We start from the raw sequence: 57,507 nt of genomic DNA, 5'->3' as shown, positions 1-57,507 counted from the left end.
TTGCCTGCTATAACGCAGGTGAGTTTTATGCCTTGCACCGTGATAACCCTCAACAGAAAAATGATCGGATCATCTCAACCGTTTTCTATCTACATGAACACTGGCAAGAAGATTGGGGTGGCCAATTACGCTTACAAGACAAAAACGATCAATGGCATATCATCCAGCCGTTGTCGAACCGCCTTGCCATCTTCCAAAGTGACTTAATGCATGAGGTTCTTCTGTCAAAGCAGCAGCGTTTATCCATTACCGCATGGCTCCGTGGCGGAAACTCGATCTGGAATAACTAGGCTCTATTTACTTTCCAGCCTTTAAATTCCTAAAAATAACCTTATATATCACGCATAACTGACGATTTTGGATCAATAATGTCGAATGAAACTCAACAAGTGATTGCTCGAATTGGTGAAACAGACCAACTCTATTTAGACAGCAATACCCCCGAACTTGCTTTAGAACGTGCTGACCTACGTTTGCAATTGGTGGTACTGAGCCATATTCGTCAGGAACAATTGCATTTCTTACAAGAAGCAATCGTACTGCTTGAACAAGCTCGTGTTGAATATGATGAAATGCCATTAAGCTTGTATTTGAATTTGTCTTTATGTTTAGCCAAAGCCTATATGATTTACTTTGAGCTCACTAAAGAGCAGCGTTTTGCTTTAATTACACAGCAAATTCTTAAACCTTTGGCATATACAGAACACTTAGATATTTATTTCTTCTTGGCTTACGCTTCGGCTGCTAAGCAAGAACTAGCATTAACACGACATTGGCTAACGAAATACGTATCTTGCTTGGATCATGATTTAGAGTTATTACAGCTGCACCCTGCTTTTACTCAAGCACGTCAAGAAGACTGGTTTGCAGCCCTTATAAAAAATAAAGCTCACTAAAATGTGAGCTTTATTTTACTGATTCATTATTTTGTGCTGTCGAGATGTAATTGCTGATTAAGCTCATCGATCACAATGGCCCATTCATCATCTTTATCCCAATGACTTTTTAGAAAATCACGCTGTCCTGCACTCCAAAACTCAGCTTCATGTAATTTTTGATCGGCAGGTAACTGGTGGGCTTTGACAAAATTTTCAATTGCAGCATCATCAGCCCCAAGCCCGAGTTGCTCAAATAAAAGTTCCAGTGTCGGTTGCTGTTCAAACATTGTTGTTCTCCAAATCATCTCTCTTATAAAAATAATTTAACAGTAAACACCATTATCATGCAGATGTATGTCTATATTTTCTTGTTGTTTTTTGTTCGTTGTCTCATAAAAAAAGCACTCTCTGGGAGAGTGCTTTCAATTTATCAAAAAGATAAATTATTTTAACATGTCAGCAATCGCTGCACGCTCATCTTCAAGTTCTTGAAGCGTGATGTTCATGCGCTCACGGCTGAATTCATCAATTTCAAGACCTTCAACACGTGTGTATTCGCCATTTTCACAAGTAACTGGCACACCGTACATTACGCCTTCTGGAATACCATAAGAACCGTCAGATGGGATACCCATAGTTACCCATTTGCCGTTTGTACCCAACGCCCAGTCACGCATATGGTCGATTGCAGCATTCGCAGCTGAAGCAGCTGAAGACAAACCACGCGCTTCGATGATCGCAGCACCACGTTTACCAACAGTTGGAAGGAACGTATCTTTGTTCCATTCTGCATCGTTGATTTTGTCTTTTAAGCTTTCGCCATTTGCAGTTGCAAAACGGTAGTCAGCATACATTGTTGGAGAGTGGTTACCCCAAACAGTTAATTTCTCGATATCAGAAACTGCAACACCCGCTTTTTGAGCAATTTGAGTTAACGCACGGTTGTGGTCAAGACGTAACATTGCTGTAAAGTTTTTCGCTGGAAGATCTGGCGCAGATTTCATTGCGATATAGGCATTGGTATTTGCAGGGTTACCTACAACCAATACTTTAACATCACGGCTAGCAACTTCGTTAAGTGCTTGGCCTTGACCAATGAAAATTTCACCGTTGACTTTCAACAAGTCAGCACGTTCCATACCAGGACCACGTGGACGTGAACCTACCAACAATGCATAGTCAGCATCTTTAAATGCAACTTTAGGATCATCAGTCCCGATCATACCTGCCAATAATGGGAAAGCACAGTCGTCAAGTTCCATCATTACGCCTTTAAGCGCTTGTTGAGCTTTCTCAAAAGGAACTTCAAGCAATTGTAAAATTACTGGTTGATCTTTACCGAGCATTTCACCGCTTGCGATACGGAATAATAAGCTATAACCAATTTGACCAGCAGCGCCTGTAACGGCTACACGAACGGGTTGCTTCATGTGATATTCTCCAATGAGATGCGTTTGCACGATTGAACGCTATTATTATTCAATCGAATTATCATAAACGGCAAAGATTGTACTCTAAAGCGAATACAGATGCATGTAAAAGAGAATGAATTTCAACAAAAGTCTAATAGAAAATACAAATCAAACTAGGTAAATCTCTAATAACTTCCTTTAATTGTAAACTCACTTGGGCAGCCCGTCACAATATGGCTTGCACATTGTTTATATTGACCATTTTTCTGATAACAGACGCGAATCTCAGTTAATACCGTATCAAATCTTGATGACTGGCAAGTAAAGCGAATCCCGTTGGGCGGTAAAGATGGATTGAGCTTGGTAAATTGCTGTCTCAAATTTTCTTTTTGAACTTCAATCGTATTTGGACTGGTCAAATCGGCTGGTATTTTCAACCGCTCAGCGAAGTTAATCACCGTTCTAAAATATTGACTGGCATTCATGGGCATACATCCACCGACATCCTGCCACAGTTGCACACGTGCATTTTCATCAGGCATTACCCGCGCAACCACTTTGGCTTGTAATGGTGAGAGTTTGGCAGAGCTTTTGGTTGAACAATCCCGATTTAAAGGCACTTCAGGCAATAAGCTTGCAATGGTCAGTGAATAACCTTCCAAACATTTACGTTGTTTTTGTCGTGATGAATCAAAGGCACACGCTGCTGGTGTCATTTGTACATGCATGACATATCCCGCCACATCTTGATCACTTGCAGCATGTAAGGGTGCAGTAAAAGACAAGACCGAATAACAGATCAACACCTGTAGAGATCTCATCAACTGCCCTTTGAGTAATTGGACGGGTTTCATCAAATGCAAAAACTTCATTGTTTCACTTAAACATCTTGGTGTGTCTTAAGGCCCACTGCGTACAGGAATCGTGCTCATTCGTTTTTCTAACGATTGCGCCCCTTGCCCTAATACCACGCCATAATGCGTGGCATTGGTCATGACATGTTTTACATAGTCACGTGTTTCCAGTAACGGAATGGTTTCAGTGTATTGATCCGCTGCCATGGTCTGAACATCAGGCTGCCAACGGCGTGCACGATTCGGACCAGCGTTATAACCCGCAGTTGCCAATACAGAACTACCGCTCAATTGACTTTGGATCATTGAAAGGTAATAAGTCCCGTAACGAATATTGGTATTCATTTCACTTAATGCCGCGGGGTTATAAGTTTCACCCATTTGTCGTGCAATCAGTTTTGCCGTGTTTGGCATGATCTGCATTAAGCCGCCGGCACCCACATGTGAACGTGCAGAAGTCACAAAACGGCTTTCTTGGCGCATTAAACCATACGCCCAAGCAGGATCAATACCAGCATTGTAACTATGGCTGGTTACATTGCTACGATGCGGTGTCGCATAACGGTAAGTATCATTATGACGAGATGTGGTACGGTCCGCCGCATAAATTGCGCGATCATACCAACCTACATCATGGGCACGTTTTGCTGCTGCGAGAAGCAGACCATCGTCGTGTTGCAAATAGGCTTGGCGAACTGCCCAGTTCCACTCACGATTGGTATAGTTGGCTGGGGCATTGACATCTCTTAATGCAAAAGCACGTCTAAAATGAATATTTTGATTGAGGCGCTGCGTATCTTGGGCACTTGGTTGTTCATTATAAGGTTGATGATTATAGCGTTCGCCTAAACGATCTTTGGCGAGCAGGTTGTGATAGTCATCACCACTTTGTGCAAGCTTGCGATAAATCTGCTGTGCCGCTTGTTTTGACCCGCTATCCGAACGTTGCTCCGATGCACGTGCTAACCAATACTGCCAACGATCTTCCTGCTTTTGGGTCACAGACATCGCATCAATGGCACGAACTAAACTTTCCCAAGCACCAAAACGAATCGCCTGACGGGCATAAATCTCTGCTTCTTCTGGACTCAATGGGTAACCATAGCTTTGGTCAAAAGCATTTAAGACTTCACGATTAAAACCATTCTTCATCACCGTGGTACCACCCACATAACCAATGGTACGGTACAAATATTTCTGTACAGGTTGCGGCGTATCTTGTGCAACTCGCTGGATATTACCCAATGCGTTGGTTAAATCGCTATCTGCAACACGTCCTAATGCAAAGATCAAATAAGCATAATCCGCATCATTTGCTTTTGGCGCACTCCACAAATACCCTAATGGATTGGCTTGAATTTGATTGAACTGCGCTAAAGAAAGGTTCAAACCCATGGTTTGAGCTGTCGCAATTGCGGGTCCAGATTGCCCTGCGCGGAGTTGCCCCCATAATCTTTGCTGGCGATCTTGAGCAGTCATCAGTGGACTAGACAACATCAAACGGCCTAAACCATTACATGATTCAGGCTGAGAATTGGTAGTGAGCCAAATATCTTTATATTCGGCAAAAACCAGACTATCGCCTGTTTTTGCGCGTACCTGTGCCACTGCACAGCTTTCTTCTTGATCTGGATTGGTCACATAACTGAGGACAGGTTTTGCATCGGTGAAGCTACCCAGTTTTACTTTTTCTTCAACAAAATCGGCAGCCAGTTTTTCTGCCATCGCAGATTGAGGATAACGTTGTGCAAAACTAATAATTGAGGATGCTGGTTGAAACCCCAGATTGGTATTCAATTTCCAATACTCAGGATAATAACCCAGTGCATCATTTTGCATTTCAAATTGGTATTGATCGAGCAAAGCCGTATTACTTGCATTGGCAGCGCGCAACGCGTCATTAAATTGTTCATCTAAAGCATAGACAGCGGAACAAGCAATCATGCCGCCCATTGCGATAAAACAACGGAGGCTGTTCTTGTTATTCAATTTATGACTTTCGGTTGTTCTAAAATCACGCTGCTTTTTCATCTTCATCAATATATATGCCCAATTTCGCCCTGCCATTATAGTGTAATAAGTCTAGCCTTCTACTATTGTTGTGTTATGTAAATTACTGATTCATATTCATTAAAATTCACGCAATTTTATTCACAAACTGTCCATTTTTGTCAGTTTTTTATTCTCTGCGTTCAGTCTAAAATACTGCTATAATCCGCCGTTTATTTAAATCCACCTTGTTTAGGAGCCTGCATGACGGTTCAAACATTCATTCCCAGTGCTGTAAAAGCTGCTTCAGAAAACACTGTTACCCAGCCAATGCACACCGCTGATGTTTCAATCAAGAAATTGTTTATTGAAACTCAAGGGTGTCAGATGAATGAGTATGACAGTCATCGTATGGCAGATTTGTTAGGTGATTCACACGGCTATGTGCTCACTGACAATCCGAATGAAGCAGATATCCTGCTCATGAACACCTGTTCAATTCGTGAAAAAGCACAAGAAAAGGTATTTAGTGGTTTAGGCCGCTGGCGCAAGCTTAAAGAAAAAAATCCTGATCTGGTCATTGGTGTAGGTGGTTGTGTCGCTTCTCAGGAAGGTGACAACATCCAAAAACGTGCACCTTATGTCGATATGGTATTTGGTCCGCAAACCTTGCACCGTTTGCCACAAATGTTAGATCAGCATAATGAGCAAGTGGAAAAACCAAAGAAAGAAAAAATCAAATTGGTTGATATTTCTTTCCCAGATATCGAAAAGTTCGACTTTTTGCCAGAACCACGTGTGGAAGGCTTTAAAGCATTTGTTTCAATTATGGAAGGCTGCTCTAAATACTGTTCATTCTGCGTCGTTCCCTATACCCGTGGTGAGGAAGTCTCTCGTCCATTGGATGATGTATTGGCAGAAATTGCTGGCTTGGCTGAAAAAGGCGTGCGTGAAATCAGCTTACTCGGTCAAAACGTGAATGGCTATCGTGGTGAAACCTTCGAAGGTGAGATTTGTACCTTCCCTGAGTTACTCCGTTTAGTCGCAGAAATCCCAGGCATTGGTCGTTTACGTTATACCACCTCTCACCCGCTTGAATTCTCTGAAGATTTAATTCAATGCTACCGTGATTTACCGCAAATGGTTTCGCATTTACATTTACCAGTACAAAGTGGTTCAAACGATGTACTGCAAGCTATGAAACGTAACCACACTATTGATGTGTACATCGATAAAATTGCTAAATTGCGTAAAGTTCGCCCAGATATGCATTTATCCAGTGATTTTATTATTGGTTTCCCTGGTGAAACCGATGCGCATTTTGCTGAAACATTGCAATTCATTAAAGATTTGGATTTCGATCATTCTTATAGTTTTGTTTACTCAAAACGTCCTGGTACGCCTGCTTCTGATTTACCAGATAGCACACCTGAACAAGTGAAAAAGGACCGTTTAGCACAAGTTCAACAGGTGATCAAAAAATCAAGTATTGATAAAACTGATGCAATGCTTGGCAAAATCGAGCGTGTTCTGATTGAAAAAGTATCGGATAAAGATCCAAATGTTTTAATGGGTACAGCTGACAATACACGTTTAGTTACTTTTATTGGTGATGCCACTTGGATTGGGCGTTTCGCAGAGATTGAGATCACTGAAATTAAAACTTTAAATTTAGTTTATGGCGAACTCTTGAATCTTGAACCTGACGTGGCGTAATGTAAGGGGTATTCCTACAAAGCAACAAAAAGGGTTTATCTTGACTGCAGCGATTCGACGTACAGTAACGTTCCCTGAGATTTCAATGGAACGTTTGAAAAGCATGCTCGGTGCGTATAACGGGCATTTAAAACAAATCGAACAACGTTTAGATGTCAAAATTACTCACCGTGGCGATGCCTTTTATCTCGATGGTGATATAGAAGCGGTCGAAAGAGCCGAAGCATTATTGCAACGGCTCTATCAAGAATCAGAAATTTCCTCACAAATCAGTGCCGATGCGATCCATTTGATGATCCAAGGTTCACAGACAGACCGTGAACTGATGGATGATTCAGATCAAGAACATACGGGTTTAGATAATGTTTGGTTGCAGACCCGCAAAGGGCGCATCAACCCACGTGGCGCCAATCAAAAGCGTTATGTACAGCGTATTTTACAAAGCGATATTTCATTCGGTGTTGGTCCAGCAGGTACGGGTAAAACCTATCTTGCTGTTGCGGCAGCGGTAGATATGTTGGAACGTAATGAAATCCAACGGATCTTATTGGTTCGTCCTGCCGTAGAAGCAGGTGAAAAACTCGGTTTCTTACCAGGCGATCTCACTCAAAAGATTGATCCTTATTTACGTCCACTTTACGATGCGTTATATGAAATGCTTGGCTTTGAAAAAGTCGCCAAACTGATCGAACGCCAAGTGATTGAAGTTGCTCCTCTTGCTTATATGCGTGGACGAACACTCAATCATTCCTTTGTAATTTTAGACGAAGCGCAAAACACCACCCCTGAACAGATGAAAATGTTCCTCACTCGTTTAGGTTTTGGTTCGCGTGCCGTGATTACAGGTGACGTCACCCAAGTTGACTTACCTCGCGGACAGCAATCGGGCTTGGCACATGCCTTACGTGTCATTGAAAATGTGCATGAAATTCATATTACCCGCTTCCATTCTCGAGATGTCGTCCGTCATCAATTGGTACAAAAAATTGTAGAAGCTTACGAAGGTTGGGACAGCGAACAGCAACGTTTGTCTGCTGAAGCCCGCGCCGAACGCAAAGCTCGACAAGAAGCACTCGTTGCAGAAAATGATTCTGCCGCGGATGCTCAACACTTTTAGAAAAATCCCCCTCACTCCCCCTACGATGCTTTAGTCACATCGTAGGGGGCGATTTTAAGGATCTATTTTGAAAATCAATTTAAGTCTTCAACAAGACTTTCAAGCTGCTGAACTGCCACTGAAGCGTGGTCAAATTAAAAAACAAATTGAAACTGCACTGCGTCATGTTGGTTTCGATGTCAATTGTGAAATTGGGATTGCCTGTGTTGATCTCGCTGAAAGCCATGAGCTCAATCTGCAATATCGTGAAAAAGACAAACCCACTAATGTGCTGTCCTTCCCAAGTGATATCCCCGAGGAAATGCTCAGCTTACTCGATGCAGAACCTCTCGGTGATTTAGTGATTTGCATTCCTGTCGTATTGCAAGAAGCTGCCGAGCAGCAGAAAACGCCAACTGATCATTTCGTCCATTTACTGGTTCACGGCGTTCTCCATTTGCTTGGCTACGATCATGAAACCAGTGAAGTAGAAGCAGAAGAAATGGAAGCTTTGGAGATTGAGATTCTGAAAAAATTAGGTATCGCCAATCCTTATCAAGCCGATGAGCAGTAAATAATAGGACGCTATGTATATCGTTATTTTTAAGGCCACGATCAAACAACTCGATACGACTTATTCAGAAATGGCACAAATGCTGAGAAATAAAGCATTGGGCACATACAACTGCCTAAAGTTTGAAGCATGTAGTGAAAATGGTTTTGAAATTGCGCTGTCTTACTGGAACAGTCTTGAAGATATTAAACATTGGCAACAAGATGCAGAACATCTAGTTGCCCAGCGTTTAGGTAAAGAAAAATGGTATCAAGATTTTAGCGTCGAAATCTGCAAAGTTGAACGCGCTTATTCGACTCAAAATGCTTGTGAATAACCCAAAACTTATCCACATCTTCAATAAAAAAACGGCTGAATTCAGCCGTTTTTTTATTTATTAAATTTTAGAATTGATAGCGTAAAGCTAAAGTGGCATTCCTTGGAGCTCCCCAAGTCGTTTGGCCATAAGCAGGGAAAATTCCGTAATACTCTTTATCAAATAAATTATTGATATTTAGCTGTGCGGAGAAGTCTTTGGTTAATTGATAGCGAGCCATTAAGTTCACTAGTGCATATGAGCCCTGATCAACCTTTTCAGTCACTTTCAGTGGGTTCACGGCTTTAACATAAGTACTGCTTTGCCAGTTTACACCTCCACCAACTGTGAATGCGCTGAATGTACCTGGTAATTTATAGGTTGTAAAAGTCTGTATCATTTTACGAGGTAGTTCAGAGTTAATGTCATCTCCATTAACATCAGTCGCCTTAAACTGACTATAACCTGCTGTTAACTTCCAGTCTGGTAAAATCTCACCACTCAACTCTAACTCAAATCCTTTACTCTCGGTTCCTTTTGCAGCGCGATAATAAATATCTTTATTCTCATGAACACCAGCCTGTTGCGCTAAATTATCTTGTTCAATTTTAAATAAAGCCAAGGTTCCATTTAAACGCCCATCAAACCAGCCTGATTTCAAACCGATTTCGGTACTGTTACCTTCGATAGGATCAAGAACTTTACCATTAATATCTTGCTCAGCCTGAGGTTGAAAGATACTGGTATAACTTGCATAAGCTGAAATTGCATCGTTAATATCATAAATAACACCCGCATAAGGCGTAAATTCGTTGCCATGTTTAATGTCGTAAGCTGGTGTCCAAAGCCCATTTCCTGTTTTTTGGAAATCTGTTAAACGGCCACCTAAAATCAGCTTTAATGGGTCTAACAGAGTCCAACGTGTTGCAACATAAACCGCATCTTGTTTGGTCTTGCTTTTCTCATAGAAGCTCGCATTCTCCCATTCAGGTGCAGGATATGAACCATTCCAGTTATTAAAATTTATAACGGGCTGTGTTACGTATTTTGCATTTCGACTATCAGAATTAAAGTCCTGTGTAGAATGAACATAACCAAGGGTTAAATCATGCTGTTTACCTAATAAATCAAACTTACCATTCACCTGCAAACTAATATCATCTTGCTTCGTATTGGTAATATAAGAGCCAGTAAATGCCCCCAGACCTAGACCCGTATTTTTATCTGGGCTGCCAGACAAGTACAATAATTTCGAGTCACCATTACGGTCCCCTCGACTATATGACAATTTGGCATTCCAATTTTCATTAAAACGGTGGGTTATATCTGCAAATAGATTGGTGTAATCGCTATCCCACTGTGCCCAATTTGTGCTTGTTGTTTTACTACGATTCCATTTGGCACGACTGCCATCGCTATACCAAACAGGTAAGCCTCCCCACATTGGACTATCGCCTTTATTTTCTTGATAACTCACACCTGCTGACAATATCGTATTCTCAGTCAGATCAGCTTCTCCAGTAAGCAAGGCAGTCAATGCTTGTTTATTGAGTAAATCAATATAACTATCGCCCTTTTCATACTGGGCAACGGCACGACCTCGTACTGAGCCTGATTCGTTTAAACTATTAGAAACATCTCCCACAACACGATAATTGTTCCAGCTACCGCCACTCACCTCTAAATTACCTGTTGGGACTTTGCTGTTCGCTCGCTTACGAATCATATTAATTGCTGCTGAAGGATTCCCTGGCCCTGTCATTAAGCCTGTTGCCCCGCGTACAACTTCGATACGATCAAATAGAACTGCACTTGTTGCCGTTTCACCCGAACTCCAAGGTTGTTCATAGCGCGTTGGAACGCCATCTATTTGATAATTATCAATTTGAAAACCACGTGCATGTAAACTATTACGATTAGTTTCATAACGTTGAGCATTAATCCCTGTTACATTTTCAGCAACATCTACTAGGCTGGTAAGCCCCTGATCTTTCATTCTCTGCTCTGTAACAATAGAAACTGATTGGGGTGTTTCCTTCACAGATAATCCTAATGGCACTGCTGTTGTTGTTTTTTTTACGGTATAAGCTGTTTTCTCTTTGTTTTGATCATCCGCTTTTACTGTAATCGTTGGCAACTTTGCATTTTCATCATTTTCCGCAAACGCGAATGAAGGTAATAGGATCGCAGCCATCGCCAATACAAGCGGGCGCGCTTTAAACACATTTAAAGTTGGATTTTGATGCATGAAATATGTCCTTATAAAAAGGGAACGTATTTGAAAACATGCACCTCATTCCCCCGAAAAATTTTAAAGAAGGATGCATTCATTTCCAAAAGGAGAATTAACCAAAAATACACTGCAAATGATAATCGTTTTTATTATCAATTCAAGTTTAGATCGATAAATTTAGTTATTTGTTTTAATTAAACTTAAAAGAAGACTTACCGTTATTAAAAAATAATCAAATGATTTTTATTAATATTTAATTTTCAGTTTATACATCATTATTTTCTAATAAGAAGTGCAGCTTTGATTAGTGCACTTCAAATTCTGCATCGACTGGATCAAACCGCCATGTACGAATGATACGTAACTCAGAAATATCTTTTTTCATCTTGGCATCAAAAGGGCCAAATGGTGCACCACGGCGCACTGAGGCTTTTGCTGCTTCATCCAAAATTGCATGCCCAGAACTTTCGATGAGACGAATGGCTCGAATTCCACCTTCAGCATTTAAAATCACCATTAAACGGACTTCACCCGCCAAATGCTGTTGTTTGGCTTGATCGGGATAATAACGGTTGCCATATAACTCAACTTTCTGACGGAACTTATCTAAGTAAGTCGCAGATGCATCTTGTTTGGCCTGAATTCCATCAATGGTTTTAATCCGCTGCTTACGGCTAAAATTTTGTTGGCGTTGTAAATATTGCGCTTCCAAACTTGCCACCATCGCTGCTTTGGCTTGGAATTGGCTCTGTAAGTCATCTAAAGTCTTTTTACGTTCGCTTTGTTCAGCCTGTTTCTGCCAGCTCAAAACCGTCATTAATACTTTTTCTTCGAATTTTAATTCACGTTTTTGCTGAACTTTTTCCAGACTTTCTAACTCTTTTTCACCAGTGGTTGCATCCGCCTGCATTGGCGAAGGCATATCACTCGACATGCGATGTGCTTCACGGAAATCTCCAGAACCCTTTTGATCTGCTTGTGCCAAAAAATCAGCATCCTTAACGGAGTCTTGGCTTGGACGAACCGTTATCGCAATTTCTTTGGTTGACGTGTCAGAAGGTGATGGCATCGTAAAGTGAATCGCCAACACCGCGCCATGCAGAAGCATCGCCAAAGCCACTGCCCCAACAAAAATTGGATCTTGCCACCAATAAGGAGACAGTTCAGAACGAAAATTTATTTTATTCCACATGGTATTTAAGCGACAAAAAATGTCCCATCCCCAACGGTATAACCGTATAAAAACCAAACCAATATTCAAAATTTTACAAAAATGTGATCCACTTATAGTTACAGTGTTTCCATACCATCATTTTATGAAAATGTAGCAATTAATTTTGCTACACTGCAAGTCAGAAATTTATTTTTATTTTTTTAGTTAATACAAAGATCGTGGCATTGCATGACCCATCAATTCACTTTCTGGAACAACTTTTATGCAAACGCTAATTTCGTCCGTTGTTAAACGTCTACGTAAAGTTTACCAAAAAGCCGAAGAATTCATCGAAGAAGAAAGAGAGTTTTCGCTTTCACAAGTTTTTGTGAATGCCACCATGGAACGTTACGTCACAGAAAATGTCGAGATTATGCAAGACCTGCATGCCGATCTGTATGATGGTTGGTTACGGTTATATACGACCTTAGATGTGAAAGGTTTGCATACCACCTTATCTGTCGATTTAAAGCTGATTCAAATGGAAATGAATCAAGACGTACAACTGATGGTATTCGAGCAAATCAGCAACACCCAAGTGATTGAAGCCAAATTTAAAAACATCTTTCAGAAATGGGGCTTTTATGTCGCGATCTGGTATTACCAAAAATTTCGTGAAGAAGATCCGCTGGGTAAGATCTTAGAACACTTTGAAGTAGTCAAAGTCAAAGATGATTTACTTTATCTTGATCTCAATCGTTGGTTAGGTAACAAACCAAGTATTATTGAGACCCTGAGTAAAGTGCATGTCAACCGTGCCCGTGTCCGCCCTGCTGAACTGATTGTCTGGGGCAATGTCAATCTGGCTGCGATTCTATATCCATCGAATGATGATGACCTGGATGAAGATGATTTAGATGACACAGAAGTCACGCCAATTCAGCAAAAAGACAAAAAATAGCAACCTGCAGTTTATGTAGTATTTAACTCCATGCTACATAAACTGAAATATACACCCTCATGATTTATACGAAAATTAACAAGTGCTTAGTAAAAAACCTGATCTTTTCTTCATAATCTACAGGCATAATATCCTACAAATCGTAATGATAAACGAATGATTGATTCAACCTAATCATTCAAAGGATAAAGTGTTATGACAAAGAAATTATTGAAAGTCCTTGGTATTACTTCAGCTGCCATTTTCAGTGCAAGTATCTCTAGTCACGCCTTAGCCATGGCGCCATTCCAAGCCAGCTATCAATTCAGCTACAACAATAAAAACTTAGGTTCTGCCACACGTACCCTTTCTCAACAAGGTAACAATTGGACTTATCAATTCAGTGCTAAGGCTGGCGGTATTGCATCAGCTTCAGAAACCAGTCAATTTAGTTTTGCTGATAACAAAATTACATCGCAAAAGTTTAGTCGTAGCAGCAAGGTTTTAATTCACAACAATACAATGAATATCAGCTTCAATCCAAATAGCAAAGTTGTGAATACCAAGAAAGATGACACTGCTCGCTCATTTGCATGGCAGGCAGGCGCTTTGGATGAACTCAACGCTGAATTGCAAATCCGTGAAGATTTAAAAAACAATTCGTTGAAAACCAAATATCTGATTGCAGATGCGAAAGCATTGGACGAGCGCCGTTTTGTCAAACAAGGTAACGAAAGTATCAAAACCCCTTATGGCACATTCAATACCATTAAAGTGGTAATGCAGCACGATAAACCTGAGCGTAATACCGTGTTTTGGTTAGCACCTAAATTGGATTATCTCCCTGTAAAAATGGCGCATAATGACGGAAAATCATCATATGGCCTGTTATTAACGGGTTATTCAGGTAAAACAAACTAAGCATCTGGTCAATTTTGGCTTGCATTTTTTTAGATGCTTTTTAAAATATGCCTTTGCTTGAATAAGCATCCGTTTAGAGGATTCTCCCGTGTACGCTTTAGAACAGAAAATCTTAAATGAAGGTATCGTTCTATCTGATCAGGTTTTGAAAGTTGATGCTTTCTTAAACCACCAAATCGATCCGGTGTTAATGCAACTGATTGGTAAAGAGTTTGCCGCTCGTTTTAAAGATGCAGGTATTACTAAAATTATTACCATTGAGGCTTCAGGTATTGCACCTGCAATCATGGCAGGTTTAGAACTTGGTGTTCCTGTTATTTTTGCGCGTAAATATCAGTCATTAACATTAAAAGACGACCTTTACCGTTCTAAAGTGTTCTCGTTCACCAAACAAACTGAAAGCACCATTGCGATTTCCAACAAGCACATCAGTTCAAGCGACAAAGCGCTTGTCATTGATGACTTCTTGGCAAATGGTCAAGCGGCACTCGGTCTCATCGACTTGATTCACCAAGCCAAAGCTGAGGTGGTGGGTGTTGGTATTGTGATTGAAAAATCATTCCAACCAGGTCGTGATGTGTTGCTTGAAAAAGGCTATCGCGTTGAATCGCTGGCACGTGTTAAATCTTTAGAAGATGGTAAAGTTACTTTTATCACTGAATAAGATTCAAGACCCAGAAAAAAGCGGATGAATGTTCATCCGCTTTTTTTATTTAGCAACAATCCCAGTTATATAGCACTTTGGAAAAGTCTCGTTTCTTTAAGTCCTCTGGGTGAATAAAAAAATTACCCACGCCTGAATCGCCCCACATAATATCGTTCTCGGCATCATCGGTATCAAGCTGAAAAAGCAGCACATAATCTTGAACTTTTTCATTATATTGACGTGGATCAGTTTGGGTAAAATAAGGATAACCGCCTAAACGATGTCCACTTGCGGAAGCCAATTCATCATAAGGCTCGATAAAATCATCTTCGAAATCCCCACCTTCAAATTGATCTTCAAAATCATACAATTCATCGACGCCTAAAATCTTTGGTGCAAAGGCAAAATCACTGAGGCTAATTGGCTGAGAAGTAAGGCTAAATTCAATCGAATATTGTCCCGTAAATGGCAAATAATCATCTTCACTCAGCTGAACTTCAGAGAAGTCCTGTTTTAATTGTGAAGCATCTTCAATAATCTGCTCGAAGTACAACACTTTAAATCCAGATTGCTGTTGTTGGTCATCGAAATTCATGCCATACAAATCATCAGCCGCGATATAGAACTGCAAAATGCCCTTGTCTGGAAAATGAGGCAGATTTGGAGTTTCAGCACAATTAAACTGTGCCAACAAAGCCAATGGATTACCTTCTGAGTCGACAGGATACGTGACATCTAGCGGTAAATAAGGTTGCCCTCCAATCTTACTTTGCCATAAAGTTAGTGTGTCATCAGACTTAAGCTGTAGAGCTACACTCGGCAAAATTGTTGCTGAGATTTTTTCTAGGTATGGATGTAAAGTGTTCGGTAAATTTTCAGGTTGAAGATCCATTATGCTGATTGTCTCTGTTGTTATTTATAGAACTTAATATAAAACAAGCAGCTAAATTAAAATAGAGAACAAAGTCTATACTACGACAATTAATGACGCTCAATTGACCCATTATTTATCACCTAAATTCTGATAAGATGAGCCCGATAAAATTTGCGATTAGGAATCACGATGCGCACTTACTTAGACCTTTTACAACATATCCTCGACAATGGCGGCGACAAAGGCGACCGTACTGGCACAGGTACACGTTCAGTATTTGGTCATCAAATGCGCTTTGATCTTTCCAAAGGCTTTCCGATGTTAACCACCAAGAAAGTCCATTTTCGCTCTATTGCCATTGAATTACTTTGGTTCCTCAAAGGCGATACCAATGTTCAATATCTCAAAGATAACAAAGTTTCAATTTGGGATGAATGGGCAACAGCGGAACAAACTGCACGCTTCGGTCGTCCTGAAAGTGAACTTGGTCCTGTTTATGGTCACCAATGGCGTAACTTTGGTGCGACTCAAAACGAAGATGGCAGCTATCAGCAAGATGGCTTTGACCAGATCAAATGGTTAATCAATGAAATTAAAACCAATCCAAATTCACGCCGTTTGATTGTTTCAGGCTGGAACCCGAATGAAGCGGGTAAAGTCGCATTACCGCCTTGCCATACCTTGTTCCAATTCTTTGTTCAAGACAACAAACTGTCATGCCAACTGTATCAGCGTAGTGCCGATGTGTTTTTAGGTGTGCCATTTAATATTGCCAGTTATGCCCTACTGACCCATATGATTGCGCAGGTTTGTGGTTTAGGTGTAGGTGATTTTGTCTGGACAGGTGGCGATACTCACTTATATGCCAATCACTTTGAACAGGCGCAGTTACAGCTGACTCGTGAGCCGCTACCGTTGTGTCAATTAAAACTAAATCCTGAGATCACCGATATTTTCGACTTCAAATTTGAAGATATTGAAATTGTCGGATATGAATCGCACCCAGCAATTAAAGCACCCGTCGCAGTTTAAGTAGAGTAGAGAGCATATAAAATGGCATGGCAAGGCACTGAAGTTGTCCACGTAGTTGCAATGGATAAAAATCACTGTATCGGTAAGGGCAATGCTTTGCCTTGGCATATCTCTGCTGACCTGAAACACTTTAAAGCCATCACCCAAGGCGGCGTGGTGATTATGGGGCGTAAAACCCTTGAATCTATGGGACGTACCCTACCCAATCGTGTCAATTGGGTGATTACGCGTGATCCTGAATGGCAGTTTGAAGGCGTTAAAGTCGCACACAGTATCGAAGATGCGCTCAACGGCGCACTTACAGATGTACAACACGCTGAAAAAGCATCCTTATTTATTATTGGTGGTGGAGAGATTTTTACCCAAACGCTCGCGATTGCTGATCGTTTAGAGTTAACTCATGTTGACCTAGATGTCCAAGGTGATGCGCATTATCCAAGAATCTCTGAAGACTTCCGTAAAGTAGATTCAGAACAACATACTGATGAGAAATCAGGTATTACTTTTGAGTTTGCGACTTATCAAAAATAAAAATGGATTGCATTTGCCATGCAGAATATTGGATCACGTGAGTTTTTCATCGCTTTAGGCATTGGGCTTTTACATAGTCTGTTTACCTTATGCGTGATCCTTTCAAGCGTTTGGCTCTGTCTCGCATTATGGATTCAGCAGCCTTTAGGTCCATTTTTCAGCCGCATCGCCATCATTCTTTGGAGCTTGTTTGCGCTTAGTCTGATTGGTGTCTATGTCAGTGGCCATCTTTTTAGCCGTCGTACTGATATCATTATTTATTGTTTGGCATTTGCCTGTTCAATGATCTGGTATTTTTCATTAGATGCAAGACAGGACCGTGACTGGAACCCAGAAGTCGCTGAACAGCTCCATTATGAAAAACAAGGCGACATGGTGCAGTTGCATAATGTACGCAACTTTGATTGGCATGCAGATGGAAGCTATGACATTCGCTGGGAGGACCGCAGTATTGATCTGAATAAAATTACGGGCATCAATGTCATCACCTCCTACTGGATGGGACCACAGATTGCACATACGTTGGTGAGTTTCGATTTTTCCGACCAGAAGCCTTTGGTGTTCTCCATTGAAATTCGCAAAGAAAAAGGTGAAGATTTTTCCGCAATTGGTGGCTTTTTTCGTAAATATGAACTGAGCCTCGTGGCTTCAGATGAAAAAGATCTGATTTATACGCGTAGCAATGTTCGTCACGAACAAGTCTATATCTTCCCGATCAGAATGCCTGCACCTGAACGTAAAGCCCTCTTTATTGAATATCTGCACAAAGCAGATGAACTCCGTGCAGAAGCCAAATGGTACAACACGCTGACCAGTAACTGCACCACGCTAGTATTTGATATGGTACAAGCGATTAATCCACAACGCTTGCCCAAGGATTATCGATTGCTAGCTTCTGGCTATTTGCCGAATTATCTCTATGACTTGAAAGCACTCAACCAGAGCTACAGCATGAAAGAATGGTATCGCTTGGCGCATATCAATCCACGTGCAGAGCAATATGGACAACAAGCCAATCAAAGCAGTGAATACTTTTCACAGATCATTCGCTCAGGCCTACCCAAAACTGAGTGATTTTTCCACTAATTTCATTAAAAACATCTGAACATTTACAAAAGGATACCGAATATCCCGTTCAGCTCCACGTTGTTTTATTTTAATTCCATCTATAGAAACACAATGATTCGGATTTAAAATCTTATGTTAAAGCCTTTTTTAACGTCTTGTACTTTGGCAATTGCCGTAGCAATGACAGGTTGTGCGACCACAGAATCTCTGCAAACCTCACCGAATGCATCTCAGAAAGAAAGCATCGGTCTGTATAACCGCAACTGGATCGCTACACAAATCAATGGTGTAGAGATTAAAAGCAATGATCTTTCTGGCAAACGTCCAGCCATTCAATTCGATGCAAAAGGCAAACGTTTCTTTGGTGCAGATGGTTGTAACCAGATTCAAGGCAGCTTTGAAAGCCAAGGTTCTATTCTTCGTTTAGGTCCAGTTGCGTCAACCAAGATGGCATGTATTGGTCAAGACAATAGTGCGCTTTCTCGCCAATATGCCAATGCTTTAGCGAGTACCACTACTTATGAACTCAAAGGCCATGAATTGAAGTTCTTGGATGCATCTGGTCAAGTTTTAGTAAGTTTTGTAACGGTGATTCAACCGCTTCCATAATTCTTTATCGTTAAAAAGTAAAAGCTCGTTTCGAACACGGGCTTTTACTTTTTCAATACTTCGTTTACTTTAGTAGCATTCTTAAAATTAAAAATTGGGGAGTCTCATGCAACAAGCACTCGTTGGTGGTGGATGTTTTTGGTGTGTAGAAGCAGTATTTCTACAGCTTAAAGGTGTAGAAAAAGTCGTCAGTGGCTATGCTGGCGGGATTAGCCAAAACCCGACCTATGAGCAAGTCTGCCAAGGTACAACGCAGCACGCAGAAGTGATTTTGATTGATTTTGATGAACAGCAAATCACCTACTCACAACTACTGAATGTGTTTTTTACGACGCATGACCCAACCACGCTAAACCGCCAAGGTAATGATATTGGCACGCAATACCGCTCTGTTATTTATTACTTTAATGAAGAGCAAAAGCAGCAAGCAGAACAGATTATTCATGATCTGGAAGATGAAGGTCTGAATATTGTGACTGAGCTTAGCCCAGAATCAACCTTCTACCCAGCGGAGGAATATCACCAAAACTTCTTTGCACGCAATCCATCACAAGGTTACTGCAACTTCAGCATTCCGCCCAAGCTTTCTAAACTACGCGCTAAATATCTCGATCTACTCAAAACTGAATAGGCATAAAAAAAGCAACTCTAAGAGTTGCTTTTTTCTTGGTATCACGTTGTTTTAGTTTTCACTGACAAACGCAATATCACTTAAACCTGCTTCGCTGGCACGAGACATCACTTGTGCAACCGTATCGTATTTTGATTCTTTGTCCGCACGTAACTGTACAGTCGGTTTGGTTGCAGCCTGACCCGCTTCTTGGAAACGCTTCTCTAGCTCTTCTAAGCTAATAATCTGCGCATCCCAAGCTACTTCACCTTTATCATTAATACTAATAGTGATCGCTTTTGGTGGTGGATCTACAATTTCAGCAGTGGTTTTTGGTAAACTTAATGGAATTGATGGGTTAGCAACCGTTGCTGTGACTAAAAAGATAATCATCAATACCAACATAATGTCGATCAGAGGAATGAGGTTCATCTCATTCATGCCACTGTCGTGGTCTTCACCCAATTGAAAGCCCATTTTAAGCTTGACCTCCAACTAAACTTTGTTGAGTCGCTTTAGTTTCTGTCTTTGCTACACTGTCTTGCTGCAACATGGTATCGATTAACAAGCTATGCGCTTGGTCTTGTAAATCATGTGCCAAGCCACGATTGAAACGTACACAGATGTTATACGCCATCACCGCAGGAATCGCGACTGCCAGACCAAGACCTGTCATGATCAATGCCTCACCCACTGGGGTAGCGACTTGAGCTAAACCAGCTTGACCACTTTTACCGACTGCCACAAGCGCGTGGAAAATCCCCCATACTGTACCGAATAAACCCACAAACGGTGCAAGTGAAGCAATTGTCCCAAGAACTGAAACACCTTTTTCAGCTTGAGATTTCTCAGCAGAGATTTGGCGAAGCAATGCTTGCTCAGCGACCGCTTTACGTTGTTCAAACGATAAAGGCTGTAACTTTGATTTAAGGGTAGCCAATGCTTGAACAAGTTGAGTATAAGCTTGTTGTTTTAATTGGCGTGTTCCTAATAGGCGCAGAATGAAAATAGTCCACGTCGCAATCGACATTGCTAAAAGGATGAAATACAGTGTTTTACTTACTGCATCTGCATGTTGCCAATAAACTGAAAAGTTCATATACGAACTCCTGATTTAATCTGTCGCAAGGACTCAAATTTATTAAGGACTAAGATCAAACGGCTGCTCTGCTCGAATCGGGTAAGCAACACCATTTTCCATATACGGTTTAAATTTCGCACTTCTTACAGCACGTAAAACTTTTTCATCGAGATTCGGTATACCACTACTACGTGTAACACGTGCATTGGTAATTCTACCCTTCTCATCAGCTTCAATCAGTACCATCACTGAGCGTGTTTGGTTATCTAAATCTTTTGCTGTAACAGATAATTTCGGTGAACGACTCCATTGAACCCCTGAACCGCCAATCGATACACGTTTTGGTGATGGATCAGCAGCAGGTTGAGGTTTCGCGACTTCCTGAACAGGTTGTGGTTTTTCAACCACTTTTTCAGTTACAGTGGTCACGACTTTGGTCTCAACCTTCGGTTCAATTTTTTGTTCGGTTTTTTGAAGAACAGGTTTTGGCGCCTCTTTTACCTGTTGAACCTTTTCAATCTTTTTCGGTGGAGGTAAAGGTTTTTCAACGACTTTAACTTCCTTCACTTCTTTTTTAGGTTCAGGTTTCGGCTGTTCTTTTGGTTTAGGCGGTTCTGGTTTAGGTGGTTCCTTAATTTTAACGAACTTCACCTTAAGCGGTTCTTTTTCGATTGGTCTTAACTCAATCGTTTTCATGTGGCTAACCGCCCACAAAACTCCTACATGTCCAATCACAACGGCAGCTAATGCAGTGATGATTTTCTTTTTCATCGGGTGTGGCGTATTGAATGTGGCAGGAGATTGACTCATAAGAATCTAAGTACCAATATAGATGGTCAAACCTTTAAAAAAACGATTTCACTCATCGGATAGAACAATTAAAGTGCCGTAATAATAAATGAGAAGTGTTTTCATTTGCAACTGTTTTTTTATTGTATATTCGCTAACCATTGAAAAATAGACATAAAAAAACATGCCTTTCGGCATGTTCTCTTTACATACTGAAACAATACGATGATTTAGAACACCACTGTTTTGTTTCCATCAACAATAATACGGTCTTCTAAATGCCATTTCACAGCACGTGCCAATACATTACGTTCAACGTCTTCGCCTAACTCGCGTAACTGCTCTACATTGTAATCATGGCTAACACGTTCGACATCTTGTTCAATAATTGGACCTTGGTCCAAATCAGCAGTCACATAGTGTGCTGTTGCACCAATCAGCTTCACCCCTTTCTCATAGGCTTGCTTATATGGATTCGCACCCACGAAAGCTGGTAGGAAAGAGTGGTGAATGTTGATGATCTTCATTTCCCACTTGGCAACAAAGTCTTCACTCAGAATCTGCATATAACGCGCCAAGATCAACAGATCATTGCCTTGCATCATTTCATCAATTTGAGCATAAGCTTCAACTTTATTGTCTTTATTGACCGGCACAACATGGAATGGAATACCGAAATTTTCAACCGATTCACGTAAATCTGGATGGTTTGAAATGACCTGAGTAATTTCACATGGCAATGAACCACGTGCATGACGCCATAACAATTCCAATAAAGCATGGTCTACTTTAGAAACTAAAATACCGACCTTTTTCAACTCGCCAACAAAAGTAAGCTTCCATTGCATCTCATAACGTTCTGCAACATTGGCAGCAAAGGTTTGCATCAACGCTTCTTTACGAGATTGCAAATGATCAATCTCAAATTCAACACGCATGAAATAACGCCCGCCTGAAGCTTCTGTTGCGTACTGATCAAGTGCGGTAATGTTTGCTCCCTGATGATACAAAAAGCTCGATACGGCTTGCACGATCCCCGGCTTGTCTTCACAAGTAATCAGTAATCGCGCTGTGTGGGCTGTAGTCGTGTTCATTTGGTTAATATCACTTATTCGAATCAAATTAAAATCAAGCCGAGCATTCTAACCCTTTTTTGCTATTGACTAAATAGCTGCTGACGATCTATTCGTCATCATTTTTAAGATTAGACAAACTCGCGAACAAGTCCGATGGCCCAAGTGATTTAAGTAACTGCTCATAGGTTTGGCGACTTTCACCCATTAAATACGGGCCTTCTAAGAACACCATTTGTCGCAATGCTTGCCAAACCCACTTTTCTTCCAGACGATTGTTATCGCTGATATGGCCTGACATGTATAAGAAGTTGGTCCAGTTAGTCAGCACAATCCACAAGTTGATAATCAAGGCTTCAATTTCTGAATCAGTCATTTTCATCAGGCCTGCATCCACGAAGGCACGATAAATTTTTTGCCCCTGTTGCATCACCTGTCCAGCAAAACGCGGATAGATTTTTCTGAAGTCTTCATTATTTTCGACCAGATGATAGACATCACGATGAATAAAGCGATAGGCCCACAACTGATTGCTGAGTACTTGGAAATAACTAATTTTATCATTGGCATTCAATGGGCGATCCGTTGGTAATGCCAGCATTTCCAAGGTTTCTGCCTGATATTGCTGTGCCAGTTCTTTGATAATTTCCTGCTTGTTACGGAAATGATAATACAAGTTGCCTGGGCTAATCCCGAGTTCAGCCGCGATGTGGTTGGTTGTGACCGAACGCTCTCCACGCTCATTAAACAACTGCAAACTGATTTGCAGAATTCGATCTTTTGTTTTATTCGGTTTAGCGTGCGACATTGATTTTAACCATCTATAACATAATCAATAGGTTATAAAACAAACCTATAAAGCGACTTGACACTTTAGAGTATTTACTCTAAAAATTAAAAAATAATAAGCTTTCTTTTGGTCCACTCCTATGAACAGTCAAACAAAAACAACCGCTATGACACCTCATGTTGATGTGAAACGGCTACATGATTTGCTTGAGCAGCAAAAAGCAGCTTACCAACGCCATCCTGTGCCAAGCGCCAAAGAACGTATTGAACGCTTAGCTCGACTTAAAAATATCTTGATAAAGTATCAAGATCAATTTGCTAACGCAATTAGTCAAGATTATGGCAACCGCGCCATTATGGAAACCAAAATTGGCGAAGTTCTGACTTGTCTAGAACATATCAAATACTACAGCAAAAACTTAACTGAATGGATGAAACCATCTAAACGCCATATCAGCATGTTACACCAACCAGCAAAAGGCTGGGTAGAATATCAACCACTGGGTGTAATCGGAGTGATTGCGCCATGGAACTACCCTTTATTACTTTCAGTCGGCCCATTAATCTGTGCATTGGCTGCGGGTAACCATACCATGATCAAAATTTCGAGCGCCTCTTCAAATTTTGGTTATGTGCTTGAAAATGCGCTTTCAGAAGCATTTCCACAAGAGTTGGTTGCTGTCGTGAATGGTGGTGGTGTTATTTCAGATGCATTCAGTCACCTCGCGTTTGATAAGATGATTTTCACAGGCTCAACCTCTGTCGGTAAAACTGTCATGGCGGCGGCGGCAGAAAATCTTGTTCCAGTGATTTTAGAGCTCGGCGGAAAATCACCTGCCTTGGTCCATTCAGCGATGAATATTCGTGATGTCGCACAACGTATTGCCGTTGGTAAGCTATGGAATGCGGGTCAAACCTGTGTTGCCCCAGACTATATGTTCTTGCCTAAAGGTAAAACAGCTGAGTTCACCAAACACTACAACGACTTTGTGAACACCATGTATCCAAGCTTGCGTGACAATAAAGACTACACCTCAATTGTGAATGATAAACAATACAACCGCCTGCAAGGTTATTTGGAAGATGCCCGTGATCAAGGTGCCAATATTGTTGAACTCAATGCCAAGAATGAGTCTTTAACTGAAGTTCGTAAAATTGCGCCGACCTTATTAACTGGCGTGACCACTGAAATGGAAATTATGAAGAATGAGATCTTTGGTCCAATTCTGCCTATTTTAGAATACGACCATATCGACGATGCACTTCAGTTCATTAATAGTCGCCCACGTCCATTGGCTTTCTATTACTTCGATATCGATACTGCACGTGCTGATTATGTGGCTGGACGTACCCATTCAGGGCATTTTGGTATCAACCAAGTACTTACCCATGTGGCACAGGATGATCTGCCATTTGGTGGCATTGGTGCATCAGGTATGGGCAAATATCATGGTAAAGAAGGTTTCTTTAGCTTCTCACATGAACGTTCAATGATGTCAAATCCTGTGAGCCCTAAACTTTACAGTTTGAAATTCATCTTGCCGCCTTATAATAAAGCAACACATAAGCTGCTTTTAAAAACACTATTTCGCTAGAAAGGGGCTGTTGACATATCAACACACCCTCACTTGGTTAAGGCATGAGCTATCACACTAGATCATGTCTTGTTTTTACCAAATTCGCTTGTCTTTTAATCGTATTTTTGGTATAAAACGCCCCTTGAATGATTTCATCCGTTTACTTGAATGGCTAGTTGCACGAAACGGTGCTGTATAAACTAGCAATGGAGTTCACCATGTCTAAGGTTTGCCAAGTTACCGGCAAGCGTCCAATCGTTGGTAACAACGTATCGCACGCAAACAACAAAACCAAACGCCGGTTCGAGCCGAACCTGCACCACCACCGTTTTTGGTTAGAAAGCGAAAAGCGTTTTGTACGTCTTCGTCTAACCACTAAAGGTATGCGTATTATTGATAAATTGGGTATTGAGAAAGTTGTTGCTGATCTCCGTGCTCAAGGTCAAAAGATTTAAGGAGTCTGAACAATGCGTGATAAGATTCGCCTAGTTTCTACAGCTGGTACAGGTTATTTCTATACCACTACTAAGAACAAACGTACTATGCCGGAAAAAATGGAAATCAAAAAATTTGATCCAAAAATCCGTCAACACGTAATCTTCAAAGAAGCTAAAATTAAATAATTTTAGCTCTTAAAAAAAAACGACTTCATTTGAGGTCGTTTTTTTTGCCTAGAAAATGTATGTTGATTAGATAAAATGCATAAGCGACTTACATGATTTTTTTTGATAATTAAAAAAATTGTCATCAACAAATTCGATTTTACTTGTTACAATTTATTCGCTGTTTTCTTGGCATGTTTTATGCTCAGTTATTTCTACCTTAACCGCAACGATTAAGGAGTTTCGATGCCACATGATGTTGATTTAATTATATTACTTGCTGTTGGTTTTGGTATGGCCCTTATTTTTGGCTATATCGCAGCACGTCTACGCCTCCCTCCTTTAATTGGTTATTTAGTTGCAGGCATCATTATTAGTCCAAATACGCCAGGTGTGGTCGGTGATATACAACTTGCCAATCAGTTGGCCGAACTTGGGGTCATGTTTTTAATGTTCGGTGTAGGGATGCACTTCTCCCTCAAGGATTTACTACAAGTCCGCCGTATTGCCTTACCAGGTGCAATTTTGCAGATTGCCGTTGCAACCTTACTCGGTATTGCTGTTTCCATGTTCTGGGGCTGGAGCTTTGGTTCAGCACTGATCTTTGGTTTAAGCTTATCCTGTGCCAGTACAGTTGTGTTACTCAAGGCTTTGGGAGATCGCGGCTTACTGGACTCTGTGAATGGAAAAATTGCCGTTGGCTGGCTCTTGGTTGAAGATCTGGTGATGGTGTTAGCCTTGGTACTTTTACCTGCAACAGCGGTATTACTCGGCGGGAAAGCACTACCTGGGACAGATACATCGCAAAGCATCTGGATCACCATCGGCATTACCCTACTTAAAGTCACAGGCTTTATTGCATTCATGCTGATTATTGGTAAACGTCTTGTACCAATGATTATGCAATTTGTGGCACGTCTAGGTTCCCGTGAACTGTTTACGCTCACCGTCGTGGCTGCTGCAGTTTCAATTGCCTACGGTTCTTATGCGGTCTTTGGTGTTTCGATGGCACTTGGCGCATTCTTTGCGGGAATGGTGGTTAAAGAGTCTGACTTTAGTCACCGTGCTGAAGAAGAGACCCTGCCCTTACGTGAAATCTTCTCGATTCTATTCTTCGTTTCGGTCGGTATGCTGTTCGACCCAAGCATCTTGGTTGAAGCACCATTAAAGATTTTAGCGGTTGTTGCCATTATCATGGTGGGTAAGACCTTAGCAGCGATGGCTTTGGTGTTATTCTTCCGCTATCCAATTAATACCGCTCTAACGGTAGGTGCAAGCTTGGCGCAAATTGGTGAGTTCTCCTTTATCTTGGCGACACTGGGTTTATCCCTCGGTTTACTCACACCTGATGCACAAAACCTGATTCTTGCAGGGGCATTATTCTCGATTACCCTAAATTCATTTGTGTTCTCTGCAATCGAGCCTGTGCAACGCTGGATTCGTGAGCGCTCGCATTTGGCACGTATGTTAGAACGTAGTGGTGACCCACTGGCCATGTTGCCAGATGAGGTAGATCAAGCTTATCTACGCGATCAGGTGGTGATTATCGGCTATGGTGGCGTTGGACGTCGCATTAGCGAAAATCTGATGCAACAAAATATCAAAGTCGTGATTGCAGAAGAAAATCGTGAAATTGTTGAAAAACTACGTGCTCAAGGCATTGCTGCTGTCAGTGGTGAAGCAACCGAACCCAATGTATTAATCCAAGCGCATATTCAACATGCCCGCCTGTTGGTCATTTCACCGATGGATATTCTAGATATTCATCGTATTGTGGATATTTCCAAACAGCTCAACCCTGAAATTCAGGTCCTTATTTGTGCGGAAAGCAAAGAGGAAGCGGTGATTATCCGTGAGGAAAATATCGGTGAAGTGTTCTATGCCAAAGAAGAGATGGCAAAAAATATGAGCCATCATATTCTTAGTCAAATCGAACTGGCGCATCAGTCCGAAGCTCACTAAATATTTCCAGAATAAAAAAAGCGTACTTAAAGTACGCTTTTTTTATTCTTTGAGATTAGCTCAAGTGTTGAGGTTGCTCATCAACTACTTCTGCTTGCCACTCATTCATCTGCTTCTCTAACAAACCAAACAAAGCGGCTTGAATCATATGTTGTGCGACAGTTGCTGTTTGATCGCCAAGGATGGCTTTGACCTCGTCACTAAACTGTATCTTAACTAAAGGCTCATTTTCAGAACCCGCATTGCGCAAAGCAAGCTCACCACCTTCGAGTTGAACCAACTCAAGAACTGCTTCCTGATTACCAAATAATTCTTTTAACTGTTGCATTGACATAAATTTTCTCCATGATTCAACATGGTGGCAAAGTATTTTGCGCTCACGTCTTATTTATATAAGTGCTGTTGGCATAGATTTCAAGTCGACTTAAACATTCGACTTAGAACTCCACCATTTCATTACGGAAACCATCAATTAAATGACTCAATTCACGGTGCCATTCACGTAAAATTTTGGCATCAGGTAACCAAGCCTGTGGGCTTTGTGTGACTTTAATAATGAGATTTGAAGAGGTCTCGTTTTCAGGTTCAGGTGCCGTTGGCTCAGGTGCATATTGGCACATACGGTAAGCACGCTTCAACTCTGCCACAAAACCATCTTTTGCGAGCTGTTGTAACACCAAAATTTCTGGAGAAACCTGCCCTTTATCTGCCATCTGCTCCTCAATCGATTTAAAGGTCGGCTGTAAGTCATTTAAACGGTAGTAACGTACCAGCTCTTGCAAGAATGCTAAAAGCGCCCCATGCAGATGAAACACTGCCCCTTCACGATATGCTTGTGCTTGCTGAATATGTTCGGTTTGCTCAGCTTGTTGACATGCAAGTCGGGCAAAATACAGTTTCTGATTGGTACGATCTGCATGATAACGAGCAACACGGGACATAATATTTTCCTTAAAGATCCTTTCTATTGGATAGCTTAAGATTAAATGCTTTAATGATAAAATCAATATCTTTTGAGCCTGCTCATGCGTCATATTCAACAAGCCATACTGAGCTTAATATGCTGTATGGTCATCTCAACCGCTTATAGCTGTGAGCCAGCAGGTTTAGACTGGGAAAAACTCTATTCAGATTACGACTCTAATCGCGATCAAATGATCGATCAAAATGAATGGAAAAAACTGATCCTTTTACAAGGTCAACCCGTTTCCTGGCAGAAACAGATTCTTGCTATCGATTCTAAAAAAATAAAAATCTTTAAAGCCTTAGATCTCAATCGCAATGGTCTAATTGATCAACAAGAGATCATCAATATTTACCAATACTTTTCCAATCCCTGTCAGGGTTGGGGTTCAACCTGGGGCAAATAAGCCGAAGACGAATTACCCAATATCCAGCTCAAGCAGATAGAGTTTTCGCTTGGCCATAACTTGAATCGGTGGATCAATCGGTCGGATATTCCGAATAACCCAAGCCAAATACCCTTCAGTCCAATCCGTCGCACAAGCAGCATCAACTTCATCAGATTGCCACGGATGCACTGATTCAATATCTACAAGTGCAACTGCAAAACCAGTTTCTTCATCACCATCTTTCAAAAGAAAATTTTGATTCTCTACAATCATCAAATCTTTCAGTGGCAACATTTCAGGTTGCCATGAGCGAACTTCAAGTGTTTTAATTTTCTTGGCTATTCGCTCAGCATTTGGCTCAACCATTGATAAAGCAGTATATTGCTTTAACATCAATAATTAAGCTTTGTCATCCGCAGCTTTGACACGAATGCCTTGGCTTTTTACTTTCAAGGTGTTTAAACCTTTAATTGCTTTAATCGCTTCACGAGGGTTTGGCATTTCAACAAAACCGAAACCTTTCGATTTACCTGTTCCTTCATCTTTGACCACGACACAAGACTCAACTTTTCCATATGCTTTGAATAAGTCGAGAATTTCCGCATCAGTCACATTACGGTCTAAATTACGAACTAAAATTTTCATGCTAAAACCTAAAAGATGATTCATCTGTTTAATCAATGAATCAAAAGAAATTGAATCTGCCTAGTTTAATCGAAATCAATCCCAAAACCTAAATTGATTGCAGCAGCGCGAGAACGATTACTTTGACCATAGGCACGTGGAATATCTCGATGAATCTGAATATCGACTAAATGTTGAGGTAAATCATTGAGGAAGTAGCTTTCTATTTTTCTCCCCAACTCATCATATTGATCTTGTGACCATAAATTTAAATTCTGTTTGGTCAAAATCAATTCATCCTCTGCACGTGTTAAGGCCACATACAGTACGCGACGCTCTTCTTCGACGTCATCAAAATCACCTTGTGCCCGTGCATGAGGATATTGATTCGGTGAAACATGCGGGACATAACAGACTTTTTGTTCAGTACCCTTCGCTGAATGGATGGTAATCAGCGTCACTAAGTCTTGATCTGGGGTTTTATCAATTTCTGAAACAGAAATTGGATCAAGTACATATTCCTCTAAGAACTCACCAAGAGCGCTATGTTTACGTGCCAATTGCTTGACCAAGTCAAAGTCTTTGACACGGCGCGACCAATCTTTGGTTTTATAATTATTTTCTAGCTGTTCATTCAATGCATCCATTGCCAGACCGATGCAGGCTTCGACATGTTGCTGTAACACATCCAGCTGCATCAAAATTAAAATCGCTTGTTGTGGTACTTTGCCGTGTCGTTCCAGACGTTGGCAACGCGCTTCGATATCAGGAAGCTGTATTAACTCCTGTGCCAACTTGCTGGCACCGACATCACCGACCCCATCCCAAAGCGTCAGGAAGCGCATCCACGCTAAATCATCCTGAGGGTTAACACTCACCCGCAGTAAGCTCAATACATCTTTAACATGCGCAGATTCAAGCAGTTTTACCCCACCAATAAAGCGATAAGGAATATTCGCAGCAATCAATGCACCTTCCAGATAACGTCCACTAAAACCAGAACGCAGTAGCACCATGTGCTCTGCCCAAGCAGCACCTTGCATATGACGACGATTCAAATCTTGGATAATCCAATTGGCTTCTTCAAACTCATTGCTCAAGATATACAGTTGTGGCTTTAAACCTTTACCGCGATAAGCCTGTAAATGCTTGTCATATTCAATTTGGCTCTGCTCCAGCAACCAATTGGATAAATCTAAAATGCCTTGAGTCGAACGATAATTCATTTCCAAAGTCAGTACTTCGGCATCAGGCACTCGTTCTTTAAAATGATGAATATTTTCAAAATCTGCGCCTCGAAAGCCATAAATTGACTGCGCATCATCTCCGACACAAAACAATTTGACCTTGCCCACCAGCGGCTGTAACAAAGCCCATTGCAGTGGATTGGTATCCTGCATTTCATCAACCAATAAGGCAGAGCAAAAACCAGTGACCCACTTCACCAACTCAGGTGAACTTTGTAAATGCACCGCGACAATCGCCAGAATATCGTCATAATCCAAGAAATTACGTTCTTGCTTGCGCTGCTCATAGGCTTTCATCAATTCAGCAATTTGAGCTTTATACTCGACCGCTTGAGGTAATTGCTCAACTAAGGCATCCGACAGTTTGGTTTTGGTATTACGGGCATAAGAATAGAGATCGCACAATTCGGCCGCTTTCGGCAACACATTACCCTTGTCTTTACCGCGTAACAGACGGAACATCAGCAATTGATCATCTCGATCAATAATACTGAACTGGCTCAGACCAAACGCACGTGGATTACGGCGTAGTAGATACATACAAAACGTATGGAACGTCGATGCGCGTAAGCCTTTGGCCTGCACGCCCATATGCTGTTCTACACGCGTCACGATTTCGCTTGCTGCACGACGGGTAAAGGTCAGAATCTGGATCTGTTGTGCTGGCAAACCTTGATCAATTAAATACGCTGCTCTCGCCACAATCGTCTTGGTTTTACCACAACCCGCTCCTGCCAAAACCAAACAATTTTGTGCCACTGTTGTGGCTGCCTGTCTTTGTTGCGGATTCAGTTCATCAATTAGCTTGGCAAGCGTCATAGAATTGGTCAATTAGAAATGAAGCGCTATTTTAACAGACTAAAGCAGTCGAGATGTTTTCTGCTACAAAAACAAAAAGAGCATGTATGACACATGCTCTTACTTCTAGTTTGGTTACTTAAACTGTGGTTGAACTATGCGGCAACTGCTTAATTGCACCCGCAAAAGTCAGGTAATTAATCCCTTGGAACAGAATATCAATCGCCAGGAACATTCCCAACACCCAGAACGGTGAATCAGGCGATGAGAGAATCAGAATCCCTGTTAATAAGGTCAATATACCCGAAAACAGTACCCAACCCCAGCCTGAAATTGGTCGTAAAATAAAGGCATTTACACTACGAATAATCCCCGCAATAATGAGGGCAACAGCCAAGAAACTGGTGAGCACCACTGCGGTAATCACCGGTGTGGTAAAGGCAAAATAACCCGCCGCCAAATACAGCACACCAAACAAGGCCCACAACCAACGCGTGCCCCCTTTAAACACCATAAATGCTGCAACAAAATGCAAAATACCACCCAACATCATCAACACACCAAACAACAAGACGGCAGACAATGTCGCAAATGGTAAAGCTGCTAAAAGAACTAGGCCAAAAATAACCAATAACACACCCAATAACAGATACCATTTACGATCAGCGTGTAGCTGATTGCGAATCAGATCGTTACCCACTGTTTTCATCATTATTTACTCTTTTATCATCAATGTTATATCTCCATTCTGAGCGAATTTTCCGCTCAGTTCTGTATAAGGCATGTTGATAATTAATGATGTAATGTCAGGAAAACTCGTGTTTTATTTAAGCATTCTCTCGTTAGGCCACGATTCTATTCATCAAAGTCCGTCTCTGGATAAGTCTGGACTTATCCACAATTTATTTTATCCAGCCAATTTCTTGGGCGGTCAGTACACTCAATACTGTCTGTTCTAAATTATTTGGCATTTTACTTTTGTGTTCTGAGAGTGCAATACGCCCACCCATAATTTCAGCCTCTGTTTGAGGAAATACAGGTTGTTTATCTGCTTGTGCATAACCAATAGGGAAAATAGGCTCGCCATTGCTTAAATTATATTTATCTGTCGCGCCAAAACCATGCAGTAACTCATGCACCAGTACCACATTGTTTTGTTGTGCTTGTTTTACTGAGGCAAATAAATTGACCGAACCAATTCGCCCACGCTCCAATGCTGTAGAGTGCTTCAACTCACGTGTCTGTGTTGGATCATAGAAATTCAAATATAAGGTTAGGCTCGGTGACCCATCGACCGATTGGTGCTGTTTCCATGCATAAAAGCGAAACTTTAGGCTCCACAGAATATTATTCAGAATACTTGGCTGTTCAGACATCTTCGGTGGTGTTTGCTTTAATTCACGTCCGATTTGAATCACAAAGTAGCTGCTTTTCCCTCGATATTGCTGACTGTTTTTTTCCAGATATTGCTTCACCTCAGCAAAATCATCTTGCTGTAATTGTTGAATATACTGCTGCGTTGTGGCTAAGCCATCCGCGTTAATCGGATGAAGTAAGATAGTTATTGGCTGATTCCAATCCTGATTTTGATCACGATAAGCATTGATCGCAACAATCAACAACACTAGCAATAAGCATGCAACTCGGATATTTTTCCACATGAATTCCCCCCCGATTAGAAATTATTTTTTTCTTGTTATTTGTTCCATAAAAAATGCCAGCAATTGCCAGCATTTTTTACACATCAATATTTAAGCTTCAACCCATTTCCCATTTTGGAAAACCAGACTCCACTTGGTTTGCTTGCCTTCTGCCGTCTCAGAGCCCACATATTGCGACTGATTCTTACGGCTAAATTTCACCACTGTTGGATTACCTTCAGGATCTACATCTGGCGCTTCGAGCAAGAACTGATATTTCGGATCAAGTTGATCTGCAACACTTCGTAGCTCAGCCACTTTCGGTGCACGCGTTTCACGAATTTTCGGGAATTTACTTGCCGCCAAGAACAGGCCAGCCGCACCATCACGTAGCACAAAGAAATCATCATGTTTGGCTGAACGTAAATGTTCCATTTTGATTGGATCAACACGCGGTGGTGCAGGTTGACCGCTCTTTAACACTTTACGGGTATTGTCACAGCTTGAGCAGGCAAAATATGGACCAAAACGACCCGTTTTCAACTGCATTTCACCATCACATTTATCACATGGAATGGTTGGACCATCATAGCCCTTAATCTTAAACTCGCCTTCTTCCAGTTCGTAGCCATCACAATCTGGGTTGTTACCGCAAACATGTAGTTTACGGCCACCGTCCACCACATAGCTGTCCATTGCAGTACCACATTTAGGACAACGATGTTTAGACATCAAATCTGCTGTTTCAGCACCATCATCATCTGACAATGCAGCCAAAGACTCGACAGGCGTTAGATTTAATGTGCCCTTACAACGTTCTTTTGGCGGTAAATTATAGCCTGAGCAGCCTAAGAATACCCCTGTTGTTCCAGTACGCACTTGCATTGGACGCGAACATTCAGGACAAGGTACATCAGCAACTTCAACTGGCTGATTACGGCGCATACCGCTTTCACCCTGAGCATTGGTCAAACGTTTCTTGAAATCACCATAGAAGGTATCCAATAACTCTTTCCAATTACGCTCACCCGTTGCAACACGGTCTAACTGACCTTCTAAATCAGCGGTAAAGGCATAATTCATCAGGTTATTAAAACTTTCATCCAAACGGTCTGTAACGATCTCACCCATCTTCTCAGCAAAGAGACGACGGTTTTCGAGCTTCACATAACCACGTTCCTGAATAGTGGAAATAATTGCAGCATATGTCGATGGACGACCAATGCCTTTTTTCTCTAATTCTTTCACCAAAGAGGCTTCGGTAAAACGTGCAGGTGGCTTGGTAAAGTGCTGGCTCGGATCAAGTTTTTCCAACTTAAGCACTTCGCCTACTTTTACCGCTGGCAGTAAAATATCATCATCCGATTTATTGGCACCGCGAACGCGAGTAAAACCATCAAATACCAGAGTACGGCCTTTCGCCTTTAACTCAACATTTGAGGCTTCAACCGTTAAGGTCGAAGACAAGTATTCTGCTGGTGTCATTTGACAGGCAACAAATTGACGCCAAATCAAATCATATAAACGTTGCGCATCACGCTCTACGCCAGCAAGCTTATCGCCTGTCAATCCGACTTCAGATGGACGAATCGCTTCATGCGCTTCTTGTGCACCCGCTTTATTGCCATAGCGATTTGGCTTGGCAGGGACATATTTTTCACCAAAATTTTGTTGGATATGGTTACGGACCATATTCACTGCGTCATCACTCAAAAAGGTTGAGTCAGTACGCATATAGGTAATAAAACCACCTTCATACAAACGCTGCGCCAGCATCATGGTTTTCTTTACAGAGAAGCCCAAACGTGTACTCGCTGCTTGCTGTAAAGTTGAAGTGATATACGGGGCACTCGGATTGACTTTGGTTGGTTTATCTTCGCGTAATGCCACTTTGTATTCAGCATCTTTTAACACGCTGAGTAAGGCATCAGTTTCGGCCTTATTTTTAAGCTTGAGTGTTTTACCTGCTTGCTTAACCGCTTCTAAGCGAATGTCATCTTTCTTTGACGTGGTATCTGCAAAAACTTGCCAGTATTCTTCTGGAATAAATGCACGGATTTCACGTTCACGTTCAACCACCAGTTTCACAGCAACGGACTGCACGCGACCTGCCGATAAACCACGGGCAATTTTTTCCCACAGCAGTGGTGACACCATAAAGCCCACGACACGGTCGAGGAAACGACGTGCCTGTTGAGCATTGACACGGTTTAAATCAAGTCGTGTTGGCTGTTTAAACGCTTCTTGAATGGCATTTTTGGTAATCTCGTTAAAGACCACACGATGGTAACGGCTATCATCGCCCCCAATCACTTCTCTCAAATGCCAAGCAATCGCTTCCCCTTCTCTATCCAAGTCCGTTGCGAGATAGATTGCATCGGCATCTTTGGCGAGTTTTTTCAGTTCGGCAACTACATTTTCTTTGCCTGGCAGCACTTCATAGTGCGCAATCCAATCATGCTCTGGGTCGACACCCATACGGTTAATCAGGGCAGATTGAGCTTTTTCAGTTTTCTGCTGTTCAGTCAATTTGGCGCGCGTTGCAGGCTTCTTTTCCGCAGACTTTGCACCACCTCCCGTCGGTAAATCACGCACATGACCCACCGATGACTTCACCACATACTGTGAACCCAAATATTTATTAATTGTTTTCGCTTTTGCAGGCGACTCCACAATCACTAAGGCACGTTTCTTTGCAGCAGATGCGGAAGCTGCTGTGCTTTCTGAAGCAGAGCGTGGAGTATTCGCCATAATAAATCGTTTTTCCTATGATCAATCAGAGAGTTAGCGCTGTGCTAAATCATGTAAATAAGCTTTTATCTGTTCAAGCTGTGTGGCTCTTAGGTCAGTTTCTTCATCCCAATACAGTCCGACACAGTTTGCCTGCATATCAATAGCATAAACTCCTTTTAATGCAATGGTTAAATCATTAAATTTCTGATCACCTTGCACCACCTGAAGTTTGCCATCGACCACACGCGCACGCATTAACGCCAAACGGGCATCTGGAATAAGTACACTATAATAAGCCACCATACTGGCACGTTTTTCCGAGGCCATTGGGATCTTTGTCCATTCTGGCGCAACGATTAAACGAGGATGCAATCCCATTTTACGTGCTTGGTCACGCATCATACCCAATGCTTTTTCACGCGGGCTGACACGTAAGCCAAAAATCGAGCCAAGTACAAACAGTACAATCGCGACCGTGATCCAAATTCCAATATTACTCATAAAGTAGCCCAAAACTTTCTTTTATTAGCGTTACATAAGTTGAATCCAAAAGGCAAGTTACAACGTAAAAATAATCTTGGATTCAACTGTGGCCTTTGAAGCATCCCTTTGCAGACCGCTCAAAGCCTAACAATACACAATGCATTTAACACTCTTACTTTATTCAAAAAGCGTTAATTTTCCGAATTGATCAAGATGTGCATCGCCCCAATTCTTTAATGCAACAATAATCTGCTCCAGACTACGGCCTAAATCAGTTAAACAATATTCAACTTTTGGAGGAACCTGAGGATAGACCTCTCGATGCAACAGACCATCTTGTTCTAATTCACGCAGCTGATTGGTCAGCATTCTCTGGGTAATACTCGGTACACGCTTGCGAATTTCGTTAAATCTCAAGGTGCCCTCATTAAATAAATGCCAGAGAATGACACACTTCCATTTACCATCAATCAAACTGATGGCTGCTTCCACGGAACAACCTGGGGAACAATCAAAACTCGAATGTCGCATTTTTGCCATTTTACAGTATCCTTTTTGACACTATGAGCGTTATTTGTCTGTAGTCACCAAAATTAAGCTTAAGTTATGCTGAGATTCCAATCAAGTGGAAGCATAACGATGAAAGCTGTGGCATATCAAAAGGCAGGTGCAATTACATTGGACGATGCACTTATCGACATTGAACTCGACTCACCTGTTGCACATGGACATGATTTACTCGTTCGTGTGCAAGCAATTTCCGTCAATCCAGTCGATACCAAAATCCGAAACAATAAAAGTGCGGAAGACCATCAATGGAAAGTTCTGGGCTGGGATGCGGTAGGTATTGTTGAGGCGACTGGCGAACACGTCACTCAATTCAAAATTGGTGATCAAGTCTGGTATGCCGGTGCACTCAACCGAGCAGGCAGTAACAGTGAACTACAATTGGTTGACGAGCGCATTGTTGGACATACACCCCAATCACTGGATGCAAGCGAAGCAGCAGCACTACCTTTGACCGCAATTACCGCATGGGAAATGCTGTTTGATCGATTACAAGTTCCTCAAACTGCCGCTGAAAACACGTCGATCCTCGTCATTGGTGGTGCAGGTGGCGTTGGTTCAATTACCATTCAATTGCTGAAACAATTAACCAATCTGACCATCATCAGTACCGCATCTCGGCCAGAGACGTCTGAGTGGGTAAAACAATTGGGCGCTGATTATGTATTGGACCACAGCCAAGCTTTAGCCCCACAAATTCAGCAGCTCGGCTTAAACGCGCCTTTATATGTATTTTCAACCACGCAAACAGATCAGCATCTCGCTGATATTGCAGAACTGATCGCAGCGCAAGGACATTTCGGTTTAATTGATGATCCTGAGCAACTCAACATTCAGCCCTTTAAATCAAAGTCTGTTTCGGTTCATTGGGAGTTTATGTTCACGCGTTCTATGTACCAGACCGAAGATATGATCAAACAGAGCCAACTGTTGAATCAAGTTGCAGGTTTAGTTGATGCAGGAAAAATAAAAACCACTGTGAGTCAGGTTCTATCACCAATCAATGCCGAAAACCTGAAACGTGCACATCAACAAATCGAAAGTGGAACAACCAAAGGGAAAATTGTGCTGCGTGGTTTTTAAACGCGATTATTCAAGCTAAATCTTACAGCAATGCAACTCCGCATTGCTGTATACATTATTAATAATGAGGGGGTTTATCATTCACAGGGTCAAAAGCGGCAATTCCTTCCGATAAATCTGAAGATTCAACGCGACGATATAAAAATTGCATTTGTTTTTTTAAATCAGCAATTTCCTGTGTTTGAATTGCGAGCTGTTGATTCAATTGTTCAACTAAATCATCTAAAAATGCAATTCGGACTTGCAAATCTTCAATGGGTGCGGAGAATGACGCGTGATTATCAAAATTTTGTGGTTTAGTCATTTCAGACCTCATCTGAACTTTTAGGAAACATTATGGCCTATATTACTTTAAGGGATGTCCATCTCGCATTTGGCGGACCTGCCCTACTCGACGGCGCGAACTTCAGCCTAGAACGTGGCGAACGAGTCTGTTTAATTGGTCGTAATGGCGAAGGTAAGTCTACTTTATTAAAACTGATTGAGGGAAGCCTGTTACCCGATAACGGTGAAGTTTCAATTCAAAATGGTTTAACTGTTTCAATGTTAGCCCAAGACGTCCCAATGGACTCAGGCAAAGTCGCCGACATCGTAGCCGATGGTGCAGGCGAAGCAGCCATTGTGCTCAAAGAATATCATGAAGCAAGCGATGCCTGCGTTTTGGGTGATATGGATGCCTGTGATCGCATGGGGATGTTGCAACATAAACTCGATCAACTCGATGGATGGGCATTAGAAAATAAGGTCAACTCGATTCTGAGCAAAATGGGACTTGATCCCGATGCTGATTTAGCCGATTTATCAGGGGGGCGTAAACGTCGCGTATTGTTGGCGCGCGCCTTACTGACTCAACCAGATGTACTCTTACTCGACGAACCAACTAACCATTTGGACGTCGAAAGTATCGAATGGTTAGAAAAGTTTTTAATGGATCAAAATAATCTAACCCTGTTGTTTATTTCGCATGACCGTTCATTTGTCGACAGCATTGCCACCCGTATTGTTGAGCTTGATCGCGGTGTTTTGCGTAGCTACGAGGGGAACTACTCTCGTTATCTCGATCTCAAAGCCCAGCAAATGGAAGCAGAAGAAAAACAAAATGCTTTATTTGATAAAAAGTTGGCTGAAGAAGAGGCTTGGATTCGTCAAGGCATTAAAGCACGTCGTACCCGTAATGAAGGTCGTGTCCGTGCGTTGAAAGACTTACGTGAACAATCTAAAGCACGTCGCTCACAACAAGGCAAGGTCAGCATGGCAACGCAAGAAGCCAATCGCTCTGGTAAATTGGTATTTGAGATTGAACATCTGAGTGTCAGCTATGGTGCGCAGCCACTGATTAACGATTTCTCGGCTATCGTCCTCCGCGGTGATCGTATTGGTTTGGTGGGTGACAATGGTGTCGGTAAAACCACATTGATCAAAGCCATTTTAGGTGAAATCGAGCACGGCGGTTTGGTAAAAACAGGAACACAACTCGAAGTTGCCTATTTTGACCAGTTGCGTAATGCCTTAGACCTTGAAAAAACCGTCATGGCCAACGTGTCTGAAGGTTCTGATTTTGTTGATGTGAATGGTAACCGTCGTCATATTTATAGCTATTTACAGGACTTTTTATTCTCACCAGAACGTGCACGCACACCTGTTAAAGCACTTTCAGGCGGCGAAAGAAACCGTATCTTATTGGCAAAACTATTGCTCAAACCTTCGAATTTAATCGTTATGGATGAGCCAACCAATGACTTGGACATGGTGACACTTGAGCTACTTGAGGAAATGCTGTCTGACTATAAAGGCACTTTACTATTGATCTCACATGACCGTGCTTTTATGGACAATGTCGTGACCTCGACATGGGTATTTGATGGTAAAGGTAACATTGATGAATACATCGGTGGCTATCAAGACTATTTGGAACAACGCCCAGATCAGAAAGTGGTGGATCAAAAAAGCGATGTGAAAAAGGCCCAAGCCAAAGCAGAAGCCGCAGCAGCACCTAAAAAAGTAAAACTCAGTTATAAAGATCAACGTGAGCTTGAACAACTGCCTGCTGAGATTGAAAAACTGGAAACCGAGCAAACAGAATTATCCGCTAAATTGGCAGATGGTTCATGGTTTGTCAGTGATGCCAATGCAGCAACTGCAGCGAGTCAACGTCTGGCGGAAATTGAAGAAGTATTGCTTGAAAAATTGGAGCGCTGGGACATTTTAGAAAATATGTCTAAAGGCAATTAAATCGATGAAGCATTTACTCTTTCGAGGGTAAATGCTTCACTGCATCCCATTGAATTTACACTAAATCAAAATTTTGTTTCAAAGATTGATAAATATTAAAATTTTCATCATCAAAACAAACAAAAACAACCTCTTGTACAAACATTCCCGTTCTGAGTTGTTCAGCAGTGGTTTTTAACGCGATCTGTGCAGCAAGCTGTTTAGGAAAGCGATAAATCCCAGTTGAAATATTTGGAAATGCAAGGCTTTGTAATTTCAACTCTTCTGCTAATTTAAAACTATTCCGATAGGCATTTTCTAATAATAAAGCTTCATCGTGCTGTCCATCGACCCAAGTGGGCCCAACGGTATGAATGACATATTTCGCAGGCAGATTTCCTGCGCTGGTCACGACCGCTTCGCCAACTGCACAACCACCCTGCTTAGCACGGATTTTTTGACAATCTGCCAAAATCGCTGCGCCACCACGACGATGAATCGCGCCATCCACACCTCCACCGCCTAACAGTGAAGTATTGGCTGCATTCACAATTGCATCTACCGTTATTTGAGTAATATCCCCTTTGATGATATTTATAGTTTTCACCGTGACCTCCTGATCGTAATAATTTTCTTTCGACAAAAGCATGTGCTTGATCTTACAGCCAATCCTCAACAGCTAAATCATCGTAGAAGGGTTGCATCACTCAAAGCCAAACGAGCTTTTATCATCCCGTTGCAGAATAAAAAAATAAGGCTGGGATTGTTGTTTTAGATCCATCCATCCCAATACGGTATTTTCATCTATCTTTCGAAAAACATCATGAATGGGCTTTTCATCATAAATCATCGTCGCCGATATTTTCCCTCTAAACTCAGTCATTCTTAAGCGAGCTTTACTGTCTTTGGTCTTTAAGAGTTTCAAACCACTGGCCAGATACTTACTATTCTTTTTCAAAAGGTTAAAATCAAGATTTAAAGGCAGCCATTTGGGATCAAGGAAAAATAACGCTGTTTTCTTAGCGTTGAGTAAAACCAGTGGATATACCGTTTCCTGATCAACAAACAGCTTCCCATACCAGTTAGCTTGTTCCAATAAACCATTCATCGGATGACCTGTTACCACCTCAAATCCTTTCCAGCGACCATACATAAAGGGACAGTCGACCCCATCTAATTGATCATAAAAGTCGATTATTTCCTGAACATCGACGTTCTTTCCTTCTGATATTTCCTGAATATTCATCATCCTTTACCTTTTTTGTTTTATTGGTCCTCAACCCAATCTCGATTGAGTCAGGTGTGACCTACATTGTATTACAGCTGAGGTAGAAGCAAAAATTTCTCATTCAATTTCCGTTGAGTAACAGCCGGACAAAAGCTTGTTCGCATATTCTCAGGCTCACTTCATGTTACAATGCTCTGAAATTCAACGTTATTCATTCTACTAAGTTTATGAGTCAAAAACCGTCTTATACACCTGGCGAATTTCAATGGGAATTTCTATTACCCAAATATTGGAAAATTTGGATCGCCATTTTTTTTCTTATGTTATTGGCCATTCTCCCATGGGCAATTCAGTGGCGCTTAGCACATGGTTTAGCTGCTTTATGTTGGCGCTTGCTTCAATCACGCCGTAAAACCACACTTCGAAATTTAGAGCTATGCTTTCCAGAATGGTCTCCTACTGAAGTTGAAGTTCAAGCAAAACAAGTGTTTGTGGACATGATGCTTGGGATGTTTGAAACACTGAATGCTTGGTATTGTCCAAAATGGTTTAAAGACCGTCATAGTATTGAAGGTTTAGAACACATTATTGATGCAAAAGCACAAGGCAAAGGCGTGTTATTGCTTGGAACACACAGTACCTTACTGGATGCAGGCGGTTATATTTGTTCGCAATATTTCGAACCCGATGTGGTGTACCGCCCACAGAACAATCCGATGCTGGATATGCTGATTTATCGTTGCCGTGCCACCATTTATAAACACCAGATTGATCATGATGATATGCGCGGATTGATTCGCCGACTCAAAGATGGCAGTGCGATTTGGTATAGTCCAGATCAAGATTTTGGATTAAAACAAGGGGTTATGGCCCCATTCTTTGGTGTTCCTGCTGCAACTGTCACTGCACATCGCCGTTTATTAAAAATTTCGAAAGCGGTTGCGATTCCCTTATATTTCTACCGATATGGCGATGTCCGTAATCCACGATATAAAGTGCTGATTGAACCCATTGTCGAAAACATGCCAAGTGAAGATGAAGTCGATGATGCTGTTCGCGTGAATAAAATTATCGAGGCTCAACTTCGTATTGCCCCAACCCAATGGATGTGGTTCCATCGTCGCTTTAAAAACAGAGCTGAAGGTTACGATAAAATCTATTAATACAAAAAAGAGCCACTGCATAACTAAATGAGGTGGCTCTTTTCTAAAACAATAACAACAATTTAATTCGGGAATATAACTCCAGTACTTAAATCAAAATAAGTTGGCGTGTTGCTATACACTGAACCGAGTTTGACATTAATGAACCAACCTAAATTCCCCTGATCTTGTAAGCGATTTTGGATTTCACTCGGAAGATCAAGTTTATAAATCGCATCTTCTTTAAATACTTTAGATTCAATATTGGCAGTACTAGCACTATCGCGCTCAAATAAATAGCCGCGTTTATTAAAGAAAGCGATAGCATTGTCTTTATCAATTAAATGATAACCTTCAGCTGCTTGCTGTTTCAGTAGCAGATCCAGCTTGGTTGGATTGTCATCATAGAATCCAGCTGGCGTGGTTGGCATTTCAAAGTAGCGATACGAATAAGTTCCATTGTGGGTACTACTGTTTACACAAGTTGGTACATAGAAAGTTCCGTTGGTTGTGCCATTATTGGTAAAGGTACTACCTGCAAAAATCAGCTTACAGCCTTGACCACCCAACTCGTTAAATGTTGCCAAAATACTATCACGGGTTGTATTGCTCAAGAAACGATTATCATAACTATAAGTTGCTGTTTTTTTGTTATTTTTTACAAATAGATATTTATAATTATTGCTCGGTGACTCACCCAATGATGACTTATAAGCCAAACCTGATTCACCTTGTTTTTTGATCTCAGCCAACCAGAACAAATAAACATTGGCGACCACATTAGTTTTTACATCGACAATCTTATAGCTATAAGTATCAGTTGAAGCGTTATTTTTAACGTATAAATTTTTAGGTTCAGGAAAATCACTATTTGGCTTCGCGACATCAACAGAATTGCTTGCTAAAGCATAGCCTTGACCTCCTTGTTCATTGGCTTGTGTAAGGAAGTTATCAAAGGAAGTTTGATTGTCTAACAGGCGATAACTTGCCGTTGCCTTCTTCGCTGTTGGTTTCAATAAGCTATAGCCTTCGACATTAGTACGGGTATAGCACGTCACTGTTTTTGACGGATCAACTGCGTCCATATAGGTTTGAATATCTTTTACACTTGCCTTTTCGTTCACTGCGCACATGCCATCACCCTTAAAGCCATACGCTGAGGCAAAGCCATTAGGTCGATGTCGATCACTATATTTCACCCGGTTGACGGTGGTTGTACCACTGGTCTCTGTAGCCGAAATTTCACTAATAAGCGCATCATCAGAAGCAACATCATAGGTTTTAATCACGGCTCCCGTACAATCCTCTTTTTCGAATTGACGAGTTTCAGTGGTAAAACGAACACTCGTATCTGACGTCTTATGCACTGTTAAATTTGAACGGCGTCCTTCAAAGCAAAAGCCGCCTAACCATGAACCCACAAAACGATCAGCCACGACTGGGGTCGGTGTAGGCGTCGGCGTAGGAGTTGGAGTCGGTGTTGGTGTGGGTGTTGGTGTGGGTGTTGGAGTCGGTGTTGGGGTTGGGGTTGGGGTCGGTGTTGAATCCGAATCGTTATCAGATCCACAGCCCACCAAGATTGCGCAAGTCACGCTCAGTGCTAATTGTGTCCATATTTTTTTCATTGCATCACCCTCTGTGTGATTTTTTCACATATTTGTGTATGTGAAAATTTAACACTTTTCTGCTTGAGTGCAAATATGTTTATGCGTAAATTAATAACGAAAGGTCAAAATCATTTTTATTGATGGTTCAAATCTATGGATATGCAAGAGAATTTAGCTAGACAGTTCAGTGTCTTACCGCAGGAATGGCAACTATGGTTAGAAGAAAACCTAGAGCGAGGCTGTGCTCCAATCGACTTGGCTAATATTCTATTGCGTGAAGGATTGATTGATCTCAATAAAGATTTTTCTACTCAAATACAAATCGATGAGCAGCACTATCGTGATCTCGAACACAGTGCAACAGAAAAACTAGCTCAGTTCAGCAGCGCTTTGAATCTCCAACAAAAAAAATGGTTAGCACAGGTAGTTTTAGATGGATCTGATAAAGCTTATATTTATCAATCTTTGCAGCAACAGGGCTTGAGCGAAATTGAGATTGCTGTTGAATTTGTACAGTTAAAACAACATCCTTATTTTCAAATCGCTCAAGAACAGCATTTTTTAGTCAAAAAACGTAATTGGTTGCTGAATACATTGGATCGCTTTGCTCGTTTAAATTCTGAATATCAACACATCAGTCGCATTGAAAAACCCACTTTTGCCGATTTTATTCAGCATTATTACAGTCGAAATTTACCTGTGATTTTGACCAATGCGGTCCAACATTGGCCAGCTCTGCAAAAATGGTCACCCCAATATTTCAAGCAAACCGTAGGTACTCAAGAGATTGAAGTGCAATTCAATCGTGAGCAAGATCCCTTATTTGAACGCAACTCGACTCAACATAAAACTCAAATGCGGATGAGTGATTTCGTCGATTTAATTGAACAAACTCAACATTCCAATAATTTTTATATGACAGCAAATAATGCCAAAGCCAGTCAGTCCAGTTTGGCCGCATTATTTCAGGATATTGACCACTTTCATGGTTATACCGACCATAGGCAGGTTTATGACCGTAGTTTTATTTGGTTCGGGCCTAAAGGCGCATTTACCCCATTGCACCATGATCTGACCAATAACGTTCTAGTACAAATTTATGGTCGGAAAAAAGTAACACTGATTCCTGCGCTACAAACCCCGCATCTCTATAATGATGTTGCAGTATTTAGTAAAATCGCGGATCCCCACCACCCCAATGTGCTCGAATCATTTCCCGACTTCGCTCAAAGCAGTAAACTTGAATGCATTCTCAATGAGGGTGAAGCTTTATTTATTCCTCTCGGCTGGTGGCATTGTGTTGAGAGTTTAGATATTTCCATGAGTGTCTCTTTCACTCATTTTAATATCGACAATAGCGGGGCAGAATCATTTCCCTCTCCAACTTATGCTTAAAGTAATTTATATCGAAATCCATGGTTAAGGTGATTGAATGGTAAAACCAACAGAACGAGTCACGATAAGCAACGATCAATCTGGGCTTAATCTACAAGGCGTGATTCCACAAGATGCGGAAACGACATTGGAAAGTATCTTTCCAATGATGCAGCATATTGCACGTTGGCTGATTCATTCTGGTGTGGGCTATACTGATTTTGTGGCTGCCTTAAAGCCAATTTTTTATGCGCAGGCACTCGCAGAATTAGATCGAATTCAACAAAACAAAACCGATTCGGCCGTCAGCTTATTGTCAGGTCTACATCGCAAAGATGTCAGTGCTTTTAGACAGCAAACCCATCAGAATGAAACCGAAACACCCAATTTTGCCATTAGCGTGCCTGCACGTGTTATTGCGCGTTGGATTGCGCTTGATCTGCCTCATCAAATCCCTATTTCTGGTGAGGAAAATAGCTTTGAGGCGTTGGTTAGGCATATTTCGACCGAGAAACATCCACGTTCAATCTTATTTGAATTACAACGTTTAGGGGTCGTTGAACAAACTGGGCAGAATGTCATTCTGCAACAAAATAGCTTTACCCCAAATAATCAAATGCAAGAAAGTAAAACCCTGTTTTCAGCCAATCTGAGTGATCATTTGGCCGCAGGAATTGATAACTTTATTAGTGAAAAGCCCTTTACGCATCTCGAACAAGCCGTACATGCGGAGAAATTAACCGCCCAATCGGTTGAAGCACTTCGACAGTTAAGTCTTGAACTTTGGCAAAACATGGCAAAACAACTTTTAAATGCCGCGATCCAGCATTGTGAACAAGACCAAGAAAAAGATGATGCAAATTATCAATTTCGATTTGGCGTTTACCAATACGATAGTCAGATAAAACTACAAGTGCCTTATATTTTTAAGGATAAATAAAAATGAGAAGCTTATTGCTCCCTACTATTTGTTTAATTTCCTCAATTGGATTAACTGCTTGCGGAGAAAATTTTTCTGTTGCCAATGTCAGCCTTGGTGGAAGTGGATCTGGTACCCAGAAGCCACTTCCTGGCGGTGGAGGCAATGGTGGAATCTCAAATCCATCTACGGGTGATAAAGATGAAGCCTATGAATATGTAGTGACTGTGCCTCAAGAAACTCAACATACGTGTCTAGGAATCCAACGTAACATGCGTTTTATTGATGGTGAAACTAAACAAGCTTTACCAATTGGTCGCATTCAACGGCTTAACCTATCCCCTCTGCAAATCGAAATTAAGAACACCACACCAAACTATGTGTATCAGCTAATCCCTCTTTGTCGTCCAATTGAATTTCAGGTTGGTGATATGACAATGTTTCAAGGTGAGTCATTAAGATGTGGTATAGATCAAGATGAACTACAAGTTCTGCGTCCATACGAAACGCGCACTTATGAACTTGATCTCACTTTTGCAGAAACCGAACTTCCATTCATTGTGAATTACAATGCATTTTACCAAACTGAATTACCAAAGGCTGATACAGCTTGGGAAAAATGTGATGCAGCCAAAATGATCGTCCCTGTTCATAAGCGTCGTGTTCCAAAAGTAATTGGAACAGAAGAGCCAACTGAAACTATTCCTGAAATACCTGTTACTGAGCATCCAGAAATACCAATCGGTGAAAAGCCAGTCTAAGGGATATAAAAATTAAAACCCGAGTTCTGCATCCTGCAAAACTCGGGCAAATGAGGTTGTGCTTTCACATATTTTTTATTATCTTGCGTCCATCGCATGCATCATATCCATGATGACTTTTCCATCTCAGCGTTGCTATCCGTAATCGGAATTCCATTCCTGCTTCCCTGTGCTGATGTATTTAGAATAAACCTTTTGCAGATGTTGCACTATGCGTTACAGACTTAAATCCATGTACGAAATAACGTACATTAATTAGCGAAACTTTAAAATCCCCCTCACCAGCCCGATCAGATTTGATTAACTTTGCATCTGCTGCTTATGCGGTTGCGCTAAAGGATCGACCACTTTTTTCTCTTCTTTTTCAGCCTTTTCTATCCCCTCTTGGATCGCGTCTTGAGCATCCTGCTCATCCTCAGCCGTCTGTTCCAGCGATTGTTGCTGCTGTTCAAACACTCGCCCTGTTTGCAATACTACATAAACAGGAAAATGATCTGAACCGATATGAGATAAGCGTTTCATTTCGACTAAACCAAAATCGGTACTATGAAAAATATGATCGAGTGACCATCTTAATAAAGGATAATCCGCATGGAAGGTATTCATAAAATAGCGTCCTACTCGAGGGTCAAGTAAGCCACTAATCCGCTGAAATAAACGTGTTGTTCTCGACCAAGCCACATCATTCAAATCGCCCATGACAATGCAGCTCTGATCTAAATCTTTAATTTGATCCCCCACAATTAATAATTCTGCATCTCTTAATGTGGAATCTTTCGCCTCGGTTGGGCTTGGTGGTTTGGGGTGCAAACAATACAACTGAACCTGTACACCCGACTCCAAAGTCAAGCACGTATGAATAGAGGGAATTTCATCACTTAAGATGAATTTAACCTCAGTATTGTTTAAAGGTAAACGGCTATACAGATGCATCCCATATAGATTTTCTAAAGGAACAGGCACGCGAAATGGATAATCCTGCTCAATCTGACTTAGTGCTTGCTGCCAAGCTGTATTGGATTCAAGCGTGAGTACAAGATCAGGTTTTAAGGTATTGATATGCTCGATTAACAGATGATATTTATGATTTGGTGTCAGTACATTGGCGACCAATAAGGAAATTTGTTGCTCAGGATTGGCTTGTTCCTTTTTCACTTTCTGGACCTGTTTTCGCCACAACGGGGTATAAGGCAAAACCATTTTTAATTGATAGGCAACTGCAGCCACTAATCCTAGAAAAAGTAACTCTGTACTTAGAGTCCAGTCAGATAGGCCAAACAACATCGCAAGAAGTGTAATGATACCCAGTGCTAAAATCTGTAATCTAGGAAAATCAGCACCCCGAATCCACCATTCATCTCTGGGAATCAAAGACCAAAATGAAAGCCATATCACCAATGCTGCGCAAATCTGAATCCATATCATGTTCATTTTTCTCTTAGACGTAGCATAGATTTACAATAAAGTTGCCGCTTTATCAATTTTCTATCTAATATAAACAAGTTATTCCACTCAATAAACGCACTGTTTTATTTCGGTAAAGCTTGCAGTTGTGGGCACTTTTGATACACTCAAACCCCTTTAAAATTTTTTACATACCGAGGCACAATGACATGAAAGTAGGTCTGGTCGGTTGGCGTGGGATGGTTGGTTCTGTCCTCATGCAACGTATGGTTGAAGAGAATGATTTTGCTCATATCGAGCCATTCTATTTCTCTACCAGTAATGCAGGTGGTGAAGCACCTTCATTTGGTGGTAAGACTGCCCCAGCACTTATGGATGCAACGGACATTAACAGTCTGAAGCAAATGGATGTCATTTTAACCTGTCAAGGTGGTGATTATACCTCTGAAGTTTTCCCAAAACTCAAAGCTGAAGGCTGGGATGGCTACTGGATTGATGCAGCATCGACTCTGCGTATGGCTGATGATGCGATTATCGTTCTTGATCCAGTCAACTTAAATGTGATCAAAGATGGTTTAGTCAACGGCACTAAAACCTTTGTTGGCGGTAACTGCACCGTTTCATTGATGTTGATGGGCTTGGGTTCACTGTTCCAAAATAATTTGGTGGAATGGGCGACGTCTATGACCTATCAGGCAGCGTCTGGTGCAGGTGCACAGAACATGCGTGAACTGATTACTGGCATGGGCTATTTGTATAACAATACCAAGACTTTATTGGATGATCCTAAATCTGCAATTCTTGATATTGACCGTCAAATTGCAGACTTGCAACGTGGTGAAGGTTTCCCGAAAGCAAACTTTGGCGTGCCATTGGCTGGTTCATTGATCCCATATATCGATAAACAGCTCGAAAGTGGTCAATCAAAAGAAGAATGGAAAGGTCAAGTTGAAACCAACAAGATCTTGGGTAACCAACAAATCGTTCCGATTGATGGTCACTGTGTTCGTATTGGTGCAATGCGCTGCCATTCTCAAGCAATCACATTGAAATTGAAAAAAGATGTGCCACTTGATGAAATCGAAGACATGATTCGTAACTCTAGCCAATGGGCAAAAGTGGTTCCAAATACCCGTGAAGCATCTATGACTGATCTTACACCTGTTGCTGTGACTGGCACATTAACAGTACCAGTTGGCCGTTTACGTAAGCTCAATATGGGTAAAGAATACCTCGGTGCATTCACTGTTGGTGATCAACTACTTTGGGGTGCTGCTGAGCCATTACGTCGTATGCTTCGTATCTTGGTTGAATATAAGAACGCTTAAGCAAAAATTCCTAAAAATCAAAAGCCGATCACATTTGATCGGCTTTTTTATTGCGATGAAAGATGATTAATTTACAATTCATTTACATCACGGTAATGTATACTTTTTCCTGACATAACATCACTTTTTCATGGATCGAGATGACTGTTTATAACAAATTAAAAATTGCCATTTTAGCCATATTTTCTTCGCAACATCTTTATGCGATTACACTTGATCCAGTACAAATCCAATCTGCGCCTGGTGAATTACTCTATGCAGAAATGAGTTTCCACCAAGCAGATGCCAACTCGAAATTAGATGTGAGTTTGGCGTCACCTGAAGATCTATTGATGATTGGCGCTGCGCATCAGCCACCCTCAAGCCTTAATTTTTTTACGCGTCGTAATAATCAAGGTGAAGGGGTGATTGTGATCACTTCATCACGTCCAATGACCGATGCTGAACTGAATATTATTTTAAAAATTCAGGAGGGCGGCGCATCTCATTTAAAGCATATTCGTCAACCAATGCGTCAGATCGCAAAAATACCTTCAGTTAAAAATGCAAATGAAAAATCACTGACCCCCAAGTTTATTGTCAGTGAAAAAGACATCGCCTTGAACTTACCAGAAAGTACACGTTTCAATGTTGCAAACGCCACACCGCAGCCACAGGGCTTAAAACAGGAAAAACTCCTCAACGCACCGTTTGCCCTACCACCTGTATTAGAAACATCAAAACCAACGGTCACAGCATCTGTAAATGCCAGTGCTATTTCGATTGCTCCACCTGCTAAAGTCGCAACAACAGCAGCTTCAACAGTCGCATCGCAGCAACCAACCACGCCTGTTGCAGAGCAAGCCAAACCTCAGCCAACAACAGTGGCACTTAAACAAGAAACAGCTCAAGCAACTTTACCGCCAACAACCAAGAATAATGAATCACTTGAAACTAAATTAAAGACTGCGGATCTAAAATCAGCCACAGAAAAAGAGCAAAATAAAACCCAAAATCAGGTGAAAGAAAGTGCCCAATCTACCAAGAAAAAAGCACCGACAAACCCAACATCAGCTCCAAATGATGAAAAGAACCAACAACATGTAGTTCAACGTAATGAGTCGTTATGGAGTATCGCACAACGTATTGCAGGGCAAACACACCAGCCTGTCTCTAAAGTCATGACGCAAATCAAAACACAAAATGAGCATGCTTTCATTGGGGGCAATGCCAACCGACTTAGACAAGGCTCTCATTTAAACTTTAATCTGGCTGCAACATCAACACAGCAGAATAAAAATACCAATCAAATGGCAGCGCAGGCACAAGGTCCTGCAGTAGGAAAAGCCAAATATCGTTTACAACAAGCTGAAATGTCTTTGGTCGCAGAAAGTAATCAAGATTCCAGTACTGGAAGTGCCAAAAAAGACACATTACAGCAAAAAACCAGTGCCGATTTATCATTAAAAGTTATGACAGCACGAGAAAAAACCGTTACATTACAAAGAAACGTAACACAGTTAGAATTGGCAGTACGTCAGAAGGAACAACGTATTCAGCTGCTAAATGCTCGGCTTGCCGAACTCCAAGATCAGCTGAAAGCGCAACAGGACACTAAAAAGCCAACACGCTAAGTTACGAGAATATTCTCATAAATTTACATAAAAGCGGCTCTATCTTTAAGGGGTATAGATCATGTCAACTATAATCATTGTACTGCTCGTCATTGTACTGATTGTAGCTATCGTTTTAAAAAAACGTGAAAGCAATCAAGCCAATACTGTACCTAAAAAAGGTGCAAGCAAAACGACAAAAAAAGCAGCGACAAGATCGGCTTCTCGTACCACGCTGGTCCGCGAAGAACAAGAATATGCCCCACCAACGACAACTGCTATATCTGAAAGTTTACGTCAAAAGCTTGAGCAACAAATCCAAAGTGGTAATTTCCAATCCGCTGAAGCTCAAATCAATCAAGCTTTAAAGCAAGATAACTCTCAACATGAGCTTTATCTCTTTTTACTTGATCTTCATTTGAAGCAAAAAGATGATTTAGCTATTGATCAATTGATCAAGCATATTCATGCCTTAAAACTTGAAGATATTGCACAAGCAGCCGAAGCAAAACGTCGGGAATACGAACAGAATAAACAACCTGATTCAATTGAATTTAATTCAGCGGCTCATAGTTTTCATCCAACTCACACTGAGACTGAATCGCATACGCAAAACAGCGCTGCAGATTTCGATGCTTTAGTTCAAACGCCGACAGCACAGTCTTTTGATGACTTACAGTCAGAATATGTTGCCCCTGCCGAAGATGCAAAGCCTGTTGAACCTGTGCCTGAAGTTCAACCTTTGGACTTCGATTTTTCTTTTCAGCAAAAAGAAGCTGTTGAACCAGTACCGGCTCCAGTTGAAGCACCTGAAAGTAAGCAACAGCAGCCACTTGAGTTTTCTTTTAATTTAGAGCCAAATACTGCCGCTCCAGTTGAAGAAAGCAAAACTGAAGAAGCGACACCTGAACTCGACTTTAATTTTTCAAATTTAAGCGTCGACTCAAATCAAACAAAATCACCAGAGCCTATTGCAGAAACGGCACCCAGCTTAGATTTCAATTTTGAACCGACACCAGCGAAAACAGAACAACAACCTTCACTTGAGACCCCAGCATTTTCATTTGAAGTTGCAGAACCTGCTGCGGTAGCTGAACCAAAAATTGAGGTTGCTGCCCCTGCTGCACCTACACCTCATGTTGCAATTAATGATCCTTTAGCACAATCATTTCCCGACCTTCAACAACTTGATGAAGCACAGCTCAATTTAGAGCTTGCTGAGCAGTATATTGAACTGGGTGCTTATGATTCTGCCCGTGAATTGTTAAAAAACAACCAGTCGTTTAATGCAGAGCAGCAACAACGCTCAGAAAATTTACTGAATAAAATAGCTTCCTGAATTTGATCAGTCTAATATAAGCAGTCTCTCAGACTGCTTTTTTTATGATGAAAACAATCGCTTTAATTTATATGGGTGGGACGTTTGGTTGTATTGGTGAACCGCTGATGCCAATGCCTGAGCAGCAATTTTTACCTTTATTAAGCAAGGTCATTCCACCGCATTTACAAGTTGAATGTTTCGCCGCTCCAAGCATTAAAGATAGCAGTGCCTGCACAGCAACCGACTGGCTTGCACTGGTACAACAGATTCAACAATTACAACTGGATGGTTTTCAGCATTTTGTCATTATTCATGGTACAGACACGCTCAGTTATGCTGCTGCAACACTGGCACGTTTCTTAGGACATTCCTGTCATGCCATTATTACAGGCAGCCAATACCCTTTACTCAATATTGAAGGTAACGATACCCGCGAGTTTACTGATGCCATGGGCAACCTGTATTTAGCCCTCGAAAACGTCTTAACCTTAGCCAGTGGTGTCTATCTTGCCTTTCATCAGCAAGTCTTTCATGCTCAAACTACTCTAAAAGCGCATACCACAGAACTAGATGCCTTTGTCGGTATCAAGGCTGAGCAAAACTGTCCAACAACTGCTGACTATTTTGTGGTTCAAAATGAACATCTTGAACGGGCAGCGCAACTCAGCATACTGAATCTGATGCTGCAACCCATCGCCAAAGAGCAACTGGTTTTACAATTAAAAAATAGCTTAAACTCGCCTCCTGACTTTTTAGTTCTGCAAGGATTCGGAACGGGTAATATTGCGGTAAATGATGAAGTGATTGAACTATTTGATCGTTTATATCAGCAACAATGTCTGCCAATTATTAGCACGCAAGTGACTTTTGGTCAGCTCGATCAACGTTATGCCATCAGCTCTTGGATTCAATCTGCTAAGGTTTTGGTCAATGATTGCCATAGCCATGCCGATTTATATGCAAAAGCCCTGCAAATGTATTTAAAATACCCGACCCACGAACAATGGTTCGAACATTGGCATCAACACTAATTTTGAGGTTAGAACATGCAGCGTTATGCAATTGGTATTGAATTTTGCGGTACTCAATACCGTGGTTGGCAAACCCAACAGGCTGGCGTTATCACTGTTCAGGAAACCATCGAAAAAGTGCTCAGTACCATTGCCAATGAACCTATCATGTTGCATGGTGCAGGCCGTACCGATGCAGGTGTGCATGCAACCAATATGGTGGCACATTTCGACACCGAAGCAATCCGTCCTGAACTTGGCTGGATCCGCGGTGCCAATAGCCAACTTCCCAAAGATATTTCCATCCAGTGGATTAAATGCATGGATGAAAATTTCCATGCGCGCTTTAAAGCTGTGGCACGACGTTATCGCTATGTGGTGTATAACGCCCCTACTCGCCCCGCTTTATTGCACAAGCAAGTCACGCATCTCTACCAAACGCTTGATGTCGCCAAAATGATTGCCTCAGCGAGCAAATTTGAGGGTACACATAATTTTGAAACCTTCCGTGCTGCGGCTTGCCAATCCAATCAACCGGTTCGTCATGTGAAGCATTGCCGCTTATTTGAGCATGGTCGCTATCTAGTTTTAGATATTCAAGCCGATGGTTTCTTGCACCATATGGTCCGTAATATCATGGGATGCCTACTTGAGATTGGGCAAGGTCTTTACGAGATTGATCATATTGATACCATGTTTGCCGCAGAAGATCGTACCGCCGCAGGTATTACCGCACCACCAGATGGCTTATATTTTATTCAATCTTATTATCCTGATGAATTTGACTTGCCACAGCTGCCTTTAGGCCCGCATTGGTTAAATTTGCCCGAATAAACAAAAGCCTTATCAAGTTGATAAGGCTTTTAAATTTATGCAGCGCTTAACGTTGTTTTCGCTTACGGTATTCGACTGGCGTTTCATTGGTCCAGCGCTTAAAGGCACGATAAAAAGTACTTGGCTCAGAAAAACCTGTTAAATACACAATACGCTCTACACTTTCATTGGTATTCGCCAAGAGTTTTTTTGCCAAACGGCAGCGATAGTCAGAAAGAATTTGCTGAAAACTGGTATTGGCTTCGCTCAACTGCGTTCTTAAGCGACGAGGCGTGATATTTAACTGGGCAGCAACCGTTTCCAAGGTTGTTTCACCACTCTCTAGCGTTGAACCAATCGCACGGCGTACTTCACCGACTAAATCATAGCGTGCCAACTCTTGTAATTTTTCAATCGCAAGTTGTTCATGTAATTGAAGCAACTCAGGTTCAGCTTGCCATAATGGATAATCCAAAACAGCAACATCGAAATAAAGCCGTGTCGCTTTTTGCCCTAAACTTACAGGGCAACCATACACTCTAAAATATTCATCGTCAGCAGCACCCTCACTGAAATTAAAATCAATGTAAATCGGCTGGAATTGACCTTCAGTAATAAACTTAAAGAAACGTAAAATGCCTGACATGGCACATTCAGAAAAATGGCGGTTGACTAAATTATCTGACCAAAATTGTTCAGCATTGGTCAGATAGCAGCGGCCATCTTCAACAACCAGCTTGGCATCAAATGCATCACTGATCAAACGCTGGTAAGCCAACGCCCGTTTCAAACCTTCGCCAAAGGTTTCACTACTGATAAATAAGTGTTCAATGACTTGGCCACGATACAGGGGGAGATACTCGCCTAAATGCAGTCCAATGTCTGGATCGTGACTGACTTCCTGTGCAGCAATCCAAAATGCATTTTGCGCACTTAATGGCGTTCTCGCATTGGTATCTATTTGATTTAATGCCACGCCGGCCTTTGTTAAAATCTCTTCAGTCGGTAATCCGGCTTTACGAATTGCCTGATAACCAAAGCGCAATACAACTGATGCATCTGTTAGCTGACCCACGCCGTGCCCTTCCCTGTAGATACGTTATTATGACAATGAACAACAATTTTAGATTAACGTTGATTGACCAAACTGACAACAATATTCTGCTTATTTTGTTAAAAAAAATCACGAATTGTCCGACAGTTCCTTTCGGTTAATATCTGACAGCCTCTCGCAGACTTGATCTTGTAAATTTTAAATAAATTGACTATAATTTGCGCCTTCCCAATTTGATCTCAGGTAGGCTATGGCCAATAAAGAGGAACTCATTGAGTTCGAAGGCGTTGTCACCGAAACGCTTCCTAATACGATGTTCCGTGTACGTTTAGAAAACGGTCACGAAGTTATTGCTCACATTTCTGGTAAAATGCGTAAACACTATATCCGTATTTTGACAGGTGACAGTGTAAAAGTTGAAATGACACCTTATGATTTAACTAAGGGTCGTATCACTTATCGTGCGCGCTAACTCAGATTAGTGAATGCAAAAAAGCCACATCATGTGGCTTTTTTTATATCATTGACTAGAGTTTATTCACTCAAACGCGTGGTTTTACAGCCCACTGTCTGACATTCGCGTATACGTTCTTGCAGCCAGTTATTACGGTCTTGCGTAGTCGTTAATCGACACTGCACATTCACAGAGCTTTGCACGTCGTCCGTACATTCTGCATCACGGTGGCGAATCCAAGCCAGTTGTGATTTCTTCAAAATTTTTTGTTGTGTTTCATTCAATTGTTTTCTTAATTGCTGATAGTTTTTATTTAAATCGGCATCAGCACTGGCATAAATTTTATTGGTACAGTAGATATCATCATAAGTATTGCGAGCGTTATCGCAATTATCTGCATAGCTCAATGTCGCCATCGCGCCACAGATCAGGCTCAATATTATTCTGCGCATGAAATTTCCAAATCGCTTAATTATCATCACTATCTAAACATATTTTGCTGAACTTGAACATTGTCCTAAAGTAGACAAGTTTGTACATTTTTGTCTTTATCTTTTATTATTAGACTATATTTATGGACGATAAATTAAGGAAAATAAGATGATAAATTATAAAATATGTCTGGTTGCATCCGTTTTAGCATTACAAGGATGTGCAACGTCTGGATGGCAATCGGTGCGACTACAAGACTATTTACAACCTTATATTGGTCAATCAGCCGATCAGATTCAGCAAAATCTTAACTTGCGAACTTTAGGCTTCCAGACGCTAAAACAACCCCAAAGAAGCAATCAAAATTTAGTTTTTACCGTACTTCGCCCAATCAATATTCCAGTTCCAATCGCACAGTCTTATGGCGATGCAAGTTCACCCATGAGTGGCTCTGTACGTTTAGGCTCTGTCTCGACCAGCCAACAATCCTATGATGTGAACTTCTATTGCCATATTATTTTTGAACTTGATCAACAACAAATTGCGCGCTCAATTCGCTATGAAGGCAAAGCTTGCTAATTCTCCAATAAAAAATGCAGCCAATGCTGCGTTTTTTATTGATTTAAATACTTAGCTCAGTGCTGCAACAACAGCCTCACCCATCGCATCTGTACCTACCTTACTCATGCCTTCAGACATGATATCCGCTGTACGTAGACCTTGATCCAAGACCTGACCGACTGCATCTTCAATCGCTTTTGCAGCAGCCTCTTCACGGAAGGTATAACGCAACATCATCGCGACAGAAAGTACCGTCGCCAATGGATTGGCAATGTTCTGTCCTGCGATATCAGGTGCAGAGCCATGACATGGTTCATACATCCCTTTGCCATTTTCGTCTAAAGAAGCCGAAGGCAACATGCCAATTGAACCCGTCAACATGGCTGCTTCATCAGATAATATGTCGCCAAACAAATTGCCTGTAACAATCACGTCAAATTGCTTTGGAGCACGAACCAATTGCAT

Annotated in this window: 62 protein-coding genes (2 of these 62 only partly in view); 32 read left to right on the top strand and 30 right to left on the bottom strand. The window is 41.4% G+C overall.

The features are described 5' to 3' along the window. Both MMO42_RS11970 and MMO42_RS11965 read left to right on the top strand, forming a co-directional pair. Positions 1-290 carry the 3' end of a 2OG-Fe(II) oxygenase gene (locus tag MMO42_RS11970; protein WP_241320676.1) on the top strand. The gene continues 328 nt to the left of window position 1, outside the view, so the window shows 290 of its 618 coding nt (coding positions 329-618); the start codon falls outside the window, past its left edge; its stop codon occupies positions 288-290. A 78-nt stretch (positions 291-368) separates the two neighbouring features. Further along, positions 369-896: a hypothetical protein gene (locus tag MMO42_RS11965; protein WP_241320675.1), complete on the top strand. Its 528-nt coding sequence runs from the start codon at positions 369-371 to the stop codon at positions 894-896. A gap of 26 nt (positions 897-922) precedes the next feature. On the opposite strand, the gene MMO42_RS11960 is transcribed toward MMO42_RS11965, so the two are convergent. The 4 genes from MMO42_RS11960 to MMO42_RS11945 all read right to left on the bottom strand — a co-directional run bounded on the left by MMO42_RS11960 (position 923) and on the right by MMO42_RS11945 (position 5,097). Further along, the gene (locus tag MMO42_RS11960) at positions 923-1,165 is read right to left on the bottom strand and encodes a DUF2789 family protein (RefSeq protein ID WP_241320674.1); all 243 of its coding nucleotides are present in this window, start codon (positions 1,163-1,165) and stop codon (positions 923-925) included. A 156-nt stretch (positions 1,166-1,321) separates the two neighbouring features. After that, positions 1,322-2,308, bottom strand: coding sequence for a malate dehydrogenase (locus tag MMO42_RS11955; protein ID WP_004668635.1), 987 nt, complete (start codon positions 2,306-2,308; stop codon positions 1,322-1,324). Positions 2,309-2,475: 167 nt separating this feature from the next. Then, a complete protein-coding gene (locus tag MMO42_RS11950) occupies positions 2,476-3,144 on the bottom strand; it encodes a ribonuclease I (RefSeq protein ID WP_241320687.1) in 669 nt (222 codons plus the stop codon). Positions 3,145-3,189: 45 nt separating this feature from the next. Next, positions 3,190-5,097, bottom strand: coding sequence for a lytic transglycosylase domain-containing protein (locus tag MMO42_RS11945; RefSeq protein ID WP_241320686.1), 1,908 nt, complete (start codon positions 5,095-5,097; stop codon positions 3,190-3,192). A 300-nt stretch (positions 5,098-5,397) separates the two neighbouring features. Between MMO42_RS11945 and miaB the strand changes: the two genes are divergently transcribed. The 4 genes from miaB (at position 5,398) to MMO42_RS11925 (ending at position 8,835) form a co-directional block, all read left to right on the top strand. Then, on the top strand, positions 5,398-6,849 hold the full coding sequence (gene miaB, locus MMO42_RS11940) for a tRNA (N6-isopentenyl adenosine(37)-C2)-methylthiotransferase MiaB (RefSeq protein WP_241320673.1): 1,452 nt from the start codon (positions 5,398-5,400) through the stop codon (positions 6,847-6,849). A gap of 40 nt (positions 6,850-6,889) precedes the next feature. After that, positions 6,890-7,966, top strand: coding sequence for a PhoH family protein (locus MMO42_RS11935; protein ID WP_032857438.1), 1,077 nt, complete (start codon positions 6,890-6,892; stop codon positions 7,964-7,966). A 67-nt stretch (positions 7,967-8,033) separates the two neighbouring features. After that, positions 8,034-8,519: an rRNA maturation RNase YbeY gene (ybeY, locus tag MMO42_RS11930; RefSeq protein WP_241320672.1), complete on the top strand. Its 486-nt coding sequence runs from the start codon at positions 8,034-8,036 to the stop codon at positions 8,517-8,519. A 13-nt stretch (positions 8,520-8,532) separates the two neighbouring features. Next, positions 8,533-8,835 (top strand): antibiotic biosynthesis monooxygenase, encoded by a 303-nt coding sequence (locus tag MMO42_RS11925; RefSeq protein ID WP_241320671.1) that lies wholly within the window; start codon positions 8,533-8,535, stop codon positions 8,833-8,835. Between the two features lie 67 nt (positions 8,836-8,902). On the opposite strand, the gene fhuE is transcribed toward MMO42_RS11925, so the two are convergent. Next, the gene (gene fhuE, locus MMO42_RS11920; RefSeq protein ID WP_277603330.1) at positions 8,903-11,062 is read right to left on the bottom strand and encodes a ferric-rhodotorulic acid/ferric-coprogen receptor FhuE; all 2,160 of its coding nucleotides are present in this window, start codon (positions 11,060-11,062) and stop codon (positions 8,903-8,905) included. Between the two features lie 289 nt (positions 11,063-11,351). Further along, on the bottom strand, positions 11,352-12,239 hold the full coding sequence (locus tag MMO42_RS11915; protein ID WP_005291640.1) for a TonB family protein: 888 nt from the start codon (positions 12,237-12,239) through the stop codon (positions 11,352-11,354). 244 nt (positions 12,240-12,483) lie between these two features. Between MMO42_RS11915 and MMO42_RS11910 the strand changes: the two genes are divergently transcribed. The 3 genes from MMO42_RS11910 to MMO42_RS11900 all read left to right on the top strand — a co-directional run bounded on the left by MMO42_RS11910 (position 12,484) and on the right by MMO42_RS11900 (position 14,725). After that, complete coding sequence (locus tag MMO42_RS11910) at positions 12,484-13,161, top strand: hypothetical protein (protein ID WP_241320670.1); 678 nt, start codon at positions 12,484-12,486, stop codon at positions 13,159-13,161. A 195-nt stretch (positions 13,162-13,356) separates the two neighbouring features. Beyond that, positions 13,357-14,061: a DUF3108 domain-containing protein gene (locus MMO42_RS11905; protein WP_241320669.1), complete on the top strand. Its 705-nt coding sequence runs from the start codon at positions 13,357-13,359 to the stop codon at positions 14,059-14,061. Positions 14,062-14,149: 88 nt separating this feature from the next. Further along, positions 14,150-14,725 carry a xanthine phosphoribosyltransferase gene (locus MMO42_RS11900; protein WP_241320668.1) on the top strand — a complete coding sequence of 192 codons (576 nt, stop codon included), beginning with the start codon at positions 14,150-14,152 and terminating at the stop codon, positions 14,723-14,725. Positions 14,726-14,774: 49 nt separating this feature from the next. Here MMO42_RS11900 and MMO42_RS11895 read toward each other — a convergent pair whose 3' ends face one another. Then, the gene (locus MMO42_RS11895) at positions 14,775-15,599 is read right to left on the bottom strand and encodes a DUF1963 domain-containing protein (protein ID WP_241320667.1); all 825 of its coding nucleotides are present in this window, start codon (positions 15,597-15,599) and stop codon (positions 14,775-14,777) included. A gap of 171 nt (positions 15,600-15,770) precedes the next feature. Between MMO42_RS11895 and thyA the strand changes: the two genes are divergently transcribed. The 5 genes from thyA to msrA all read left to right on the top strand — a co-directional run bounded on the left by thyA (position 15,771) and on the right by msrA (position 19,452). Then, complete coding sequence (thyA, locus tag MMO42_RS11890) at positions 15,771-16,613, top strand: thymidylate synthase (RefSeq protein WP_005291632.1); 843 nt, start codon at positions 15,771-15,773, stop codon at positions 16,611-16,613. A 21-nt stretch (positions 16,614-16,634) separates the two neighbouring features. Next, positions 16,635-17,144 (top strand): dihydrofolate reductase, encoded by a 510-nt coding sequence (locus MMO42_RS11885; RefSeq protein WP_241320666.1) that lies wholly within the window; start codon positions 16,635-16,637, stop codon positions 17,142-17,144. 18 nt (positions 17,145-17,162) lie between these two features. Next, a complete protein-coding gene (locus MMO42_RS11880; RefSeq protein ID WP_241320665.1) occupies positions 17,163-18,218 on the top strand; it encodes a DUF4105 domain-containing protein in 1,056 nt (351 codons plus the stop codon). A gap of 126 nt (positions 18,219-18,344) precedes the next feature. Then, positions 18,345-18,821 (top strand): META domain-containing protein, encoded by a 477-nt coding sequence (locus MMO42_RS11875; protein WP_241320664.1) that lies wholly within the window; start codon positions 18,345-18,347, stop codon positions 18,819-18,821. A 106-nt stretch (positions 18,822-18,927) separates the two neighbouring features. Further along, entirely contained in the window at positions 18,928-19,452 is a 525-nt protein-coding gene (gene msrA / locus MMO42_RS11870) for a peptide-methionine (S)-S-oxide reductase MsrA (protein WP_241320663.1), read from the top strand. Between the two features lie 51 nt (positions 19,453-19,503). On the opposite strand, the gene MMO42_RS11865 is transcribed toward msrA, so the two are convergent. From MMO42_RS11865 to MMO42_RS11845, 5 genes are all read right to left on the bottom strand, one after another. After that, the gene (locus MMO42_RS11865) at positions 19,504-19,908 is read right to left on the bottom strand and encodes a biopolymer transporter ExbD (protein WP_004802569.1); all 405 of its coding nucleotides are present in this window, start codon (positions 19,906-19,908) and stop codon (positions 19,504-19,506) included. A 1-nt stretch (position 19,909) separates the two neighbouring features. Beyond that, a complete protein-coding gene (locus tag MMO42_RS11860) occupies positions 19,910-20,530 on the bottom strand; it encodes a MotA/TolQ/ExbB proton channel family protein (protein ID WP_005291627.1) in 621 nt (206 codons plus the stop codon). 42 nt (positions 20,531-20,572) lie between these two features. Continuing rightward, a complete protein-coding gene (locus MMO42_RS11855) occupies positions 20,573-21,322 on the bottom strand; it encodes an energy transducer TonB (protein ID WP_005291626.1) in 750 nt (249 codons plus the stop codon). Positions 21,323-21,531: 209 nt separating this feature from the next. Beyond that, entirely contained in the window at positions 21,532-22,395 is an 864-nt protein-coding gene (gene purU / locus MMO42_RS11850; RefSeq protein ID WP_216077981.1) for a formyltetrahydrofolate deformylase, read from the bottom strand. 88 nt (positions 22,396-22,483) lie between these two features. Next, positions 22,484-23,182, bottom strand: a complete 699-nt coding sequence (locus MMO42_RS11845; protein ID WP_004655980.1) for a TetR/AcrR family transcriptional regulator — start codon at positions 23,180-23,182, stop codon at positions 22,484-22,486. A 121-nt stretch (positions 23,183-23,303) separates the two neighbouring features. On the opposite strand from MMO42_RS11845, the gene MMO42_RS11840 reads away from it, so the two are divergent. The 4 genes from MMO42_RS11840 (at position 23,304) to MMO42_RS11825 (ending at position 27,304) form a co-directional block, all read left to right on the top strand. Further along, on the top strand, positions 23,304-24,758 hold the full coding sequence (locus tag MMO42_RS11840; RefSeq protein ID WP_005291624.1) for a coniferyl aldehyde dehydrogenase: 1,455 nt from the start codon (positions 23,304-23,306) through the stop codon (positions 24,756-24,758). A gap of 200 nt (positions 24,759-24,958) precedes the next feature. Next, a complete protein-coding gene (gene rpmB / locus MMO42_RS11835) occupies positions 24,959-25,195 on the top strand; it encodes a 50S ribosomal protein L28 (protein WP_004649871.1) in 237 nt (78 codons plus the stop codon). 12 nt (positions 25,196-25,207) lie between these two features. Next, positions 25,208-25,363, top strand: a complete 156-nt coding sequence (rpmG, locus tag MMO42_RS11830) for a 50S ribosomal protein L33 (protein WP_003654787.1) — start codon at positions 25,208-25,210, stop codon at positions 25,361-25,363. Between the two features lie 225 nt (positions 25,364-25,588). Beyond that, positions 25,589-27,304: a cation:proton antiporter gene (locus MMO42_RS11825; RefSeq protein ID WP_241320662.1), complete on the top strand. Its 1,716-nt coding sequence runs from the start codon at positions 25,589-25,591 to the stop codon at positions 27,302-27,304. A gap of 55 nt (positions 27,305-27,359) precedes the next feature. Here the strand turns inward: MMO42_RS11825 and MMO42_RS11820 are convergent, their stop codons facing one another. Further along, positions 27,360-27,638, bottom strand: a complete 279-nt coding sequence (locus tag MMO42_RS11820; RefSeq protein WP_004802556.1) for a hypothetical protein — start codon at positions 27,636-27,638, stop codon at positions 27,360-27,362. A 103-nt stretch (positions 27,639-27,741) separates the two neighbouring features. Further along, on the bottom strand, positions 27,742-28,245 hold the full coding sequence (locus tag MMO42_RS11815) for a DUF6586 family protein (RefSeq protein WP_005291620.1): 504 nt from the start codon (positions 28,243-28,245) through the stop codon (positions 27,742-27,744). An 84-nt stretch (positions 28,246-28,329) separates the two neighbouring features. Between MMO42_RS11815 and MMO42_RS11810 the strand changes: the two genes are divergently transcribed. After that, complete coding sequence (locus tag MMO42_RS11810; protein WP_241320661.1) at positions 28,330-28,674, top strand: EF-hand domain-containing protein; 345 nt, start codon at positions 28,330-28,332, stop codon at positions 28,672-28,674. Between the two features lie 12 nt (positions 28,675-28,686). On the opposite strand, the gene MMO42_RS11805 is transcribed toward MMO42_RS11810, so the two are convergent. The 8 genes from MMO42_RS11805 to MMO42_RS11770 form a co-directional block, all read right to left on the bottom strand. Further along, positions 28,687-29,049 carry an ASCH domain-containing protein gene (locus MMO42_RS11805; protein ID WP_241320660.1) on the bottom strand — a complete coding sequence of 121 codons (363 nt, stop codon included), beginning with the start codon at positions 29,047-29,049 and terminating at the stop codon, positions 28,687-28,689. Positions 29,050-29,055: 6 nt separating this feature from the next. Further along, a complete protein-coding gene (locus MMO42_RS11800) occupies positions 29,056-29,301 on the bottom strand; it encodes an RNA-binding protein (RefSeq protein ID WP_004659070.1) in 246 nt (81 codons plus the stop codon). 65 nt (positions 29,302-29,366) lie between these two features. Continuing rightward, complete coding sequence (locus MMO42_RS11795) at positions 29,367-31,346, bottom strand: ATP-dependent helicase (protein WP_241320659.1); 1,980 nt, start codon at positions 31,344-31,346, stop codon at positions 29,367-29,369. A gap of 118 nt (positions 31,347-31,464) precedes the next feature. Next, a complete protein-coding gene (locus tag MMO42_RS11790; RefSeq protein ID WP_005291616.1) occupies positions 31,465-32,037 on the bottom strand; it encodes an HdeD family acid-resistance protein in 573 nt (190 codons plus the stop codon). A gap of 190 nt (positions 32,038-32,227) precedes the next feature. Then, complete coding sequence (locus tag MMO42_RS11785; protein ID WP_241320658.1) at positions 32,228-32,986, bottom strand: hypothetical protein; 759 nt, start codon at positions 32,984-32,986, stop codon at positions 32,228-32,230. 90 nt (positions 32,987-33,076) lie between these two features. Further along, positions 33,077-35,716, bottom strand: a complete 2,640-nt coding sequence (gene topA / locus MMO42_RS11780) for a type I DNA topoisomerase (RefSeq protein WP_005291614.1) — start codon at positions 35,714-35,716, stop codon at positions 33,077-33,079. A gap of 33 nt (positions 35,717-35,749) precedes the next feature. Continuing rightward, a complete protein-coding gene (locus tag MMO42_RS11775; RefSeq protein WP_004802536.1) occupies positions 35,750-36,199 on the bottom strand; it encodes a hypothetical protein in 450 nt (149 codons plus the stop codon). Positions 36,200-36,358: 159 nt separating this feature from the next. Next, a complete protein-coding gene (locus MMO42_RS11770) occupies positions 36,359-36,721 on the bottom strand; it encodes a helix-turn-helix domain-containing protein (protein ID WP_241320657.1) in 363 nt (120 codons plus the stop codon). A 99-nt stretch (positions 36,722-36,820) separates the two neighbouring features. On the opposite strand from MMO42_RS11770, the gene MMO42_RS11765 reads away from it, so the two are divergent. Then, positions 36,821-37,831, top strand: a complete 1,011-nt coding sequence (locus MMO42_RS11765) for a zinc-binding alcohol dehydrogenase family protein (protein WP_241320656.1) — start codon at positions 36,821-36,823, stop codon at positions 37,829-37,831. A gap of 58 nt (positions 37,832-37,889) precedes the next feature. On the opposite strand, the gene MMO42_RS11760 is transcribed toward MMO42_RS11765, so the two are convergent. Beyond that, positions 37,890-38,135, bottom strand: a complete 246-nt coding sequence (locus tag MMO42_RS11760; RefSeq protein WP_005155133.1) for a SlyX family protein — start codon at positions 38,133-38,135, stop codon at positions 37,890-37,892. 32 nt (positions 38,136-38,167) lie between these two features. Here MMO42_RS11760 and MMO42_RS11755 point away from each other — a divergent pair, with 32 nt between their 5' ends. Continuing rightward, on the top strand, positions 38,168-40,063 hold the full coding sequence (locus MMO42_RS11755) for an ATP-binding cassette domain-containing protein (protein WP_005291610.1): 1,896 nt from the start codon (positions 38,168-38,170) through the stop codon (positions 40,061-40,063). 55 nt (positions 40,064-40,118) lie between these two features. Here MMO42_RS11755 and MMO42_RS11750 read toward each other — a convergent pair whose 3' ends face one another. Next, entirely contained in the window at positions 40,119-40,649 is a 531-nt protein-coding gene (locus tag MMO42_RS11750) for an O-acetyl-ADP-ribose deacetylase (RefSeq protein ID WP_241320655.1), read from the bottom strand. A gap of 96 nt (positions 40,650-40,745) precedes the next feature. Beyond that, on the bottom strand, positions 40,746-41,288 hold the full coding sequence (locus tag MMO42_RS11745; RefSeq protein WP_241320684.1) for a DUF4334 domain-containing protein: 543 nt from the start codon (positions 41,286-41,288) through the stop codon (positions 40,746-40,748). A gap of 209 nt (positions 41,289-41,497) precedes the next feature. Here MMO42_RS11745 and MMO42_RS11740 point away from each other — a divergent pair, with 209 nt between their 5' ends. After that, positions 41,498-42,433 carry a lauroyl acyltransferase gene (locus MMO42_RS11740; RefSeq protein WP_241320654.1) on the top strand — a complete coding sequence of 312 codons (936 nt, stop codon included), beginning with the start codon at positions 41,498-41,500 and terminating at the stop codon, positions 42,431-42,433. Between the two features lie 62 nt (positions 42,434-42,495). Here the strand turns inward: MMO42_RS11740 and MMO42_RS11735 are convergent, their stop codons facing one another. Next, entirely contained in the window at positions 42,496-44,037 is a 1,542-nt protein-coding gene (locus tag MMO42_RS11735) for a PT dipeptide repeat lipoprotein (RefSeq protein ID WP_241320653.1), read from the bottom strand. Between the two features lie 135 nt (positions 44,038-44,172). Between MMO42_RS11735 and MMO42_RS11730 the strand changes: the two genes are divergently transcribed. Genes MMO42_RS11730 through MMO42_RS11720 form a run of 3 tightly spaced genes read left to right on the top strand, consistent with a single transcriptional unit; the run spans position 44,173 to position 47,073 of the window. After that, positions 44,173-45,414, top strand: coding sequence for a cupin-like domain-containing protein (locus MMO42_RS11730; protein ID WP_241320652.1), 1,242 nt, complete (start codon positions 44,173-44,175; stop codon positions 45,412-45,414). 37 nt (positions 45,415-45,451) lie between these two features. Beyond that, a complete protein-coding gene (locus tag MMO42_RS11725; RefSeq protein WP_241320651.1) occupies positions 45,452-46,333 on the top strand; it encodes a DUF6502 family protein in 882 nt (293 codons plus the stop codon). Between the two features lie 2 nt (positions 46,334-46,335). Continuing rightward, positions 46,336-47,073 (top strand): hypothetical protein, encoded by a 738-nt coding sequence (locus tag MMO42_RS11720; RefSeq protein WP_241320650.1) that lies wholly within the window; start codon positions 46,336-46,338, stop codon positions 47,071-47,073. A 300-nt stretch (positions 47,074-47,373) separates the two neighbouring features. On the opposite strand, the gene MMO42_RS11715 is transcribed toward MMO42_RS11720, so the two are convergent. Beyond that, positions 47,374-48,498 carry an endonuclease/exonuclease/phosphatase family protein gene (locus tag MMO42_RS11715; RefSeq protein WP_241320683.1) on the bottom strand — a complete coding sequence of 375 codons (1,125 nt, stop codon included), beginning with the start codon at positions 48,496-48,498 and terminating at the stop codon, positions 47,374-47,376. Positions 48,499-48,686: 188 nt separating this feature from the next. On the opposite strand from MMO42_RS11715, the gene asd reads away from it, so the two are divergent. The 5 genes from asd (at position 48,687) to truA (ending at position 54,562) form a co-directional block, all read left to right on the top strand. Further along, positions 48,687-49,805: an aspartate-semialdehyde dehydrogenase gene (asd, locus tag MMO42_RS11710; protein ID WP_005210320.1), complete on the top strand. Its 1,119-nt coding sequence runs from the start codon at positions 48,687-48,689 to the stop codon at positions 49,803-49,805. Between the two features lie 140 nt (positions 49,806-49,945). After that, complete coding sequence (locus MMO42_RS11705) at positions 49,946-51,418, top strand: FimV domain-containing protein (RefSeq protein ID WP_241320649.1); 1,473 nt, start codon at positions 49,946-49,948, stop codon at positions 51,416-51,418. A gap of 61 nt (positions 51,419-51,479) precedes the next feature. Beyond that, complete coding sequence (locus MMO42_RS11700) at positions 51,480-52,736, top strand: FimV domain-containing protein (RefSeq protein WP_241320648.1); 1,257 nt, start codon at positions 51,480-51,482, stop codon at positions 52,734-52,736. A gap of 44 nt (positions 52,737-52,780) precedes the next feature. Beyond that, complete coding sequence (locus tag MMO42_RS11695) at positions 52,781-53,749, top strand: asparaginase domain-containing protein (protein ID WP_241320647.1); 969 nt, start codon at positions 52,781-52,783, stop codon at positions 53,747-53,749. Between the two features lie 15 nt (positions 53,750-53,764). Further along, positions 53,765-54,562, top strand: coding sequence for a tRNA pseudouridine(38-40) synthase TruA (gene truA, locus MMO42_RS11690; protein ID WP_241320646.1), 798 nt, complete (start codon positions 53,765-53,767; stop codon positions 54,560-54,562). A 46-nt stretch (positions 54,563-54,608) separates the two neighbouring features. On the opposite strand, the gene MMO42_RS11685 is transcribed toward truA, so the two are convergent. Beyond that, positions 54,609-55,616: an AraC family transcriptional regulator gene (locus MMO42_RS11685; RefSeq protein WP_005155109.1), complete on the bottom strand. Its 1,008-nt coding sequence runs from the start codon at positions 55,614-55,616 to the stop codon at positions 54,609-54,611. A 229-nt stretch (positions 55,617-55,845) separates the two neighbouring features. On the opposite strand from MMO42_RS11685, the gene infA reads away from it, so the two are divergent. After that, complete coding sequence (gene infA / locus MMO42_RS11680) at positions 55,846-56,067, top strand: translation initiation factor IF-1 (protein ID WP_001284370.1); 222 nt, start codon at positions 55,846-55,848, stop codon at positions 56,065-56,067. Positions 56,068-56,129: 62 nt separating this feature from the next. On the opposite strand, the gene MMO42_RS11675 is transcribed toward infA, so the two are convergent. Continuing rightward, positions 56,130-56,501, bottom strand: coding sequence for a lysozyme inhibitor LprI family protein (locus MMO42_RS11675; RefSeq protein WP_241320645.1), 372 nt, complete (start codon positions 56,499-56,501; stop codon positions 56,130-56,132). 148 nt (positions 56,502-56,649) lie between these two features. On the opposite strand from MMO42_RS11675, the gene MMO42_RS11670 reads away from it, so the two are divergent. Then, on the top strand, positions 56,650-57,060 hold the full coding sequence (locus tag MMO42_RS11670) for a hypothetical protein (protein ID WP_241320644.1): 411 nt from the start codon (positions 56,650-56,652) through the stop codon (positions 57,058-57,060). A 51-nt stretch (positions 57,061-57,111) separates the two neighbouring features. Here the strand turns inward: MMO42_RS11670 and leuB are convergent, their stop codons facing one another. Continuing rightward, positions 57,112-57,507, bottom strand: the 3' end of a protein-coding gene (gene leuB / locus MMO42_RS11665; RefSeq protein WP_241320643.1) for a 3-isopropylmalate dehydrogenase. Its footprint extends 684 nt past the window's final position; only the last 396 of its 1,080 coding nucleotides appear in the window; its start codon lies off the right edge, out of view; the stop codon is at positions 57,112-57,114.

The sequence above is a fragment of the Acinetobacter sp. ANC 3882 genome (assembly GCF_022549545.1).
Lineage (GTDB): Bacteria > Pseudomonadota > Gammaproteobacteria > Pseudomonadales > Moraxellaceae > Acinetobacter.
The sequence above is the reverse complement of the archived record's forward strand: the minus strand, read 5'-3'. Positions and strand labels throughout refer to the sequence as shown.

Bases quoted from the DNA above. Each gene is read 5' to 3' on its own strand.
- MMO42_RS11965 (WP_241320675.1), top strand. From the start codon at position 369: ATGTCGAATGAAACTCAACAAGTGATTGCTCGAATTGGTGAAACAGAC.
- MMO42_RS11960 (WP_241320674.1), bottom strand. From the start codon at position 1,165: ATGTTTGAACAGCAACCGACACTGGAACTTTTATTTGAGCAACTCGGG.
- MMO42_RS11955 (WP_004668635.1), bottom strand. From the start codon at position 2,308: ATGAAGCAACCCGTTCGTGTAGCCGTTACAGGCGCTGCTGGTCAAATT.
- MMO42_RS11950 (WP_241320687.1), bottom strand. From the start codon at position 3,144: ATGAAACCCGTCCAATTACTCAAAGGGCAGTTGATGAGATCTCTACAG.
- MMO42_RS11945 (WP_241320686.1), bottom strand. From the start codon at position 5,097: ATGGGCGGCATGATTGCTTGTTCCGCTGTCTATGCTTTAGATGAACAA.
- miaB (WP_241320673.1), top strand. From the start codon at position 5,398: ATGACGGTTCAAACATTCATTCCCAGTGCTGTAAAAGCTGCTTCAGAA.
- MMO42_RS11925 (WP_241320671.1), top strand. From the start codon at position 8,533: ATGTATATCGTTATTTTTAAGGCCACGATCAAACAACTCGATACGACT.
- fhuE (WP_277603330.1), bottom strand. From the start codon at position 11,062: ATGCATCAAAATCCAACTTTAAATGTGTTTAAAGCGCGCCCGCTTGTA.
- MMO42_RS11915 (WP_005291640.1), bottom strand. From the start codon at position 12,239: ATGTGGAATAAAATAAATTTTCGTTCTGAACTGTCTCCTTATTGGTGG.
- MMO42_RS11910 (WP_241320670.1), top strand. From the start codon at position 12,484: ATGCAAACGCTAATTTCGTCCGTTGTTAAACGTCTACGTAAAGTTTAC.
- MMO42_RS11905 (WP_241320669.1), top strand. From the start codon at position 13,357: ATGACAAAGAAATTATTGAAAGTCCTTGGTATTACTTCAGCTGCCATT.
- MMO42_RS11895 (WP_241320667.1), bottom strand. From the start codon at position 15,599: ATGGATCTTCAACCTGAAAATTTACCGAACACTTTACATCCATACCTA.
- thyA (WP_005291632.1), top strand. From the start codon at position 15,771: ATGCGCACTTACTTAGACCTTTTACAACATATCCTCGACAATGGCGGC.
- MMO42_RS11885 (WP_241320666.1), top strand. From the start codon at position 16,635: ATGGCATGGCAAGGCACTGAAGTTGTCCACGTAGTTGCAATGGATAAA.
- MMO42_RS11880 (WP_241320665.1), top strand. From the start codon at position 17,163: ATGCAGAATATTGGATCACGTGAGTTTTTCATCGCTTTAGGCATTGGG.
- MMO42_RS11875 (WP_241320664.1), top strand. From the start codon at position 18,345: ATGTTAAAGCCTTTTTTAACGTCTTGTACTTTGGCAATTGCCGTAGCA.
- msrA (WP_241320663.1), top strand. From the start codon at position 18,928: ATGCAACAAGCACTCGTTGGTGGTGGATGTTTTTGGTGTGTAGAAGCA.
- MMO42_RS11865 (WP_004802569.1), bottom strand. From the start codon at position 19,908: ATGGGCTTTCAATTGGGTGAAGACCACGACAGTGGCATGAATGAGATG.
- MMO42_RS11860 (WP_005291627.1), bottom strand. From the start codon at position 20,530: ATGAACTTTTCAGTTTATTGGCAACATGCAGATGCAGTAAGTAAAACA.
- MMO42_RS11855 (WP_005291626.1), bottom strand. From the start codon at position 21,322: ATGAGTCAATCTCCTGCCACATTCAATACGCCACACCCGATGAAAAAG.
- purU (WP_216077981.1), bottom strand. From the start codon at position 22,395: ATGAACACGACTACAGCCCACACAGCGCGATTACTGATTACTTGTGAA.
- MMO42_RS11845 (WP_004655980.1), bottom strand. From the start codon at position 23,182: ATGTCGCACGCTAAACCGAATAAAACAAAAGATCGAATTCTGCAAATC.
- MMO42_RS11840 (WP_005291624.1), top strand. From the start codon at position 23,304: ATGAACAGTCAAACAAAAACAACCGCTATGACACCTCATGTTGATGTG.
- rpmB (WP_004649871.1), top strand. From the start codon at position 24,959: ATGTCTAAGGTTTGCCAAGTTACCGGCAAGCGTCCAATCGTTGGTAAC.
- rpmG (WP_003654787.1), top strand. From the start codon at position 25,208: ATGCGTGATAAGATTCGCCTAGTTTCTACAGCTGGTACAGGTTATTTC.
- MMO42_RS11825 (WP_241320662.1), top strand. From the start codon at position 25,589: ATGCCACATGATGTTGATTTAATTATATTACTTGCTGTTGGTTTTGGT.
- MMO42_RS11820 (WP_004802556.1), bottom strand. From the start codon at position 27,638: ATGTCAATGCAACAGTTAAAAGAATTATTTGGTAATCAGGAAGCAGTT.
- MMO42_RS11815 (WP_005291620.1), bottom strand. From the start codon at position 28,245: ATGTCCCGTGTTGCTCGTTATCATGCAGATCGTACCAATCAGAAACTG.
- MMO42_RS11810 (WP_241320661.1), top strand. From the start codon at position 28,330: ATGCGTCATATTCAACAAGCCATACTGAGCTTAATATGCTGTATGGTC.
- MMO42_RS11805 (WP_241320660.1), bottom strand. From the start codon at position 29,049: ATGTTAAAGCAATATACTGCTTTATCAATGGTTGAGCCAAATGCTGAG.
- MMO42_RS11800 (WP_004659070.1), bottom strand. From the start codon at position 29,301: ATGAAAATTTTAGTTCGTAATTTAGACCGTAATGTGACTGATGCGGAA.
- MMO42_RS11795 (WP_241320659.1), bottom strand. From the start codon at position 31,346: ATGACGCTTGCCAAGCTAATTGATGAACTGAATCCGCAACAAAGACAG.
- MMO42_RS11790 (WP_005291616.1), bottom strand. From the start codon at position 32,037: ATGATGAAAACAGTGGGTAACGATCTGATTCGCAATCAGCTACACGCT.
- MMO42_RS11785 (WP_241320658.1), bottom strand. From the start codon at position 32,986: ATGTGGAAAAATATCCGAGTTGCATGCTTATTGCTAGTGTTGTTGATT.
- topA (WP_005291614.1), bottom strand. From the start codon at position 35,716: ATGGCGAATACTCCACGCTCTGCTTCAGAAAGCACAGCAGCTTCCGCA.
- MMO42_RS11775 (WP_004802536.1), bottom strand. From the start codon at position 36,199: ATGAGTAATATTGGAATTTGGATCACGGTCGCGATTGTACTGTTTGTA.
- MMO42_RS11770 (WP_241320657.1), bottom strand. From the start codon at position 36,721: ATGGCAAAAATGCGACATTCGAGTTTTGATTGTTCCCCAGGTTGTTCC.
- MMO42_RS11765 (WP_241320656.1), top strand. From the start codon at position 36,821: ATGAAAGCTGTGGCATATCAAAAGGCAGGTGCAATTACATTGGACGAT.
- MMO42_RS11760 (WP_005155133.1), bottom strand. From the start codon at position 38,135: ATGACTAAACCACAAAATTTTGATAATCACGCGTCATTCTCCGCACCC.
- MMO42_RS11755 (WP_005291610.1), top strand. From the start codon at position 38,168: ATGGCCTATATTACTTTAAGGGATGTCCATCTCGCATTTGGCGGACCT.
- MMO42_RS11745 (WP_241320684.1), bottom strand. From the start codon at position 41,288: ATGAATATTCAGGAAATATCAGAAGGAAAGAACGTCGATGTTCAGGAA.
- MMO42_RS11740 (WP_241320654.1), top strand. From the start codon at position 41,498: ATGAGTCAAAAACCGTCTTATACACCTGGCGAATTTCAATGGGAATTT.
- MMO42_RS11735 (WP_241320653.1), bottom strand. From the start codon at position 44,037: ATGAAAAAAATATGGACACAATTAGCACTGAGCGTGACTTGCGCAATC.
- MMO42_RS11730 (WP_241320652.1), top strand. From the start codon at position 44,173: ATGGATATGCAAGAGAATTTAGCTAGACAGTTCAGTGTCTTACCGCAG.
- MMO42_RS11725 (WP_241320651.1), top strand. From the start codon at position 45,452: ATGGTAAAACCAACAGAACGAGTCACGATAAGCAACGATCAATCTGGG.
- MMO42_RS11720 (WP_241320650.1), top strand. From the start codon at position 46,336: ATGAGAAGCTTATTGCTCCCTACTATTTGTTTAATTTCCTCAATTGGA.
- MMO42_RS11715 (WP_241320683.1), bottom strand. From the start codon at position 48,498: ATGATATGGATTCAGATTTGCGCAGCATTGGTGATATGGCTTTCATTT.
- asd (WP_005210320.1), top strand. From the start codon at position 48,687: ATGAAAGTAGGTCTGGTCGGTTGGCGTGGGATGGTTGGTTCTGTCCTC.
- MMO42_RS11705 (WP_241320649.1), top strand. From the start codon at position 49,946: ATGACTGTTTATAACAAATTAAAAATTGCCATTTTAGCCATATTTTCT.
- MMO42_RS11700 (WP_241320648.1), top strand. From the start codon at position 51,480: ATGTCAACTATAATCATTGTACTGCTCGTCATTGTACTGATTGTAGCT.
- MMO42_RS11695 (WP_241320647.1), top strand. From the start codon at position 52,781: ATGATGAAAACAATCGCTTTAATTTATATGGGTGGGACGTTTGGTTGT.
- truA (WP_241320646.1), top strand. From the start codon at position 53,765: ATGCAGCGTTATGCAATTGGTATTGAATTTTGCGGTACTCAATACCGT.
- infA (WP_001284370.1), top strand. From the start codon at position 55,846: ATGGCCAATAAAGAGGAACTCATTGAGTTCGAAGGCGTTGTCACCGAA.
- MMO42_RS11675 (WP_241320645.1), bottom strand. From the start codon at position 56,501: ATGCGCAGAATAATATTGAGCCTGATCTGTGGCGCGATGGCGACATTG.
- MMO42_RS11670 (WP_241320644.1), top strand. From the start codon at position 56,650: ATGATAAATTATAAAATATGTCTGGTTGCATCCGTTTTAGCATTACAA.